This window comes from Streptomyces sp. NPDC000941 (assembly GCF_053599555.1).
In genome coordinates this window covers 1-57,671 of the sequence record NZ_JBSFMM010000020.1, presented here as the reverse complement: position 1 = coordinate 57,671, position 57,671 = coordinate 1, and the positions used below count along the sequence as shown (strand labels likewise).

Below are 57,671 nucleotides of genomic sequence, written 5' to 3'. Positions count from 1 at the left end.
GCCTGCCCGCCGCCTCGCTCAGCCCGACCTGGTCGAGGACCTGCTCGACGCGGCGACGGGGGATGCCGTGGGTGTGTGCGAGGGCCATCAGATGGCCGAGGGCCGACCGCCCCTTGTGGATGGACTTGGCCTCCAGGAGGGCGCCGGCCACGGTGAGCGGGGCGGGGTGCTCCGCGTACGGGCGGCCGGCCACGGTGACCCGGCCGCGGGTGGGGGCGTCCAGGCCGAGGACCATGCGCATGGTCGTGGACTTGCCCGCGCCGTTGGGCCCCAGAAAGCCGGTGACCCTGCCGGTCTTGACCGTAAAGGTCAGGTCCTCGACCGCCGTTCTGGCCCCGTATCGCTTGGTGAGCCCTCGTGCCTCGATCACGCCTGCCGCCTCTCGCCGCCGGGTTTCTCCTACGGCTCTTGAACCTAGGCAGCGAGCTGGGCGGACCCGTCCCCCCGCGGACGGAAGTTCCCGGGCCCCGTACGACCGTGGGGGGACGGCCCCTAAGGGACGGGGTTTTCTAGCGCACCACCAGAAACGCGTCCGCGTCCCGCGGCGGCCGGGCCGAGGGCGGCGCCGCCGCGCGGCCCACCGCGACCGCCCCCATCGGGTCCCACTCCTCGGGCAGCCCCAGCATCTGACGCACCACCGGACGGCAGAACATCGTCGACGACACCCACGCCGACCCCAGACCCTCACCCGCCAGCGCGACCAGCAGGTTCTGCACCCCGGCGCCCGCCGCCACCACGAACATCTCGCGCTCGGCGGTGCTCCGCCGGGCGTCCGGGTAGTCATGGGCGCCGTCCGCGACCAGGCAGGGCACGACCAGATAGGGCGCCTTGCGCAGCACATCCCCGCGCCGCACCCGCTTGGCGATGCTCTCCTCGGAGAAGCCGTCGCCGCGCAGATCCGCGATCCATGCCTCGCGCATCGCGTCGAGCAGCCGCAGCCGCGGCTCCTCCGACTCCAGGAGGACGAACCGCCAGGGCGTGGTGTGGTGCGGGGCCGGGGCCGTGATCGCGGCGGCCACGGCCCGGCGCACCGCGGCGCCGTCCACCGGCTCGTCGGTGAACTCCCGCACCGTACGGCGCAGCGTGACGGCCTCCCGGACGGCCTCGGAGGTCCCGAGCCGGAACATGTCGTCGGCGGCCCCGCGGATCAGGGGCCGGGCACCCAGGTCGGGGTCGGCGGAGTCGGCAGGGTCGGCGGGGTCGGCAGCGGCACTGGGGCTGACGCGGCTTTCCGGGCTGCCGGAGTGGTCCGTACCGTCAGGGCCCGCCGTACGTACGACATGCGGCAAACCCCGCACCACCGCCACCGGCAGCCCGCCCGCCTTCCCCTTGACCAGGTCTCCCGCCGAGGCCAGCTCGTCGGCCGTGGCGACCACGGTGGCGCTCAGCGGGTTGCCATGGGCGTCGGTGCCGCCGCGCAGGTCCTCCAGCACCCGCACCCCGGCCGCGCCGATGGCGACGTCGGTCACTCCGCTGCGCCACGGCCGCCCGAAGGTGTCGGTGACCACCACTCCCACCTCGACCCCGAGCGCGTCCCGCAGCCCGGCCTGGATGCGCCGCGCGGAGGCGTCGGAGTCCTCGGGGAGCAACAGCACGGTCCCGGCAGGGGTGTTGGAGGCGTCGACCCCGGCCGCGGCCATCACCAGGCCGTGCCGGGTCTCCACGATGCGGGTGCGCCCGCGCCGGGCGACGACCCGGACGGCCTCGGCGTCTATGGCGGCCTCGCGGTCCTCGGCCTGGACGACGCGCCCCTCCGCCTTGCTGACGATCTTGGAGGTGACGAGCAGGACATCGCCGTCGGCGAGCCCCGGCAGGCCCTCGGCGGTCGCGGCGTCGGCGATGAGCTTGGCGAGGTCGTCGCCGGGGCGGACCTCGGGGATGCCGGGAAGCGCCCACACGCGGTACGTCGGCGCCTGGGTCATGCCCGGGTACGTCGGGGCCTGCGTCATGCCCGTACCTCCTCGGCCAGCTTCAGGGCCTCCGCGGCCATCCGGGCCGTCGCCTCGATGTCGGTCATCATCAGCGGGACGGCGCGGCAGCGGATCCCGGCCGCCTCCACCTCGTCCACGGTGGCGGCATCCACGGTGTCCACGAGCCAGCCGTCGAGCAGCCCGGAGCCGTAGTGGCGGGCGACGGCCGCGGCGGTGGACTCGACGCCCACGGCGGCCAGCACCTTGTCGGCCATGCCGCGCACGGGCGCGTCGCCGACGATGGGGGACAGGCCCACCACGGGCACCCCGGCGTCGGCGATGGCCTCCCGGACGCCGGGCACGGCCAGGATGGTGCCGACGCTGACGACGGGGTTGGAGGGCGGGAAGACGATGACGTCGGCCCCGGCGATGGCCTCCAGCACCCCGGGCGCGGGCTTGGCCTGCTCGGCGCCGACGGGGATGACCGCGTGGGCGGGCACGGAGGCGCGCAGCCGCACCCAGTACTCCTGGAAGTGCACGGCCTTGCGCACGGGGCGGCCCTCGGCGGCCCCCTCGGCAGTCTGGGCGGCGGGGTCGTCGATCAGGACGTGTGTCTCGATCCGGTCGTCGGTCATCGGCAGCAGCCGTACGCCGGGCTGCCAGCGCGCGCACAGGGCCTCGGTGACGGCGCTCAGCGGATAGCCCGCGCCGATCATCTGCGTCCGGACGATGTGCGTGGCGAAGTCCCGGTCGCCCAGGCCGAACCACTCGGGCCCGACGCCGTACGCCGCCAGCTCATCCTTGACGGCGAAGGTCTCTTCCGCCCGGCCCCAGCCCTGGTCCTCGTGGATGCCGCCGCCGAGGGTGTACATCACCGTGTCGAGGTCGGGGCAGACCTTCAGCCCGAAGAGGTGGATGTCGTCGCCGGTGTTCCCGATGACGGTGATGTCGGCGTCCGGCGCCGCCGACTTCAGACCGCGGAGAAAACGGGCGCCGCCGATGCCGCCTGCCAGAACCACAATGCGCATGCAGACATAGTGTCAGCCGCCTAGGACACCCGATGTGTCCGGGGCGTCCGGAACGCGGCCTTCCGCCAGCTCTCGTACCGCGTCCTGCGACGGGTGCATCGGCATGTCGGTCAACCCGGGGAAGTAGATGTGCAGGCTGACGGCAGGTTCGAGCGCGTCGTTGACGACATCGTGGACATAGCCCGGCGCGAAGACGCGCTGCGCGCCTGCCCGCAAGCTGTGGCGCCCCCCGTGCCTCCCGCCGTGCCCCACCCGCTCGGTCAGCTCGCCTTCGAGGACGGTCAGCACGCCCGAGGACGCGCCGTGGTCATGGGCCCCGCTGCCCTGGCCGGGGACCCAGCTGAGCAGCCACACCTCATAGCCGGGGCCGGTGCGCAGCCGGTGGTACCAGCGGCTGGTGGCGTCGTACTGGACCAGGGGCGCCCAGCCGGCGCGGTCGGCCGCGAGGGAGCGGGCCAGGCCGGCGAAGGCGGCGACGGTGGAGGGGTGCGCGGGTGCGGGCGGCAGCAGATGCGGGATGGCGAGCGGGTCACCGGCGATCTGGATGTCGCTGTTCATAGGGGGTTCCTCGGCGGAAGGTGGCGTGGCGGTCGCGGGGGCGCCGCACGAGGCGGCGCGTAAGACGGCTGCGTCAGGCGGCCACGAGGGGCGGCGGCCGGGAGGGCGGCTGTCGGGATGGCTGGAGCTCAGGGGCTCTCGACAGGCATCAACAACAGCTGGAACAGCGACAGCGAGCCTGCACAGCGCAGCGGAACCCGTGGTCACGGGTCGCCTGGGGCGCGGGGGTCACTGACATGCGGACAAGGAGACCGGGTCGTCGACCCCCGTGTCAACTTGACCGTCCGGATGGTGGGCGACTTTCACCCCATCCGGTTGCCGGAGCCGCAGAAAGGTTTGTGCCGACCGGGAACCGGTCAGGTGGCGCAACACCCGGAATCCCCTGGGGTGCAACGGGATCGGCCGTGTTGGCGTCCTCTTCTGTGAGTAAGAGGAGGGACAAGGGTGACCGCCGGGGAAGGTGTCAGCTTTAGGCCGATTTGAACACTTTCTGCATCGCCTTGGTTCCGCAGAGTGAATAAGGGGCTCAATAGCAGATCTCGGCTTGACTGGCCCGGATCGGCGCACTTGTAATTTCACTCGTGTCGTTTTGCCGAAGGACCGACGGCAGCAGGCACGGGGACGCGATGACAGACGAGGGGCGCACATGACCGAGTTGTTCCAGCAACTGCTGGTCGAAGAGGCGGACGAGGAGCTCGGTTGGCAGGAGCGCGCACTGTGCGCCCAGACCGATCCCGAGTCGTTCTTCCCGGAAAAGGGCGGATCCACCCGTGAGGCGAAGAAGGTCTGCCTCGCCTGTGAGGTCCGTTCCGAATGCCTCGAGTACGCCCTCGCCAACGACGAGCGCTTCGGCATCTGGGGAGGTCTGTCCGAGCGGGAGCGTCGCCGTCTGAAAAAGGCCGCAGTCTGATGGCCACTGCCTGATGGACGGTGTCTGATGGCTGCTGTCCGATGGCCGGTGTCCGATGGCCGGTGTCTGACCCCACGCCATACCAGACCTGGAACCAACGGTCCGCCTCCCGCCCCCTTGGCGCCGGGAGGCGGACCGCTGTGTGCTCAGCCGTTAGTGTGGGGCCCCGTCCGAGACGCGCGGGCGCCGCCAAGGGCGTGCGCGTCCACTGCAGTCCAGCGAACCGGGGCCCGTACCTCGATGTCCGTGCACAGCCACCAGGCGGCCCAATACCCGGCCGCCAACGCCGCGTTTGCGCCCACGCAGCAACAGCAGCAAACACCGGCGTTCCCTCGCCATGTCGTCACCGCCGTGCTCGTCGCCCACGACGGCGCCCGCTGGCTGCCCGAGGCGCTGGCCGGGCTGCTCGGCCAGGAGCGGCCCGTCCAGAGCGCCGTCGCCGCCGACACCGGCAGCGCCGACAACTCCGCGCAGCTGCTGGCCGACGCGCTCGGCCCCGGCCGGGTGCTCCACCTCGCCCGCCGCAGCGGCTTCGGCACCGCCGTGGCCGAGGCGGTGCGCAGCGTCGAGGTGCTGGGCCCCGAGGAGCTGACGTACCTCAAGCGCCCCAGCGGCTGGGACCCCGTCAACCGCACCTGGCGCGACGACGCGTACGACATGCCGGAGCTGCCCCACGGCGAGCCGGTCCAGTGGCTGTGGCTGCTGCACGACGACTGCGCCCCCGCCCCGGACGCCCTCGCCGAGCTGCTGCGGGTCGCCGACGACCACCCGCGCGCCGCGATCGTCGGACCCAAGCTGCGCAGCTGGTACGACAGCAGGCAGCTGCTCGAAATCGGCGTCAGCATCGCCCGCAGCGGCCGCCGCTGGACCGGTCTGGAGCGGCGCGAGCAGGACCAGGGCCAGCACGACCAGGTGCGGCCGGTGCTGTCGGTCTCCAGCGCCGGCATGCTGGTGCGCCGCGACGTATGGGAAGAGCTGGGCGGCTTCGACCCCCGGCTGCCCCTCATGCGCGACGACGTGGACCTGTGCTGGCGCGCCCAGGCCGCCGGCCACCAGGTGCTGGTCGCGCCGGACGCCGCGCTGCGCCACGCCGAGGCCGCCGCCCGCGAGCGGCGCCCCATCGACTGCGTGGGCCGCTCGGTCGCCGGACCGCACCGCGTCGACAAGGCCGGCGCGGCCTACACGCTGCTGGTCAACAGCCGCGGGGCGGTGCTTCCGTACGTCATGCTGCGGCTGGTGCTCGGCACCCTGGTGCGCACCTTCGCGTATCTGGTGGGCAAGGTGCCCGGGCAGGCGCTGGACGAGGTCGCCGGGCTCTTCGGCACGCTGCTGCGCCCCGAGAAGATCCTCGCCGCGCGCAGACGGCGCGGCCGGCCCGTGGCCGAGAAGGACGAGCTGCGGCCGCTGTTCCCGCCGCCCGGTGCCACGGTGCGGGCCACCGCCGAGCAGATCGCGAGCAACTTCGGCGGACGGTCGGAGCCCGAGCTGTCCTCCGGCGGGCGGCACGGGGCCGTGGAGTCCGGGCCCGGCGGCGACGACGCCGACTTCCTGGAAGTCGAGCAGTTCGCCCGGCTGAAGCGGATCGGCCGCAAACCCGGGCCGATGCTCTTCGTCGTCCTGCTGCTCGTCTCGCTCGTCGCCTGCCGCGATCTGCTCGGCGGCGGGTCGCTGACCGGCGGCGCACTGCTGCCCGCGCCCGACGGGGTCTCCGACCTGTGGGCGCGCTACCTGGACGGCTGGCATCCGGTGGGGACCGGCGGGACGCAGAGCGCGCCGCCGTATTTGGCCGTGCTCGCGTCGGTCGCCACCCTCTTCCTGGGCAGCACCGGCTTCACGCTCACGCTGCTGCTGGTCGCTTCGGTGCCGCTGGCCGGCTTCACCGCGTACTTCGCCTCCCGGCCGCTCGTCGAGTCTCGGCTGCTGCGCGCCTGGGGCAGCGTCGCGTACGCCTTCCTGCCGGCCGCGACCGGGGCGCTGGCCAGCGGGCGGCTGGGTACCGCCGTGCTGGCCGTCCTGCTGCCGCTGATGGCCCGCGCCGCGGTCGCGGCGAGCGGGTTCGGGCTCGGCGAGCGGGCGCGCCGCGGCGAGCGGCCCAGCTGGCGCGCCACCTGGGCGTACGCGCTGCTGCTGACCTTCACCATGGCGTTCACGCCGATCGTCTGGCCGATCGCGGTGCTCCTGGGCCTCGGGGTGCTGGCGGTGCGGTTCGCGGAGAGCCGTACCGATCAGCTCGTGGCGTACGGGCTGCGCTTCCTCGCCGTCGTCCTCACCCCGCCGGCCGTGCTCGCGCCCTGGTCGGCCGATCTGCTGACCGACCCGGGCCGGTTCTTCGACGAGGCGGGTCTCGACTACACCACCGGCTCCGCGTCCGCCCTGCACCTGCTCGCGCTGAGCCCCGGCGGCCCCAAGTCCGGCGGAACGCTTCTGCTGCTCGGCTTCGTGCTGGCGGCGCTCGCCGCCCTGATGCGCGCCGAGCGGCAGCTGGCGGTCCGTACGGCATGGGCCGTGGCCCTCACCGGCTTCCTCTTCGCGGCGCTCACGGGCGGCTCCGGCTGGGCCGGGCCCGCGACCCTCGTCTACGGGCTGGCGCTGCTGAGCGCCGGTGTGGTGGGCGCACAAGGCGCACGGGAGCGCGTAGCGGCGCAGAGCTTCGGCTGGCGCCAGCCGCTCGCGCTGCTGATCGCGGCGGCCGCGGCCGCCGCCCCCCTGTGGGCCGCCGCGAGCTGGATGCTGAGCGGCGCGGACGGCCCGGTCGGGCGGCGCGACCCCGACCAGGTCCCGGCCTTCGTCGCGGCCGAGAGCAGCACCCGCGACCAGGCCCGCACCCTCGTCCTCGACGGTGACGCCGCCCGCGCCGACTACGTCCTGGTGCGCGGCTCCGGCGCCCGGCTCGGCGACGCCGAGCTCACCGGCGCGGCCGGCGGCGACAGCCGGCTCGACCGCGTCGTGGCCAACCTGATCGCCGGCTCCGGCGCCAACCAGACCAGCCAGCTCGGCGGCTACGCCATCCGCTACGTCCTGGTGCGCGACAGCGCGCCGCGCCAGATGGGCCGGGTGCTGGACGCCACACCGGGGCTCACCCGGCTCAGCCAGGAGGACGGCAGCGCCCTGTGGCGGGTCGACCAGCGGATCTCGCGGGTCGCCATCGTCCCCGGCGCCCAGGCGGGCGAGACGGCCGAGACGGGGGGTCAGGGCGGCTCGGCGGCCGGGTCCCGGACGGCCCCGGTGAACGTCGCCTCCGGGCCTGTCGAGGCCCACACCACCGTCCCCGCCGGCCCGGCCGGGCGAGTGCTGCGGATCGCCGACAAGGCGACGCCCGGCTGGCAGGCCACGCTCGACGGCAAGCCGCTGAAGGCGACGACCGTGGACGGCTGGGCGCAGGGCTTCGAACTTCCGGCGAACGGCGGACGGCTGGACCTGAGCTACGAAACCCCTGTCACGCACACCGCCTGGGTGTGGGCCCAGGGGCTGCTCGCGCTGGTCCTGGTGGTGCTGGCGCTGCCGGGCCGCCGCCGTACGGTCGACGACGACCTGCCGGAGGCGGAGGCCGCCGCCGCGGCGGTCTCGGCCGAGGACCTGGCGGGCGACGGGCGCCGGGCGCGGCGGCTGCGGGCCGCTGCGGAGGCGGAGGCGCAGGTCGCCCAGCAGGCGGCCGACGAGCAGGGCGGCGGCGCGGAGGAGCGGCCGTACGCGGACCAGGCCGGCCAAGCGGGCCAGGCGGATCGAGCCGACCAGGCTGGGCCCGCGGACCAGGAGCCCGCCGCGGACCCGTACGCGGCGGTGCCGCAGCAGCAGTACGGCGAGTGGGACGCCCAGCCGGACGCCCAGCCGTACGCGGGCGCGGGCTACGGCCAGTACCAGGGCGACCAGTACGCGGGCGACCAGTACGCGGGCGACCAATACCAGGGCGACCAGTACCAGGGCGGTGACTACTCCGGCGCCGGCTATCAGGGCGACCCGTACGGCCAGGGCCAGTACGCGCAGGGGCAGTACGGCCAGGACCCGTACGCACAAGGGCAGTACGCCCAAGGCCAGGCCCAGGGCCAAGGCCAGGACCAGGGCCAGTACCCGGCGGACCCGTACGCGGGCGGCCAGTACGCCGATCCGTACGCCTACGACCAGCAGCAGCCCTACGCCGACGGCGGCACGTACCCCCAGCAGCCGCAGGACGACACGACGTACGGCGGCGCCGACCCCGAGGCCCGCCGCGACGGGAGCGAGCAGCAGCGATGAACCGCACCATCCTGTCCCTGATCGGCGCCGCCACGGCGCTCGCGGCCATCACCGGCGTCGCCTCGCTGACCGCGGGGTCCTCCGACGACACGGCACCGGCGGCCAAGGCGGCCACCAGGCTGCCCGTCGAGCGCTCCACGCTCCTGTGCCCGACGCCCACCTCCTCGGACGTGGGCACCACTACCTACACCGCGTTCACCCCCAAGGGGACGGGCGCGCAGGGCACGAAGAAGGTGACCGCCGGACTGCTGCCCGCCCAGGGCCCGGAAGACGAGCAGCCGGAAGACGAGCAGAAGGACACCCAAAACAAGCAGAAGGACAAGCAAGGCACCCAGAAGGACAAGGCGAACGAGCCCGTCGTACCTCTGAAGGAGCCGGGGAAGCCGGTCACCGCCGAGACCGACCGCTCGGACGCCCCCGCGCTGATCGGCACCGCCGACGGTCTCCTGGCCCCCGGCTGGACCGTGCAGCAGACCACCACCGTGGCCGCGGGCAGCGGGCGCGGTGTGCTGGGCACCACCTGCAGCGCGCCCGACACGGACTTCTGGTTCCCCGGCGCCAGCACCGCCAAGGACCGGCAGGACTATGTGCACCTGACCAACCCGGACGACAGCGCGGCCGAGGTGGACCTCAAGCTCTACGGCGAGAACGGCCGGCTCAAGCCCTCGACCGACGAGGCGATCACGGTCCCGGGCCGGTCCACCGTCCCGGTGCTGCTCTCCACCCTGACGGACGTGGACGCGACCGACGCGACCCTCAGGGTGTCGGCGCGCTCCGGCCGGGTCGGGGCGACCGTACAGGCGGTGGACGAGTCGTTCGGCAGCGACTGGCTCCCGGCCTCGGCCGAGCCGTCGGGCAGCGTGGTGCTGCCCGGCATCCCGGCGGACGCGACCGACGTGCGCCTGGTCGTCTACGCGCCCGGCTCGGACGACGCGGACCTGAAGGTGCGGCTGGCCGGGCGGAGCAGCTCGATCACCCCGGCCGGACATGAGTCGCTGCACGTCAAGAGCGGGATGACGGCATGGGCCGACTTCGGGAACCTCACCGGGGGCGAGCCGGGCTCCCTTGTGCTCACCCCTGAGGGCGGGGCGGGCCGGGCCGCCCCGGTCGTGGCCGCGCTGCGGGTGACCCGCGGCAAGGGGACCAACCAGGAGACGGCCTTCATCCCCGCCACCACGAGCATCGAACGGAACGCCACCGCCGCCGACAACCGCTCCAAGGGCTCGACGCTGTCCCTGGTGGCGCCGAACGCGTCGGCGAAGGTGCGGGTCACCGCGTCGGCCGGGAGCGGCGGCGGCACCCCCGTCAGCAAGACGTACGACGTCAAGGGCGGCACCACGATGGCCGTGGAGCCGCCGCGCCCGGCCTCGGGCAAGGGCGGATACGCAGTGACGGTCGAGCGGGTCTCGGGCGGGCCGGTGTACGCGTCCCGGATGCTGGCGCTGCCCCAGGGCGGCGTTCCGATGTTCACGATCCAGGCGCTGCCCGACGACCGGAGCACGGTCGAGGTCCCGACGGCGCGCCGGGACCTGTCGCTGCTCAACGACGGGAAGCAGTGAATCTCCGGTGAGTTCGGGACAGCCGACACGCCACAGGACGCGGGGGTGCTCGGGCCCAAACACCACAAAAACAGAAGCACCGCCACCCCCCCCGCGGTGGTGCGGGCCCGCGCCCATGAGCCGTACGCTCCGGTGGGCGCCCGGTCAGTGCCCGGTCAGCGCCCGGTCGGCGGCGTCAGCCGGCCAGCGCGGCGCGCGCCAGGCGGGCGGTCTCGGACGGGGTCTTGCCGACCTTCACGCCCGCGGCCTCCAGGGCCTCCTTCTTCGCCTGCGCGGTGCCGGAGGACCCGGACACGATCGCACCGGCGTGGCCCATGGTCTTGCCCTCGGGCGCGGTGAAGCCCGCCACATAGCCGACGACCGGCTTGGTGACATTGGCCTTGATGAAGTCCGCGGCCCGCTCCTCCGCGTCGCCACCGATCTCGCCGATCATCACGATCAGGTCGGTGTCGGGGTCGGCCTCGAAGGCGGCCAGGGCGTCGATGTGGGTGGTGCCGATGATCGGGTCACCGCCGATGCCGACGCAGGACGAGAAGCCGATGTCGCTCAGCTCGTACATCATCTGGTAGGTCAGCGTGCCGGACTTCGACACGAGACCGATCCGGCCCGGCTTGGTGATGTTGGCCGGGATGATGCCCGCGTTCGACTGACCCGGCGTGATCAGACCCGGGCAGTTCGGGCCGATGATGCGGGTCTTGTTGCCCTTCTGGCCGGCGTAGGCCCAGAAGTTGGCGGTGTCGTGGACCGCGATGCCCTCGGTGATCACGACGGCGAGCGGAATCTCGGCGTCGATCGCCTCGATGACCGCGTCCTTGGTGAACTTCTCCGGGACGAAGATGACGGTGACATCGGCGCCGGTGGCCTCGATGGCCTCCTTGACGGTGCCGAAGACCGGTACCTCGGTGCCGTCGAAGTCGACCTTCGTACCGGCCTTGCGCGGGTTCACACCACCGACGATGTTGGTGCCCGAGGCGAGCATCCGACGGGTGTGCTTCTGGCCCTCGGAGCCGGTCATCCCCTGGACGATGACCTTGCTTTCCTTGGTGAGGAAGATAGCCATGGTGTTGGTGACCTGTTCCCTTACTTCGCAGCCGCGAGCTCGGCGGCGCGCTCGGCCGCTCCGTCCATGGTGTCCACCTGCTGCACGAGCGGGTGGTTGGCGTCGGTGAGGATCTTGCGACCCAGCTCCGCGTTGTTGCCGTCGAGGCGCACGACGAGCGGCTTGGTGACCTCTTCGCCCTTGGACTTCAGCAGTTCCAGGGCCTGGACGATGCCGTTGGCCACGGCGTCACAGGCGGTGATGCCGCCGAAGACGTTGACGAAGACGGACTTGACATCCGGGTCGCCGAGGATGATCTCCAGGCCGTTGGCCATCACCTCGGCGGAGGCGCCGCCGCCGATGTCGAGGAAGTTGGCGGGCTTGACGCCACCGTGGTTCTCACCGGCGTACGCGACGACGTCGAGGGTCGACATGACCAGACCCGCGCCGTTGCCGATGATGCCGACTTCGCCCTCGAGCTTGACGTAGTTGAGGCCCTTGGCCTTGGCGGCCGCCTCGAGGGGGTTGGCCGCGGCCTTGTCCTCGAGCGCCTCGTGCTCCGGCTGGCGGAAGGCGGCGTTCTCGTCCAGCGAGACCTTGCCGTCCAGGGCGATGATCTTGCCCTCGCCCGTCTTGACCAGCGGGTTGACCTCGACGAGGAGGGCGTCCTCCGCGATGAAGACCTTCCACAGGGTCTGCAGGACCTCGGCGGTCTGGTCGGCGATGTCGGCCGGGAACTTCGCCGCGGCGACGATCTCGTCGGCCTTCTCCTTGGTCACGCCTTCGATGGCATCGACCGGGATCTTGGCAAGCGCCTCGGGGTTCTGCTCGGCGACCACCTCGATCTCCACGCCGCCCTCGACGGAGGCCATGGCGAGGAAGGTGCGGTTGGTACGGTCCAGCAGGAAGGAGACGTAGTACTCCTCCTTGATGTCCGCGGTCTGGGCCAGCATCACCTTGTGGACCGTGTGGCCCTTGATGTCCATGCCCAGGATCTGGGTGGCCTTGGCGACCGCGTCATCCGCGTCGGAGGCCAGCTTGACGCCACCGGCCTTACCGCGGCCGCCGACCTTGACCTGCGCCTTGACGACCGCGCGGCCGCCCAGTCGCTCGGTCACCTCGCGCGCCGCCTCAGGCGTGTCGATGACTTCACCGGCCAGCACCGGTACACCGTGCTTGGCGAAGAGGTCCCTCGCCTGGTATTCGAACAGGTCCACGCGCGTCCGTCCCTTTTCCTGGAAATCGCGGTTCGTTGTCTGCGCGGGCGTGCCGCGGTGGCAGCGTGAGGACGCGATCTTTGACGAGGCGGCACACGTGCGCCGGGTACGCGGCATGTCCGTCTCGCAGGTTATCCCCGCAGGACCTGCGTCCCTAAATCGCAGATCACACTGGCGCGGTGATTACGGTCACAGATCGCGACCATACCCACCTATCTTTGTACAGCCGTGCTGCTCGGAGGGGGAAATGCCGATCGGGCGGCCCCCTCCCCAACGAGGGCCGCCCGATCGGTCAAGCAGATGCCGTACGGCGTACAGCAGGTGGTGTCATCAGATGTTCAGCCCGCCGAGGCCGTCAACACCATCGATGCCGTCGATGCCGTCGACGGTGGGCAGGTCGGCCGGGACGGTGGGCAGCTCCGCGGGCACGGTCGGCAGGTCCGCGGGCACGGCGGACAGGTCAGCCGGAACCGCCGGAAGGTCCGCCGGAACGGTCGGCAGGTCCGCCGGAACGGTCGGCAGGTCCGCCGGAACCGCCGGAAGGTCCGCGGGGACGCTCGGCAGGTCAGCCGGAACCGTCGGCAGGCCCGTGGCCGGAACCGCCGGGAGGTCCGCCGGGACCGAGGGGACACCCGGCAGGGTCGGCAGGGTCGGCAGAACCGGCAGGCCCGGGATGTTGGCGGCGTCCGTCAGGTCGGTCAGGTCGCCGGGCAGCGACGGGACCAGGGTCCGGGCGCCCGCGACCGTGTTGCCGACGACGATCTGCCCGTCGGCGGTCACGGTCATGGTCAGGCCCTGCACGAGCAGCACACTGTCGCCGGCCACGCCCGTCGCGCCGTCCTGGGCGCCGTTGGCCAGGTTCTGGGCGTACGGGGCGACCTGCAGGTACACATCGTCGGCCAGCATGCCGGCGTCACCGACGGTCTGCTGGGCCACAGGGGTCGCCTTGCCCACGACGTCGTTCCCGGCCGGGGGCAGCTCGCCCGGGGCGATGGAACCGGCGGTCGCCTGGGCGTCGCCCACGGCGCGCTGCGCCTTGCCGGCCAGCTCCTCCGGACGGACACCCGCGCCGGAGAGGGCGGCGAGCAGGTTGTCGGCCGAGCCGGGGGTGGCGGGCAGCTCAGGGGTGGCCGGGACAGTCGGCAGCTCGCCCGGGACGGAGGGGAGGGCAGGCACCGAGGGAGTGGCGGGCACGGACGGCAGCGAGCCGAGGCCGGGGAGCTGCGGGACGACGCCGGGCACCTCGCCGGTGGGCAGGTCGACGCCGCCGGTGACCTTCTTGGCGGCCTTCTGCGCCTTCTTGACGGTCTTCTTGGCCTTCTTGACAGTCTTCGCCGGGTCGACCTTGTCGGTGGCACCGCCCGCGACGCCGTCGGTCAGACCGTCGGTCAGGCCGGTCACATCGCCGACGCCCGGCAGGGCGCCCTTCGCGGCGCCGGTTACCTGCGAGGCCGCGCCGTCCACGGTGGCCTTGGCGCCGTCCACGGCCTTGCCGGCGGCACCGGTGACCTTGGAGGTGTCGGCCACGCCGTTGGTCACGTCCTTGACGCCGTCGGTCGGCAGCGTGTCCCCGGCGGTCTTGGCGGCGCCGCCGACGGTGCTGGTGACGCTGTCGGTGGACGGGACCTCGGGGAGGGTGTCCGCGTTGGCGGCGGCGGTACCGAGGGCCCAGATGCCGGTGGCGGCAGCGGCGACGAGGATGGAACGGCGGATGTTGTTACGCATGAGGGGGAAGTCCTTCGAATTCAGGGGGATGTTCGGACGGGCAGACCTGACCCGCCCCCGCGCGGCAGGTCTCAAGCAGACGGAGTGGAGGTCTGCCCTATCCGGGGAATTCGAGGACTTCGTTGAACCGCTCACGCGTGGGCGCGGAGCTCTCGGCGCGTACGGCGCCGGGGCGCAGCCAGTGGCTCGCCTGACCGCCGGGCACCAGGGCGGCATGGGTGTCCCCGCCACGGGGGGCGCCGCTGTCGCTGGTGCACTGGGCGACGGCCCCCGCCGGAGGACCGGCGGGGAAGGGGAAGGGAAGCGGCGCCGGAACGCCGTCGCCCTGGGCCGGGCCGTGCGCCGCCCGTACGACCGGGGTCCGGTCGTGATCGGCGACGGTGCGCGGCGCGGTCACGGCCGACCGCGGGGCCGTGGGCCCCATACGGGTGGCGGCGCGCGCGGCCTGGTGTCCGGATGCCTTGTCGCCCTTGGCCTGGTGGCCGTCGGACGGCTGCTGAGCAGGCACGGAACCGCTCGGACCGGTGTCGTCGCCCGCCCCGCCGAGCACGTCGGATGGCAGGTGGACGGGCAGAGACGAGCCCGTCTGGTCCAGCAGGTCGGTGACCGGCTCGGTGAGCTCCCGGGTCTGCTCCTCCACCGGCCGTACGGCATCCCGCACGGTGTCGTCGGCGACCTGCGCCGCGTCGTCGGTGGCCTTCGTGGCCTGGGCGGCGTCGTTCGTGTGCCGCTCTACGGCGTCGTCGGCGCTGTCCGTGTCGAGCAGCCCGGAGGTGGCCGACGAATCGACCGCCCCGCCCGTGTCCGTACGGTCCGCGGCGTGCGCGCTGCCCCCGAAGAGGAACGCGAGCGCCAGGAAACCCCCGAGGAACAGCGCCGCCAGCAGCGCCCGCCGCGCGGCCGCGGTGCGCGGCAGGCGCACTGCGACAGGCGTGGCGGACACAGCAGACAAGATCGGAGGCCTTCCCAGACGTACGGGCATACGGGCATACGGAACAGGGCGAAGCAGAGTTGGATCGACCAATCGGAAGGTCAGATTCACTTCCTGGGCGATGGGTTGATCCTTGCACGACGGGCGGGGGGCGGCGCAACCCCCCGGCGACGGTTACAGCTCCTTGTCCGGTATGGGTAGTTGACGCTTTTCGATTGCCGCGGCCATAACGTCCGGGAAGAGATCGGGGGTGCAGGCGAAGGCGGGCGCGCCGAGCGCGGCGAGCGCCGCGGCGTGCTCCCGGTCATAGGCGGGCGCGCCCTCGTCGGACAGCGCGAGCAGCGCGACGAACTGCACACCGGACGCCTTCATCGCCGCGACCCGGCCCAGCATCTCGTCGCGTATGCCGCCCTCGTACAGATCGCTGATCAGCACGACCACGGTGTCGGCGGGGCGGGAGATCTGCGACTGGCAGTACGCGAGCGCCCGGTTGATGTCCGTGCCGCCGCCGAGCTGGGTGCCGAAGAGCACGTCCACCGGGTCGTCCAGCTCCTCCGTCAGATCCACGACGGCGGTGTCGAAGACGACGAGGCGGGTGGCGAGGGAGCGCATCGAGGCGAGTACGGCGCCGAAGACGGAGGCGTAGACGACGGACGCGGCCATCGACCCCGACTGGTCGATGCACAGGATCACGTCCTTCTTCACCCCGCGCGCCGCGCGCCCGTATCCGATCAGCCGTTCGGGGACGACGGTGCGGTGCTCGGGGAGGTAGTTCTTCAGGTTCGCGCGGATGGTGCGGTCCCAGTCGATATCGCGGTGACGTGGGCGGCTGGTCCGGGCGGTGCGGTCGAGGGCGCCGGTGAGGGTGGCGCGGGTGCGGGTGGCCAGCCGCTTCTCCAGGTCCTCCACGACCTTGCGGACGACGGCGCGGGCGGTGGTCTTGGTCGTCTCCGGCATCGCCTTGTTGAGCGAGAGCAGGGTCCCGACGAGGTGGACGTCCGCCTCCACGGCCTCCAGCATCTCGGGCTCAAGCAGCAGGGCGGACAGGCCGAGCCGGTCGATGGCGTCGCGCTGCATGACCTGGACCACGGAGGTGGGGAAGTATCGGCGGATGTCGCCGAGCCAGCGCGCCACTTGGGGCGCGGAGCCGCCGAGCCCGGCCGCGCGCGGACCGCTCCCCGGGGAGCCGCCACGGGCGGTGGCGGCGGCACCGCCGCCGGGGCCCGTCCCGTCGCCCGCGCCGTAGAGCGCTTCGAGCGTGCGGTCCATCGCGGCGTCCTGCCCGCTCAGGGCGCATCCGGTCCCGTCGCCGCCCTGCCCGCCGAGCACCAGCCGCCAGCGGCGCAGCCGCTCGTCCGTGGCTTCCCCGGTCGCCCCGGTCTCCCCGGTCATCCGGCCCCCTCCGACACGTGGTTGTGATGGCTGCTGTGGCTTGGGTGTCCGTCGTCGAGGCCCAGAAGAAGGCGGACCGCTGGCAGGGCGGCCGCCCCCCGCCCCTCGTCCAGAGCGGGCCCGAACCCGGGCGCGGGCGGGCCCCCGACCGGCCGCGGTCCGTCACCCGCCGCCGGTCCACGGCGGACCAACTCGCCGAGCGTGCGGCGCACCCCCGCGTCGTACGCCGCGAACGTGCGCCGCAGCAGCGGCAGTACGTCCGTGAACGCCTCCGCCGGAACACCCGTGAGCCAGCCGTCGAGCAGGCCCAGCAGCCGTTCGTCATGGACCAGCAGCATCCCGCCACCCGCACCACCGCCCACGAACCCCTCGATCCAGGCCGCCGCTTCGACGGGCGCGGTCCCGGGCGAAAGCACCAGTCCCATCAGCCGGGCCGCCTCTCCCTCGGCCAGCCGGCCGTCGTCCAGGAGCAGCCGCGCGGCCCGCCCACGGATCAGCCCGGAGACCCCGTCACGTCCGGCAAGCGCGCGCAACACGCCGAGCCAGCGAACCCGCAGCCCAACGCCGCTGCTCGGGCTGCTCGGGCTGCTCGGCCCCCCGGGGCCGCTAGGGTCGGCCGGGCCGCCCAAGCCGCCCCCGCCGCTCGGGGCGGTCGAGTCCGCATGGCCGCGGTCCCCGCCGCCCGGGTCGGCCGGGCCGCCCACGTCGCCCCCGCCACCCGCGCCCTCCGGGCGGCCCTCACCGCCCGCGCCGACCAGACCACCCCCGCCGCCCAGACCGCCCGGACCGGCCGAGCCCACTTCGGCGCGCTCCGTGCCGCCCGCACCGATCTCCGCCAGCAGGCCGACCGCCTGGTGCACGGCCTCCATGTGGCCGCGCATTTCCGTGGCCCCGTCCGTGTCGAGGCCGAAGCAGGCGGGCGGCAGGCCGACCAGGGCGCGTTCGGCCAGGCCCACGGCGACCTCGGCCAGGGCGGCGGTGTCCGTGCCGCGTACGTCGCCGTAGCGCACCGAGCGGACGAGCGCGGGCAGGGCCTGGGCGAGATGGCCGACGTCCGCGTCGAGGGCGGCGCGGTCGGCGAGCGCGCGCATCACGACCGGGAGCGCGTCGGGGAGCCCGGCGAGCAGACAGCGCTCGGCCAGGTCAGTGACCTCGCCGAGGCCCGTGGCGTCCACCGCCTTGGCCTCCGCCCTCGTCGTGGCGGCCGACAGCACGGTGGTGCCCCACACCCCCGCCTCGGCGACCCGCACCGACAGCTCCGGCTCCCAGCACAGCCGCCATGTCTCCCGGAACGTGCCGGTGCTGGCGCGCGAGGCGGCCGGGGTCCCCCAGTCGACGCCGAGCAGCCGCAGCCGGTGCAGCATGCGGCTGCGCGCGGCGTCGGTCTCCTTGCGCAGGTCCAGCTCCAGCTCGCGGTCAAGGGCCTCCGGTTTGAGCCGCAACGAACGCTGGGTGCGCGTCAGATCCCGCTGGAGCGGAGTGGCGGGCGCCGACTCGGGCACCTCGCCAAGGACGTCCCCGACGACCAGCCGGTCATGGACGAGCGCGAGCGGCACATCGGAGCCCTCGCACATCACCGCCCGCACCGCGTCCATGGTCTCGGCGAGCCCGGCCAGCGGCCGGCCGCGCATGGCGGCCAGGGTCTCGGCGAGCCGTACGGCCTCGATGACATGGGCGGACGAGACGGCGAAGTCCTCGGCGCGCAGCAGCCCGGCGACCTTGGTCAGCCAGCGCTCCAGCGGGCGGTCCGCGGCGTGAAAGAGATGGCTGTACCAGCCGGGGGAAGCGATCCCCGCGCCGTAGCCGCTGTGCCGGGCCAGCCGACGATGTGTCCACGGCACCCAGCTGAGCTCGACCTTGACCTTCGGCAGCCCCTTGAGGAGGCCGCGATCGGCCGTTGCGGTCGTCCGCTCCGCCAGCGCCGGAACGTGCCAGGCCCCGCACACGACGGCGACCCGGTCCCCGAACTCCCGCCGCGCCTCGCGCAGCCGCAGCCGCATCTGGGCCTCGCGCGCGGCGTCGTGCTCATGTCCGCCGTGGCCGTACTCGGCGCGGAGCGCGGCCATGGCTTCGCCGAGCGCGGCGAACGAAGCGACGGCCCCGGTCCCGGTCCCAGCTCCCGTCCCACCTACGCCGTCTACCCCGTCCGCCGGCCCCGCGCCGCCCGTCGTATCCGCGCCCGGGCCCAGGCCACGGTGCTCGACGACGTCCTCCCACCACCGCTCCGGCTCCTCGTATCCCGCGGCCTCCGCGAGCACCGCGAGCGGATCCACCCGCAGCCGCCCGGCCGGACCCTCGTCCGATGCCTCGGCCTCCCCATCCGCGCCCGTACGGGACGCCATGGCCAGGGAGTTCGTCGCCGGGAGGTCGATGAACCGTACGGGGACGCCGCGGGACAGGGCCCACTGGATGGCCACCCACTCCGGCGAGAACTCGGCCAGCGGCCAGAACGCGGCCTGCCCCGGCTCGCCCACCGCATGGGCGAGCAGGGCCACGGGGGGCCGCATGCCCTCCTCCGCGGCGAAGTCGACGAGCGCGTCCGCCTCCGGTGGCCCCTCGATGAGCACGGCGCCGGGCTCGCATGCGTCGAGCGCCGCCCGTACCGCCCGCGCGGAGCCCGGGCCGTGGTGCCGTACACCCAGGAGCAGCGGCCACGGCGGCTCGGCCGGCACCGCCCGAGGGGCGGGCGGGGGCGCCGCGCGGTCCTGGGTGGCGGCGGCACTCACGCGCTCACCTCGCGGCACGCGCGGTAGAAGTCCTTCCAGCCGTCGCGCTCGCGGACCACCGTCTCCAGGTACTCCTGCCAGATGACGCGGTCCGCCGCCGGGTCGCGGACCACCGCGCCCAGGATGCCCGCGGCCACGTCGCCCGCCCGCAGGACGCCGTCACCGAAGTGGGCGGCGAGTGCGAGTCCGCCGGTGACCACGGAGATCGCCTCGGCCGTCGACAGCGTGCCCGACGGCGACTTGAGCTTCGTGCGCCCGTCCTCCGTCGTCCCTCCCCGCAGCTCGCGGAAGACCGTGACCACCCGGCGGATCTCGGCCACGCCCTCGGGAGCCGGCGGCAGGTCCAGCGAGCGGCCGAGCTGGGCCACCCGGCGGGCCACGATGTCGACCTCCTCCTCCGCGGTCGCGGGCAGCGGCAGCACGACCGTGTTGAACCGGCGGCGCAGGGCGCTGGACAGTTCGTTGACCCCCCGGTCGCGGTCGTTGGCCGTGGCGATCAGGTTGAAGCCGCGGACCGCCTGGACCTCCTCCCCCAGCTCCGGGATCGGCAGGGTCTTCTCCGAGAGGACGGTGATCAGCGTGTCCTGGACGTCGGCCGGGATACGGGTCAGCTCCTCCACGCGCGCGGTCATGCCCTCGGCCATCGCCCGCATCACCGGGCTCGGCACCAGCGCCTTGCGGCTGGGGCCGTGGGCGAGCAGCTGGGCGTAGTTCCAGCCGTAGCGGATGGCTTCCTCGGGCGTGCCCGCGGTGCCCTGGACCAGCAACGTCGAATCGCCGCTGACCGCCGCCGCCAGATGCTCGGAGACCCACGTCTTGGCCGTGCCGGGCACCCCCAGCAGGAGCAGCGCGCGGTCGGTGGCGAGGGTCGTGACGGCGACCTCGATGATGCGGCGGGGCCCCACGTACTTGGGCGTGATCACGGTGCCGTCCGGCAACGTGCCGCCGAGCAGGTACGTCGCGACCGCCCACGGCGACAGGCGCCAGCGGGCGGGCCGCGGGCGGTCGTCGGCCGCGGCGAGCGCCTTGAGCTCGTCCGCGAAGGCGTCCTCGGCGTGCGGGCGCAGGGCCTCGCCCCCGGCGGCCCCCGGCGTGCCGTCGTCGGCGGCTTGGGCGGCTTGGGCTGCCTGGGCTGCCTGGGCTGCCTGGGTGGCAGCGTCGGCATTGGCAGCGTCGGCGGCGTCGGTGCCGCCGCGGATCTGGGCGGTCTCAGCGGTCTCGTCTCCGCTGGGCACAGGCACGGTCACAGCTCCCCCACGACTCGTCTCTCCGTCCGTTTCCGGACCCATCCACCACCCTGCACCACACCACTGACAACCAGCCCGCCCGCCAACGAACTCGCAGGTCAAGGCGGTTGTCAGTGGGTGCCCGTACCGTCGAGGACATGAATGCGCAGGGGGAACGCTGGACGGCGGAGCAGGTGCTGGCCCTGGCTCCTGACGCCGCTTCACGCAAGGCGGGCGGCAAGCTCGCCGCGCCCGGCCCGTGGTCGGGCGCGGGGGCGCACGGCCGGGGTGTGTGGGGGCTGTGCGCGGGCAGCGGCAGCAAGCCGTATCAGACGGTCGTCGACCTGGACGGACCGGGCTATCGCTGCAGCTGCCCGAGCCGGAAGTTCCCGTGCAAGCACGCGCTCGGGCTGCTGCTCCTGTGGGCGGGCGGCGGGGGTGTTCCGGAGGTCGAGGGGCCGCCCGAGTGGGCCGGGCAGTGGCTCGGCGAGCGTCGGGAGCGCGCCGAGCGCGCGGCGTCCGCGGCCGTCGCCGGGGCCACGGACGGAGCCGCCGGAGCCGACGGAGCCGCTGGGGGGCGGAAGGAGCCGGGCAGCGTCGCCGATCCGGAGGCGGCCCGGCGGCGGGCCGAGCGGCGCACCCAGCGCATCGCCGCGGGCGCCATCGAACTGGAGCAGCGCCTGGCGGATCTGCTCCGCGAGGGCCTGGCCGGCGCCGACCACGCCGGTTACGCGACATGGGACGAGACGGCCGCGCGCATGGTGGACGCGCAGGCGCCCGGTCTGGAGGCGCGGGTGCGGGAGCTGGGCGCCATCCCGTCCTCGGGGCCGGGCTGGCCCGCGCGCCTGCTGGAGGAGTGCGCCCTGCTCCACCTGCTGAACCAGGGCTTCTTGCGGCTGGACCGGCTCCCGGAGGCGCTGGCCACCACGACCCGCTCGCGCGTCGGCCTCACCACGACCACGGCCGAGCTGCTGGCCTCCGACACCGCCGTCCGGGACCGCTGGCTCGTCCTCGGCCAGCAGGACAGCGCCGACGGCAAGCTGACGACGCGCCGGATCTGGCTGCGCGGCCAGGACACGGGCCGCACGGCCCTGCTGCTCTCCTTCGGCGCGGCCGGGCACTCCCCCGAGCTGGCCCTGCCGGTCGGCATCGTGCTGGACGCCGACCTCACGTACTACCCGGCCGGGCGGCCGCTGCGCGCCGCGCTCGGCACCCGCCGCCCGGACCCGCCGTCCCCCGTACCGTCGCCTGCGGCGCCGCCCTCGCCCGCGGCGCCGCCGGTGCCTCCGGGGAGTGACATCGACTCGGCCCTGGCCGCGTACGGGGACGCGCTGCGCGAGGACCCCTGGCTGGACGCCTGGCCGGTCGTCCTCGCGGGGGTGACCCCGATCCCGGGCGGCGAGGAAGGCTGGCAGCTGGCGGACGCCCGGACCGGCTCCGCCCTGCCGATCGACCCCCGGTGCTTGGGGCGTACGGACCTGTGGCAGCTGACCGCGATCTCGGGCGGCCGTCCCGTCACGGTCTTCGGCGAATGCGGCCACCGCGGGTTCGCGCCGATCACCACCTGGGATCCGGCCCCCGTCCCGCTCCAGAGCCCGTCCGGCACCGGATCGACACCGTATGGAGGCAGGCCGTGAGCACCACCGCACCCTGGGACGACCTGGTCGCCGCCGCCCTGCTCGGCACCGAGCGCCGCACCCCGCCCATCACCCCGCGCCCCGGCCAGGACGCGCCTGCCGCCCTGCTGGACGCCGCCGCGCTCAGCACCGTACGGCGGCGGGCCGGGTTGCGCCCCGCCGCCTCCCGGCAGGCTCCCGCCCCCGCGCCCGAGGACCCGCGCCCGCCGCTTCCGCCGGCCGCCCGCAGCCGGCTGGCCATGCTGCTGGCCGGCCGCTCGGCCCCCGGCAGCGGCCGGCGCTCCGCGCCCGACCTCGCCGAACTGCTCCCGCAGTGGCTCGCCATGGCCAACCAGTACGGCTACCGCGCGCCTGACGCCCTCCTCCCGGCCCTGTTGGACGCGGCCCGCGCGCGCACCGATCTGCGCCCGGAGGCGCTGACGCTCGGCGGGGCGCGAGTCCTGTGGCTGGCCCGGCTGAACCCGGAATGGAGGTTCGCGCTCCGCGGCGGCGGTGCCGGGCGGGCGGCGGAAGCATTGGCGGCGGTGCACGCGGCTGCGGCTGCTGATGCGTCAGCAGCGCCGGGCTCCCGCGATGCTGCCGCGGGCGCGGCCCCCGTGACGCCGGGCCCCGCGGCGACGGGTCCCGCGGGCACGGCCCGGGGGGCGCCGGGCGCCTCGACTGCGCCCGGCCCCAAGCCCGCCGTCCCCGCCGGTACCATCGCCGAACCGGTTGCCGAAGAAGCTGCCGTGCCCCGGCCCAGCAGCCCGGCCACACCAGGCGACGCCACCACACCCGACCCGGCCGGTCCCGATGGTCCCGCCACGCCCGCGCCCCCGTCCGCCCCCGGCGACACGTTCGCTGTCCCGGCCGATACCGCCGACACCACCCCGGCCGGTCCCGCCGCCGAAGGGGTTACCGAAGTAGCTGCCGTGCCCCGGCCCGGCGACACGGGCACGCCAGGCGAGACCACCACGTCCGACCCGGCCGGTCCCGGTGGTCCCGCGCCCGGCGATACGTTCGCTGTCCCGCCCGATACCACCGCCGAACCGGTTGCCGAAGTAGCTGCCGTGCCCCAGCCCGGCAGCCCGGCCACACCAGGCGACGCCACCACACCCAACCCGGCCGGTCCCGATGGTCCCGCCACGCCCGCGCCCCCGTCCGCCCCCGGCGACACGTCCACACCCGAGTCAGGCGACGCCACCACGCCTGGCGCCGCGGCGGCCCGCGATACCCCGGCGGGCGTGCCCGTCGACATACAGCGCCAGTGGGAGGAGGGCCTGTTCGCCGAGCGGGTCTCGCTGCTGGCGGTGGTGCGCCACCGCGACCCGGAGCTCGGCCTCGCGCTGCTCGGCGGCTCCTGGTCCATGGAGCGCGCCGAGGACCGGCTGATGTTCCTGGACTCGCTCCGCGACGATCTCTCGCCGTCCGACGAGCCGTTCCTGGAACAGGCCCTGACCGACCGCAGCCGGAACGTCCGGGCCACGGCCGCCGAGTTGCTGTCCGCCCTCCCCGGCTCGGCGCTGGCCTCGCGGATGGCCGAGCGGTCCAGGGCCTGTGTCTCCCTCACCGCCGGGGTCATCGCCATCGAGGCGCCGGCCGAATGCGACGGCGGCATGCAGCGCGACGGCGTCGTGGCCAAGCCCCCTTCGGGGCGCGGCGAGCGCGCATGGTGGTTCGGTCAGTTGGTGGAGGCGACCCCGCTGGAGCGCTGGAGCGACTGGTTCGGCGGGCGTGGCGCGGCCGAGATCGTGACGCTGCCGGTCGCCGACGGCTGGCAGGCGGACCTTCAGGCGGCGTGGTGCCGGGCGGCCGTCCGCCAGCGGAATGTGGAGTGGTCCCGCGCCCTGCTCGGCGTGCCGTCCGCACCGCCCGCCGCCACGCCCACCACCCCGACCGCCCCGGGCTCGCCGGGCGGGGCCGCCCCGCCCACCGCCGCGTCCTGGCGCGACCCGGCGAAGCTGCTGTCCGCCCTGCCGGCAGCCGAACGGGCCGAGTGGGTCGCGGACTTCATCGCGGCCCATGGGCTGTCCGACGCCTTCCGGCTGCTGGGCGTGTGCGCGGTGCCATGGGCCGAGCCGCTGGGCCGGGCGGTCGTGGACGCGCTCGACATCGCCCGTGACGCGGGCAGCTACCCATGGAGCTTCAGCGGCGTGATGGGGCTGGCCGAGCGCTGTCTGGACCCGGACCAGGCCGACCGGTTGGAAGTCCTCACCGCGATATCGGACGAGCCTGCGGACGGCTCGCCCGGCGCCGGGGGCTACTGGTCGGAGGCGTTCCAGCGCCTGGTGGGCACGCTCCGGCTGCGCGCCGCGATGCGCCACGAGCTCGAACCACCACCTGGCGCAGCGCCAACCGGCACAGCGCCGACTCACCCGGCGGCGACTGGCCCGACGGCGAACCACCCGGCGGCGCCAGGCCCGACGGCGAACCACCCGGCGGAGACCGGCCCAGCACCCACCGGCCCAGCACCCACCGGTCCGGCGCCAACCAGCCCGGCGCCGACGCACGGGGCGTCAATCGGCCCGGCGGCGACCCACCCGGCCCCGGCCCATCCGGCGGCGCCAGGCCCGGCACCGACCGGTCCGGCACCGGCCCCCTAGCGCCGCGTCAGCCGGCCCATCCGGCGCCTTGCGCGCTGACCACACCAGGGCGCCGGCTTCGCCATCGGGGCGCCCTTGGGCCGCTGCGACCGGCCCGCTGGCTGCTGGGCGAACCTCGGCCGACGCGGCATCAGTCGGTCGGTCGTGCTGACCGCGCAAGGCGCCGGATGGGCCGGCTGACGCGGGCGCGGCGCCGTAGCGCGGGCGCGGCGCCGTAGCGGTCGGCCGGGCGGCACGGGATCCGTTTCGGCGGCGCCGTGCCGGGCGCGAGGTGCGGCCACACGCGCGGCCCGCGCGGCCCGCGCGCACCGCGGGGTTACGCGGCCACCGGCCGTACGTTCGCTCTGACCCACTCCACGATCGAGGTGGTCGTGGCCCCCGGGGTGAAGATCTCGGCCACCCCCTGCTCCTTCAGCAGCGGGATGTCCGCCTCGGGGATGATGCCGCCGCCGAACACCTTGATGTCCTCCGCGTCGCGCTCCCGCAGCAGCTCAAGCACCTTCGCGAAGAGCGTCATATGGGCGCCGGAGAGGATGGACAGCCCGATCGCGTCGGCGTCCTCCTGGATCGCGGTGTCGACGATCTGCTCGGGCGTCTGGTGGAGGCCGGTGTAGATGACCTCCATGCCCGCGTCCCGCAGCGCCCGCGCGATGACCTTCGCCCCGCGGTCGTGACCGTCGAGCCCAGGCTTGGCCACCACCACACGGATCGGACCGGTCACACCCATCGCAGCCTCCATGTCGTCATCCCTCGCGGTGCGTCGCGCGCGGATCTCGCGGACCGCCGTCGCGGGACGCGAACGTGAACGAACGTTATCTACAGCATCCCGCACGCAGCAGTTTCACGGCGCGCGGCAAGGGGGAAATCACACATGGGACACATTCACCTCGGCCGCACCCACCTCCGCCTCGACCACCGCGAGGCGGTTCCACGCATCGGGCCGGCCACCAGGGGAGCCGCAGCGGGGACCGTCGCACCGCGCAGCGCCATCAGCACGAGCCGCCTGGCGCCGCGGTGCGACGGCGCGGTCGTACCGCCACGACCACGACGTCCACCACCACCGTCCACCCACCGCAGGCTTCCCGCGAGGGCTCACGGGGGCAGTGCCGCCTCCCGTGCGCCGTTGAGGAGGTCGGCCGCCATGGGCCTCACCCGGATTCGCGCTACCGTCCTCGACCTGGCGATCCTCGCCGGGCATGTTCTCCTCTATCCGACCGGCCTGCTCCAAGAGCGCCCACCTGCCGCACCGCCGCCTGCCGCACCACCATCGCCCGGCACCCCGACCCGGCTGCCCACCGACAACCAGGCCCACCGCCCGGTCCTCCTGCTGCACGGCTTCATCGACAACCGCTCCGTCTTCGTCCTGCTGCGCCGCTCCCTGCGCCGGGACGGCCGACAGCACGTGACGGCACTCAACTACTCCCCGCTCACCTGCGATATCCGCACCGCCGCCGCGCTGCTCGACCGCCATGTGCGGGAGATCCGCGCGCGCACCGGCCATAGCCGGGTGGATATCGTGGGGCACAGCCTGGGCGGTCTGATCGCCCGTTACTACGTGCAGCGGCTGGGCGGGGACGCCTTTGTGCATACGCTGGTCACCCTCGGCACCCCACACTCCGGCACCCGCACCGCGCCCCTGCTGTCCGCGCATCCGCTGGTGCGCCAGATGTGCCCGGATTCCGATGTGATCGAGGAATTGCGGCTCCCCGCGCCCGATTGCCGTACTCGGTTCATCGGCTTCTGGAGCGATGTGGATCAGCTGATGATCCCCGCGGAGACGGCCCGTATCGACCATCCGGATCTACGGGCGCGCAACATCCGCGTCAGCGGAATCGGGCATCTCACCCTCCCGGTGCACCATGCGATCGCCGGGGAAGTCCGCGAGGCGCTGGATGCCGCCGAAAGGGCGCCGACAGACGCTTCCGGTGCCGCTTCGGTTGCGTGAAGGGGCAGGAAGTTGCCGAACAGTAATCGAACACCCGGCCAAATTACGGCAGCCAGTCAGCCGAAAGACGGCCAAATGACCGTTCCGGCGTTACTCAAAACCTGATGAAGATTGTCGCCGTCCCGAACCGGCGGGTACAGTCGCCGCTAATTCTCCTGCTGCCGAGGCGAAAGAGAAGTTGGTGGTGAACGACCGTCACCCGTCGGGGATCACAACCTCGACCGTCCCCGCTCCTGACGCCTCATATCCGTATTACGAGGCATACGACCAGCAGGGCACAGCGCACGGCTACGCCGGGTACGACGGCTACTCCACCGGCAGCTTCGACAACCTCACCGCCGCATACGGCGATGGCGACCCCCTCTTCGGCTCCCTCCCCGGCGACCACGGCGGCGGCTATGGGACCGGGCACGACGGAACCGGCAGCGGGCAGTACGACGCCACGCAGTGGGGCGCCGCGGCCGGCGCCTACGACTCCGGCGTCTATGACTCCGGTACCTCCGGAACCTATGACACCACCGCGATGTGGGCCGGCTCCGGCGTTCCGCTGGCCGGCACCATCCCGGCCCAACAGGACTCGGACACCGGCGGCCACTGGGACGCCTCCGCCTGGGACACCACCGGCCACCACGATCTGACGGCCGGCGCCGATCTGACGGCCGGCGCCCAGTGGGACGGCACCGGGCAGTACGACACGTCGGGGGTCGACACCGGCCAGACCCAGTTCTGGGACATGAGCGCCTATGCGACCGTCGACGAGTCGCGCTACGACCAGGGCGAATACGACCAGGGCGAATACGGCCAAGGCGAATACGGCCAAGGCGAATACGGCCAAGGCGAATACGACCAGGGCGAATACGGCCAAGGCGAATACAGCCACGGCGAGTATGACCAGCGCGGATACGACCAGAACGGCCACGGCCAGAGCGAGTACCACGAGGGCGGGTACGAGCACGGCGGATATCAGCAGTCCGCCGAGCAGCCGTACGCCGCCCCCGAGGCGGAGCCGGAACCCGGGGCGGGGCCCGTGCACGAGGCCGAGACCCAGACCGCCCTGATGGCCCTGGACCTCGATCTCGACTCACCCGAGGCCGACGCGGCCCACAGGGCCGACGCCGCCGACCCCACCGACCCCGCCGCCCACAACGAAGGCGGCACGGCCGCCGACTTCGAGGACGTCGCGCCCGAGGTGGCGTCGGTTCCCTCGCCCCGCCGGGACGGCGGCCGCAGCAGCCGCCGCCGCGCCCCCTCGGCCCGCCCCAAACGCTCGGCGCTCCTCACCGTCGCCGTCCCGTCCGTCTGCGCGCTGGGCGTCACCGCCGTGGCCGCCGCCTCCGTCGCCAACATCGGCGACGACAAGAAGGACGCCAAGACCACCCAGGCCGCCTCCGACACCCCGCCGGTCAAGGCCTCGGTCGCCAACAGCAAGCTGGACACCCAGCTCGCCGCGGGCCTCGAGGACGCCGATGACTTCCGGGACCGCGCCAGCCGCACCCAGGAGCGGATCGATCTGAAGGCGCGCCAGGCCGCCGAGCGGCAGCGCAAGATCCAGGAGGCCGCCCGCAAGGAGGCGCTGCGGCCGAAGTTCGCGCTGCCCGTCTCGCAGCACGGGCTGAGCGCCAGCTTCGGCCAGGCGGGCATCAACTGGATGTCCGTGCACACCGGCATCGACTTCCCGGTCAGCTATGGCACGCCGGTCATGGCCGCGACCGACGGCACCGTACGCACCCAGTGGAACAACGCCTACGGCAACATGGTCATATTGACCAGCCCGGACGGCACCGAGACCTGGTACTGCCATCTGAGCAGCGCCAAGATCCGGGCCGGTTCGGTCAAGGCCGGGGACGTCATCGCGTACTCCGGGAACTCCGGCAACTCCACCGGGCCACACCTTCACTTCGAGGTGCACCCCGGCGGCGGCTCGGCCATAGACCCGCTGCCGTGGCTGCGCTCCCACGGGCTCGACCCGACATAGCCCCAGGCCCGCCCCGACCCAGGGCCCCCACCAGTAGCCCCAGGCCCCACACCAGTAGGCGCAGGTGCCGGGGCCGCCAGGCGCCCCCCTACAGCTTCTCCACCGGCGCGTACCGCAGCAGCAGCCGCTTGGGCTTCTCGTCGCCGAAGTCGATCGTCGCCTCCGCGTTGTCCCCGCTGCCCTTCACCGCGACCACGGTGCCCAGCCCGAACGCGTCATGAGTGACCCGGTCGCCGATGGCCAGCGCGACCACCGGCCGCTCTGTGGCCCGCCGCGTGGCGAAGCCACCGGCCCCGGACCCCGCCCTCGAACGCGACGAGGACAGCGAGGACGCGACCCCGGCGGTGGCCCCGACCGCGCCCATCGACGCCGACGGGGTGGAGGGCCCGGTCCGCTGCCAGCGCATGTACTGGTCCGGGATCTCCTCCAGGAAGCGGGACGGCGGGTTGTACGCGGGCTGGCCCCAGGCGCTGCGCATCGTCGACCGAGTCAGATACAGCCGCTCGCGCGCCCGCGTGATGCCGACGTACGCCAGCCGCCGCTCCTCCTCCAGCTCCTTCGTCTGGCCGAGCGCGCGCATATGCGGGAAGACCCCGTCCTCCATACCGCTGAGGAAGACCACCGGGAACTCGAGGCCCTTGGCGGTGTGCAGCGTCATCAGCGTGATGACCCCGGCGCCTTCGGTGTCGTCGTCGGGGATCTGGTCGGAGTCGGCGACGAGCGCGACCTGCTCCAGGAACTCCGCGAGCGTGCCCGGGTTCTCCTCGCCGCGCTCCTGCTCGTACTCCAGGGCGACGGCCGCCAGCTCCTGGAGGTTTTCGATACGGGTCTCGTCCTGCGGGTCCGTGGACGCCTGGAGCTCCGCCAGATAGCCCGTGCGCTCCAGCACCGCCTCCAGTACGGTGGCCGGCCCGGCGCCCGACTCGGTGATCGTGCGCAACTCCTCCATCAGCACGTTGAACCGCTTGACCGCGTTGGCCGAGCGGGCCGCCATACCGTATGCCTCGTCGACGCGGCGCAGCGCCTGCGGGAAGGTGATCTTCTCGCGCAGCGACAGCGCGTCGATCATCGCCTCGGCGCGCTCGCCGATGCCGCGCTTGGGCACGTTCAGAATCCGGCGCAGCGGGACGGTGTCCTCCGGGTTGGCCAGCACCCGCAGATACGCGAGGACGTCGCGGACCTCCTTGCGCTCGTAGAAGCGCACACCGCCGACGACCTTGTACGGCAGCCCGACCCGGATGAAGATCTCTTCGAAGACACGGGACTGCGCGTTGGTCCGGTAGAAGACCGCCACGTCTCCGGACCTGGCGTCGCCCGCGTCGGTCAGCCGGTCGATCTCGTCGGCGACGAACTGGGCCTCGTCGTGCTCGGTGTCGGCCACATAGCCGGTGATGGTCGCCCCGGCGCCGGCGTCGGTCCACAGGTTCTTCGGGCGCCGGTTCTCATTGCGCTCGATAACGGCGTTGGCCGCGCTGAGGATCGTCTGGGTGGAGCGGTAGTTCTGCTCCAGGAGGATGGTCGTGGCGTCCGGATAGTCCTCCTCGAACTGGAGGATGTTACGGATCGTGGCGCCCCGGAAGGCGTAGATCGACTGGTCGGCGTCGCCCACCACGCACAGCTCGGCGGCCCCGAGCACCTCGCCCTCGTCCGCGCCGCCGCCCGCGGCGGCCGCCGAGCCCGGGCCCACCAGCTCGCGCACCAGCGTGTACTGCGCGTGGTTGGTGTCCTGGTACTCGTCGACCAGGACATGGCGGAAGCGGCGGCGGTAGTGCTCGGCGACGTCGGGGAATGCCTGGAGCAGATTGACCGTCGTCATGATGATGTCGTCGAAGTCGAGGGCATTGGCCTCGCGCAGCCGCGACTGGTACATCACATACGCCTCGGCGAGCGTCTTCTCGAAGCCGTCCGAGGCCTGTCCGGCGAAGGTCTCCTCGTCGATGAGCTCGTTCTTCAGGTTGGAGACCTTGGCGCTGAAGGACTTGGGCGGATACCGCTTCGGGTCGAGGTCCAGATCCCGGCAGACCAGCGCCATCAGCCGCTTGGAGTCGGCCGCGTCGTAGATCGAGAAGGAGGAGGTGAAGCCGAGCTTCTTGGACTCCCGGCGCAGGATGCGCACGCAGGCACTGTGGAACGTCGACACCCACATGGCGTTCGCACGCGGGCCGACCAGCTCCTCGACCCGCTCCTTCATCTCGCCCGCGGCCTTGTTGGTGAAGGTGATGGCGAGGATCTGGCCGGGGTGCACGCCGCGCGCGCCGAGCAGATACGCGATGCGGTGGGTGAGCACCCGGGTCTTGCCGGACCCGGCGCCCGCGACGATCAGCAGCGGCGAGCCGGTGTGCACCACGGCGGCCCTCTGCTGCTCGTTCATCCCCTCCAGGAGCGCGACCGGATCGACCGCGGGGCGCGCCGCGCCGTCGCGGTAGTACGTCTCCCTGGGGGCGGGCGCGTCGAACTTCCCGCCGAAGAGGTCGTGCGGGACGTCCTCAGCGGCGGGCCCGCCGTCGTCCTCGGGCGGCGGGGGCTCCTCGTCCGAGGGCCCGAGGTCCGCCAGGAAGCTGTCATCAAAGAGGCTGCTCATCGCTCACCGAGTCTAGGGCGCCGCACTGACAGCGTATGCGCGGAAGTCACGAAACGGTTTCGGGACAATTCGAACACCAGCCTTCACATGAGCCCCACAAGACCACTACGGTCCTTCATCAGACGGTCCGGAACCCGTCGGCGACCACGTCGGCACGGGCTGTTTCCGCCGAGTCCGGCCTCGCCGCGAGGCAGCCGGAGCCGGGGACCCAGAGGTACCACTGGGGTGAATCGGCCCACGTGGCGACAGTAGCCGTCCGCCGCACGGACCGTAGGGCAGCCTTCCGTACGCCCGAACCCGACAGCTAACCCGGTAGGCGGTCCACGGAAGGAGTCGCCTCCCTTGGCGTCGCACCGCAAGCCGCGGACCCGAATACTGGACTCGGCCACCGGCCGCCGCACCGCCGTCGGGGTCACGACGGCCGCCCTCGCCTCCGTCACCCTCCTCTCCCAGACGGCGAGCGCCGAGCCCGGTAAGCCCAAGCCAACGGTCGAAGAGGTCAAGAAGAAGGTCGACACGCTCTACCACCAGGCCGAATCCGCGACCCAGGCGTACAACGCCGCCAAGGAGCGCACGGGCGAGCAGCGCGCCAAGGTCGACCGGCTGCTGGACAGCGTCGCCAAGCGCACCGAGAAGCTGAACGAGGCACGGCGCAAGCTGGGCAGCTATGCGGCGGCGCAGTACCGCAGCGGCGGCATGGCCAACAGCACGGCGACCCTGCTGTTCGCCAAGGACCCGCGGGACATCTTCGACCAGTCCCATCTGATGGACCGGCTGTCCGGCGAGCAGAAGCAGGCCGTCGACGACTTCCTGTCGCAGCAGGCCAAGGCCGCCAAGGAGCGTACGAAGGCCGGCAAGAGCCTTGCGTCGCTGACCCGGTCGCAGCAGCAGCTGAAGACCAAGAAGAAGACCGTCCAGGGCAAGCTCACCCAGGCCCGTGAGCTGCTGTCGAAGCTGACCGCCGAGGAGAAGGCGCGGCTGGCGGTGATCGAGAAGAAGAAGGAAGAGGAGGCCCGGCGCAAGGCGGCGGCGCTGGCCCAGCAGCAGCGGGAGGCGGCGGCCAAGCGGGCGCAGGAGGAGGCGGCGAAGCGGCGGCAGGAGCAGGCGAACTCCTCCGACTCGTCGAGCTCCTCCGGTTCCTCGGGGTCTTCCGGTTCCTCGGGATCGTCCGGCACCTCGGGATCTTCGGGGTCCAGCTCCTCGGGGTCCTCCAGCTCGACCTCCACCAAGGCCGACAAGGCCATCGCCTTCGCGCAGGCGCAGATCGGCAAGCCGTACGTCTGGGGCGCGACCGGCCCCAACTCCTACGACTGCTCGGGGCTCACCCAGGCCGCCTGGAAGGCCGCCGGGGTCTCACTGCCGCGCACCACCTGGGACCAGGTGAAGGTCGGCACGCGCGTGTCGACCGCCGACCTCCAGCCGGGCGATCTCGTCTTCTTCTATGACGACATCAGCCATGTCGGCATCTATATAGGCGACGGAATGATGATCCACGCCCCGAAGCCGGGCGATGTGGTCAAGAAGGCGCCGATCACCGAGATGCCGATCTACGGCAGCGTCCGCCCGGCCGCCTAGCGGCTTTCCTGCCTTTCCTGCCTCCCCGGGCCCCATAAGGGCCTCCCCGGGTCCCGAAGGGGCGCTCCGGGGCCCGGGAGGCGGCTGCGCGGCTCAGGTGCCGGGCGGCGCGGCTCAGGTGCCGGGCTTGCGGCCGTAGACGTATACGTCGTCGCCGTTGCGCAGCAGGCTCCAGTACTTCTTGGCGTCGCCCTTGCGCATGTTGACGCAGCCGTGGGAGCCCGGCGGCGACCACACGCTGCCCGCGATGGAGTGGAAGGCCTGGCCGCCGTCGAAGAACTGGCTGTACGGCATCGCGACGTCGTAGAGCGTCGACCAGTGGTCGATGTCCCGCCAGTAGACCTTCTTCAGGCCGCCCCGGGTCTCATACCGGTCGCGCCCGGTGCGCACCGGCACCGGGCCGAACTTCAGCCGCGAGCCGTCCTGGATCCAGCTCAGCTGGCGGGTGAGGTCCACACAGGCGATACGGCCCTTGTTGGTGGGGCACTTTCTCGCCTTGTTCGGGTTGTGCCCGGCCGCCTTCTGCGAGTTGATCAGCTTCATCACGCCCCAGGTGACCGGCCCCGCATAGCCGATCGTGGGGCTGATCCCGTGGTTGATCTGGAACTTCTGGATCGCCAGACAGTCCGTACGCGACTGCCGCCCGTCCACCGGGCGGCCCAGGAACTTCTCCACCTGCTTCTGGTACGGCCCGACGCTCGTCGTGCACGACGAGGCGGCCTGCGCCGGGGTGCCGAGCGCGACCGCCAGCGGCACCACCATCCCCGCCACCCCCAGGGCCACGCCCGTCCGGCGGCCCCAACCCCCAAGTACCCCCACTGCCCGCTCCCTTCGGCTGCCTTGCCAGGTAAGACAGCTGCTCTGCCCGGTTGGACAGCCGACGGGGCCGGGGGGTTGTACGGAAAATTACGCCCAGAGGACGAAAATGAGGACGGAAATTATGTCCACAGGAATTACGTCCACAGGACGGCGATGAAGATGTTGGCCGTGGTGAGCAGCCCGACCGCGCCGAGGGCCGACGATTCGACCTTTTCATCGTCGCGCTTCACATAAACCAGCCCCAGCACCACGATCAGCAGCGCCAGCTTCACACCGATCTTGATGTTGTTGACGGTGTTGTCGTCGGCCTGGTTGAGCCCCACCAGCGCGGCACCGGTCACCAGCATGGTCAGCGCGCCGTGCAGCATCCCCGGGGTCATCCGCCCCTCGCCTGCGCGCATCGGCTTCAGCTGCGCCAGGAAGCCGCCGAGCAGCGCCGCGATGCCGACGATGTGCAGCCCGACGAAAACATTGATGAGGACGTCCATGGTTGGCGAGCGTAGCCCTGCCCATAGCAGCCCCCGGCAACCGGGTGGGTCACGATCGCCGCTTCGGTCACGGCCGCCCCGCGAGTCATCCGCGGCCGGGCGCCGGGCGGTCGGATACGGGCATCAGGGCGCCGAATCCGTCCACTCCCGTTCATCGCACCGCCCGTACGCGCCCGCCCGCCTAGCTTCCTCCCCCAGGTGGCAGTCCGCTTCCCGTCAGCCGAGGGTCCCCGCCTCATGGGCGGGCTGCCACCTGCCCGATCGATAGGACCGCGAAGAAAAGGGAAGGTGACCCGCCGCCGTGGCGTCGCACAGGAAGCCCAAGCAGCGCTCGCTCACGGGCGGGACCGCCTGGACCGCCGCCGTCGCCCTCGCGGGCGCCGCCGTCACCGCCATCAGCGGCACCGGCCACGCCGAGACCCGCCCCACCCCCGCCCAGGTGCGGGCGAAGGTGGACCAGTACCAGCGGGAGGCCGAGGAGGCCAACGAGAAGTACAACGGCGCGAAGGCGAAGGCGGACCAGGCCCGCCAGGCGCTCGACCGGCTGCGCGACCAGGCGGCCCGCGGTACGGCGCGGCTGAACGCCTCGCGCAACGCGCTGGGCGCCATCGCCACCGCCCAGTACCGCTCCGGCACCGTCGCGCCCACCCTCCAGCTCGCGCTGGCCTCCTCCCCCGAACAGTTTCTGCGGCGGGCCTCCCTCGCCGACCGCGCGAGCAGCCGCCAGGCCGCCACCGTCGCGGGCCTCTCCCGCCAGACCCGGAAGTTACGCCAGCTGCGCGGTGAGGCGCAGGACAAGCTCGACCAGCTGCACGGCGCTCAGGCGGCGCTCGCGCGCCACAAGGGCGTCGCCCGCAAGAAGCTCGCCGCCGCCAAGGCCCTCCTCGACCGGCTGACCAGCGAACAGCGCCGCCGCTACGAGGCCCAGGAAGCCCGGGAGGCCCGGGAGGCCCGGGAGGCCCGCGAGGCCCGCGAGGCCCGCGAGGCCAGGGATGTTGAAGGCGCCGCGCCGTACGCCACGTCGGGCCGTGCGGCCCGCGCCGTCTCCTACGCGTACGGGGCGCTCGGCAAGCCGTACGTCTGGGGCGCGACCGGCCCGCAGGGCTACGACTGCTCGGGGCTGACCCAGGCCGCCTGGCGGGCCGCCGGGGTGGCGCTGCCGCGCACCACCTACACCCAGATCAATACGGGCCGACGGGTCTCGCGTACCGAGCTCGCCCCCGGTGACCTGGTCTTCTTCTACTCCGGCGTCAGCCATGTCGGCCTCTACGTCGGCGGCGGCCGCATGATCCACGCCCCGCGCCCCGGCGCGCCCGTCCGCGTGGCGCCGATCGACCAGATGCCGTTCGCGGGCGCGACCCGCCCCGCGTAGGGGCTCGCCCCGGGTAGGGGCCGCCGGCCTCACCGACCGGCCCCGCCCGTGTGTCACGGAACCGTCCGCTCCGTCACCGCCGGGTGGGGTTTGTCCGCATCACGTCGAAGGCCTGTACCCGATACGTCATCGGCTGGGCCGGTCCGGCCACCCGCTACGTGCTGAGGAGTGATCGCACCCGGGTGGTTCGGGAGCGAATGACCTACAGGAGAAGATCCTCATGCTCGGTAAGCGTTCCGCCGCATTCGCCGCCCTCGCCACGACCGGTGTGCTGCTGCTGACGGCCTGCGGGGGCGGCGACGACTCGGCGCAGAACTCCAAGGCGTCCCAGGCGTCCCAGACCTCGAAGGCGCCCCAGTCGTCGCAGAAGACGTCGGAGTCGGAGCGGTCCTCGGCGGCCTCGGGCGCCATGGACCTCTCGTTCCGCAGCGGCACCGCCAAGCAGGGCGGCGCGGCCCCGAAGACCGGCGACTGGGCGGGCTCGGGCACCCCCAAGGCCCGTAAGTGGGTCCAGCTCTCCGCGGGCCGGGCCGGGGCGCTGAACCCGGTCGTGGTCAACGGCGCCGGCTTCACCCTCTACCGCTTCGACAAGGACACCGCCATGCCGTCCAAGTCCAACTGTGAGGGTGCCTGCGCCACCACCTGGCCGCCGGTCCTCATCGCCCCCGGCGGCAAGATCTTCGTGGACGGGGTCAAGCCGTCCGCGATCGGTGTGATCAAGCGCGCCGACGGCACCCGCCAGGTCACCATCAACGGCTGGCCGGTCTACCGCTTCAGCAAGGACGCCAAGCCCGGGGACACCAACGGCCAGGGCGTCGGCGGCACCTGGTTCGGCGTGACGCCCGACGGCCAGAAGGCCGGTCGACCCGAAAACAACCCCGCGGGCTCTGCCCCGAGCGGCGGGACCGCCAAGGCCACCAGCGTCATCCTGTTCGACGACGCCGGATTCGCCGACAACGGGGCGCAGGGCCTGGCCGGTCCGGGCTGCCAGAACGTGGCGCGCGACGACGTCGCCTCCTCCCTGTCGGCCGACGGCTCGCTGAAGATCTGGTCCGGGCCCGACTGCACCGGCAGGTCCAAGGTCGTGACCGGCGATGTCGCCGACCTGGCGGCCATCGGCTTCGACAACGACGTCTCGTCCGTCCGCTTCGGCTGACCGACGGGCCCGACCGACGGACCGGTGGACGGGCGGGCGTACCGTGCGGGAGGCCCGCCCAACCCCAACGGCCGTATCCAGCCAGGTGAGAAAGAGAGCTGAATCCGTGTCGGAGCACAGCGCCGCCCCGGTCTCCGTCGTGCTGTCGGGCTACGGCCCGGTCGGCCGGGCCTACGTCGACCACCTCGCCGCACACGGCGACGCCCTCGCGGACCGCCACGGAGCGCGGCTGCGCCTCGCGGCCGTACGGACCAGCTCGGCCGAGTACCTGCCGCCGCCGACCGAAGGCGCTGGCACCGGGGGCACCGGGGACGGCGAGGACGCAGGGGGCACCGGGGACGCCGGGGACGCCAGGGCCACCTGGGCGCCCCCGCCGCCCCGGGCCCCGCTCGGACCGTGGCGCCCGCTGCCGTCACTGGCCGAGACGCTGGACCGTACGGGGGCCGGGGTGCTGGTCCAGTGCCTGCCCTCGTCCCCCGAGGTGCGCGACCAGGCGGCCGCCGAGGCGCTGCTGGCCCTGCGCCGCGGCGTCCACGTGGTCACCGCCACCAAGAGCCATCTGCTCAGCCACTGGCGGGAGCTGGACCGGGCCGCGGCGGAGGGCGGCAGCCTGATCAGGATCTCGGGCGCCACCGGCGCCGCCCTGCCCGCGGGCGACCTGGCCAGGGCCGGTGTACGCGGCCTCGGCTGTCGTACGATCCGCGCCTGCCCGAACGGCACCGCCACCTTCGTGCTCGACCGCCTCGCGGCCGGCGACTCCCTGGCCGACGCGGTCGCCGAGGCGCGGCGGCGCGGGATCGCCGAGGCCGACCCCAGCGCCGATCTGTCCGGCTCCGACGCCGCCACGAAGGCGCGGCTGCTGGCGGCCCTGCTGTGGGGCTGGGACGCCTCGGCGGTCCGTACCGAGACCGAGCCGGTGGACGACGGCACGGCGCGGGCCGCGCGGGAGGCCGCCGCCTCGGGCCACCGGCTGCGCGCGGTCGCGAGCGCGAGCGCCGACGAGCCGCTGCTGGTTCGGGTCCGCCTGGAGCGGACCGCGCCCGGCGACCCGCTGCACGCGCTCACCGGGCCGGAGAAGGCCGTGGTCTACGGCTGTCCGGACGCGGGCGACATCACCGTGAGCGGCGGCCGCTCCAGCCCGCTCGGCGCGGCGCTCGCCATGGTCAAGGACACGCTGGACGTGGCGGTGCCGCGGCGCCTCGGCTTCGGCTGAAACGGGCGGGCCGGGCGAGCCGGGCAGGCGAGCGAGCCGAGCTCAGGCGACGAGGTCCGGGGTGAGCGCGGCGGGGGTCTCGACGCCCAGCAGGGTCATGGTGTGGGCGAGTTCGGCGGTGAGCCGGTCCACGGCCTCCTGCACCCCCGCGGCCCCCTCCGTCGCCAGCCCCCACAGCGCCGGGCGGCCGACGAACACCGCGCGGGCGCCCAGCGCGAGGGCCGCCGCTATGTGCTCGCCGCGGCGCACCCCGCTGTCGGCGTAGACCTCGACGCCGGTGCCCGCCAGCGCCTCGACCACGCGGGGCAGCGCGGACGCCGAGGTCACACTGCGGTCGAGCTGGCGGCCGCCGTGGGTGGAGACCACCACGCCCGCGCCGCCGTGGTCCACGACGACCTTGGCGTCGTCCGCCCGCAGCACGCCCTTGACCAGGACCGGGAGCCCGCTGATCTCATGCAGCCAGCCGATCAGGTCCGGCGTCAGATCCGGCTCCATCTGGGCCGCTTCGCGCGGAAACTCCTGACGGCCATCCAGGTTGACCAGGCGCACGAGCGGATCGAGGTCGGCGGCCCGGTGATTGTCCCCGCGGCGGCCGAGCACCGGTACGTCGACGGTGAACAGCAGGGCGCGGGCGCCGTGATCGACGGCGCGCCGGACGAGTTCGGCGGTCAGGCCACGGTCGCGCATGACGTACACCTGGTACCACCAGGGCGCACCCGAGGCGGCGATGTTCTCGAAGCGGCTGGCGGTCCAGGTCGTCACGCCCAGCAGGGACCCGGCCCCGGCCGCGCCCTTGGCCATCTCCTGCTCACCGTCCGGGTGGGCGTACTCCTGGCCCGCCATGGGGGCGACGAGCACCGGGGTGGCGACCTCGGTGCCCAGCACGGTCGTACGGGTGGCGACCCCGGATACGCGGCGCAGCATATGCGGCAGCAACCGCAGCGCGTCCCAGTCGCGCAGCCCCTCGTCCCGGGTGACGTCACGCCCGGCGCCGGAGGCGTAGTACGCGTATGCGTGCGGCGGCAGCCGCCGCTCCGCTTCGGCCTCCCAGGTCTCCCACCACTCGGGTTCCGCTTCCAACCCCGCTACTGGTCCGGCAGTACCCATAGCGTGCGTCTCCCTCCCTGCCCGCGATCACAAGTCGCGGGCGGCCCAAGCACGTTATGCACAGGAGTACGGGGACCGGAAACGTTTCATCCCGTCGCGTCCCCGCGGTGGTAGTAGTCGACCGCGACGGTGACGGTGTAGTCGCCGGAGTCGGTGTCCAGGACCTGGACGACGGCGACATCGCCCGAGATGCGGTCGCGCATGCAGAACCACCGCCCGGCGGGCGCCTGGGCGAAGCGCACCTTCTCGCGCAGCGGCCGGCGGGCGACCAACTCCGCACAGCGCTCGGGAGTGACCGGCCGCTCCCCCGCGATCTGGGCCTCGGTGGCGTCCTGGAGCTCGAAGGCGCCGTGGCCGTCGCCGCCGCTGTTGGTGCTCAGCATCCAGCGGCCGTCGCCCTTGACGACCTTGCCGGTGGGCAGGTCGATGTAGTGGTCGTAGTCCGGGAGCGTCAGGGTCCGCCCCTTGTACCCGGCCGTGTACCAGGCGCCGCCGCCATCCTTGCCGCTGTCCTTGCCGCCGCCGTCCTCGTCGCCGCCCGTGGTCAGGACGACGGCGATGACGACCGCGACGGCCGCAACGCCGAGGAGGGCCCCGGCCATGGCGCCGCGCCGGGACCGCCATGCGCCGCGACCTCCGGCGGTACGGCCTTCAACGACAGGTCTCCCGGAGCCACTGCCCCCGGAGTCACTGGAATCCCCTCTCAAGGCGCGTTCCAGAGCGGCGTGAGCGCGGGCGATACGGGGCCCGAGGCGGGCGTCCGGCCAGCCCGGCGGCTGCCCTTCGCGGGTGGCGCAGGCGTCGATGACCTGGTCCACGGTCGGACGGTCCGCGGGCCACTTGCGCAGACAGCGGCCGATCAGCACGCTCAGCTCCGGATCGCCGCAGTCCAGGTAGCCCGGGTCCGGCTCGGCGTTGATGACGCGGTACAGCACCTCGCTCGGCGGCCCGTCGCCGAACGGCGGCCGGCCGGTGACCGCGTACGCGAGCACGCAGCCCAGGGCGAAGATGTCGGAGGCGGGGGTGACCGGGCGCCCGTCGGCCTGTTCGGGCGACATGAACCCGAGTGTGCCGAGCCGGACGCCGGTGCTGGTCAGCCGGGTGGCGTCGGCCGCGGCCGCGATCCCGAAGTCGATGACCTTCGGCCCGTCGGCGTCCAGCAGCACATTGCTCGGCTTGAGGTCGCGGTGCACCACCCCGGCCGCGTGGATGGCGCCCAGCGCCTCGGCGACGCCGGCGCCGAGCCGCAGCGCCATGGGCGGCGCCAGCGGGCCGCCGTCCTCGACGGTCTCGCCCAGCGAGGGCCCGGCGATGTACGAGGTGGCCAGCCAGGGCAGTTCGGCGTCCGGGTCGGCGGCCACGACGGCCGGGGTGTACGGGCCCTGGACCCGGCGGGCGGCGGCGACTTCCGCGGCGAAGCGGCGGCGGAAGGCGGGCTCCTCGGCCAGATCGGCGCGTACGACCTTCACGGCGGTCGGCCGCCCGGCCCGCGACACCCCCAGATACACCCGCCCCATGCCCCCGGCGCCGAGCCGCCCGACCAGCTGGAACGAGCCGATATGCGCCGGGTCCCCGGCCGCCGGCGGGGCGACTCCGTCCGGTGCGCGGGCCGGGCCCGGTAACGGCCCCTCAGCCAACGGACCGTCCGGCACCGGCTTCTCCGATCCGCTCATGATCCCCACAGCCTCTCGTCGCCGTCGCCGCAGTTCGTCGGTGGCACATCGCCCCCAGTCAACCGGGATCCGTTCCGGATATGCTGCGGCGAATTTTCGATTTTTCTGTGGAGAAGGCGGGGAACAGCGCAATGCGCATACCTGGTCGGGCAGCCGTGGGCGCCGCTGTGGCAATCGGCGTGATCGGCATGTTCGGGGCACTGACGGGCTGCTCCTCGGACTCCGGCGACGACACCAAGGGCGGCAGGGGCAGCAAGGGGGAGAAGAGCGGCAAGGGCAGCGTCAAGGTGGCGGCGGCGAGCGGCGAACTCGGCGGCCGGGACACGGCGTGTGCGCTGCCGGTGCGGTTCAGCCTCGCCAAGTCGTGGAACCCGGAGGCGGTGAAGGAGCTGGAGGGGGCCGACCCCGAGCTGGGCTCCACCCTCCTCTCACAAGGCCCGGTGACCCTCGTCTGCGAGATCGACGCGAAGCCCGCCGGGCACATCGGCTTTCTGCGCGTATGGACCGGCGACAAGGGCAAGGCCGCGGCCGGCACCGAGCCCCGGCAGCTGCTGAAGGCGTTCATGGCCGAGGAGAAGGGCGTACGCGACGCCCAGTACAGCGATGTGAAGGCCGGCGATCTGCCCGCCGCGGAGATCAGCTACATCCTCGACAACCCCGATCTGGACGAGTCCAAGCGGGAGCGGGCGTTCGCGGTGGTGACCCCGAAGGGCGGCGTCGTACTGCACCTCGGCGGGCTCGACAGCGGTGAGCACGACGCCATGCTGCCCGCGTACGAGCTGGCCAAGCAGACCATGGCAGGCGCCGGCAGCTGACCGCGCCGCTAGGCCCTGCGGCGCCAAAGGGCAGCTCCCAGCGGTAGCTGGGGGCACGTGCGATCGCAAGGCGGAGGGCCGCGTGATGCGTCGGACCGCATTCCTGGGGCTCACCGGGGCGGCACAACGGGAGCACAGGGCCGATCTTGTTCGCGGCGTGCCGGATGTACCCGGCGATGGTGGCCCACTCCTCCTCGGTCCGCTGAATGGCGTTGCCCTCCGTGGCCCACTTACGGAAGTCGTCTCAATGATCGTCCATTTGCGCGCTCCCTAGTGATCTCAGTGTGTTACGACCGCATATCTCGGGCAGCGGGGATTCCGTCACGTTGCCGATGCGAGTAGAGGGAAGGGAGCGGCTGGCCCGGTGTCGAGATTGCTCGGCCCGGTGTTGAGCTTACGACTGGCTCCGCCGCAGCTGCTGCCGCGCGACGGCCGGGCAAGGGGACCAGCGGTGCGCTCGGCCGGGGTGCGGGAGCGCGACGAACGGGCCGGCGATCGCTGGACGGCATGGTCCGGACGCCGCGTGCGGGCATCGTCTCGCGCCTTCGGCGCACAGCGGCCAGCAGCGGGAACGGGGAGGGGCGCCGGGGGCATCGTCGCCGTCTTGCCCAAGGGGGCGTCACCGGCTCGCGGGCGGGGGACGGCGGATGGTCGCCCGAAGCGGTGGACGCCGGTCCGGTTCGGGCCCTCCGCCCACCCCCTCTCAAAAAAGTACTTGCTCTACATCAAGTACTGCATCAAACGCTTTTCTTAGAGCAGGTGGAGGGAGAGCCGACCCCGTCCCCCGGTGCCCGCCCATCCGTCGCGCTCCCGCGCCCCGGTCCAGCGCACCGCCGGGCTTACAGGTCGGCCACCGCGCGGCAGCAGCTGCGGCGGAGCGCGGCGGAGCCTCTTTGAGCTCAGCCAGTCGCACACCACGGGCGCCCGGATGGGCGAGGAGCACGCTTTGGTGGCTGGTTGGTGGCTGTGGGTGTCAGGTGGCGGGGAACTCCCCGCCCTTGACGGCGGCGACGAACGACGACCAGGCGCGCGACTCGAAGGTGAGCGCCGGGCCGTGCGGGTCCTTGCTGTCGCGGACGGGGACCTCGCCGCGCGAGGCGGCGAGGTTGGCGGCGACCTCTATGCACTGGCCGCCGTTGCCGCTGTATGAGGACTTGTACCAACGGGGGGATTCGGTCGTCACGGGTTGCCCTTTCGTAACTGCTCGATCATGGCCACGGATGCCGCTTGAGAGAGGGCTTCGGCCTGTAGCTGATGGTAGGCCGCCAGTATGGGCAGCGCGACGTTGCTTTCTCGCTCCAGGTGCCCCCGGTGGGCAGACTCGGCGTATGACATGAGCGAGCGATCCGGCATCGTCAGCACCGTAATGGGCAGGCTGAACGGCCGACGTGCCCCCATTCGGAACGGGGCGATCTGGAGCACGGTATTCGGACGCTCGGCGAACTCCAGCAGCCGGGCGAACTGAGCGTCCATGATCGCGCGATCACCCATCGGCCGGAGGACGCACCCCTCATCAAGCACCGCGAGGATCAAGGGTGCTGGGGTACGGGCAAGTGCCGCTTGCCGCTGCGTTACCAACGCGACGCGCTCACTGGCTTGTTCGGGGGTGATCGCTTCCCGACGTACGGCGTCCGCCTCCAGCGCCGCCGCATACTCCGGTGTCTGGAGCAGGCCAGGAATGACTCCGACCTCATAGAGCCTGATCTCTGCCGCGCGTGCCTCATGCGTCACGTACTCCGGGAACCCTTCCAGCAGCGCCGTATGCCGAAGGGCACGGCTCTGCCGTTGGAGCCTGTCTCCGGTGCCGAGCGCCCTGTCAGCACTCGCCGCGAAACGGACAGTTGGAGGTCGGCGACCAGTTTCAACAGCAGAGATATGCGTCGCGGAGCACCCCGTGCGCTCCGCCAGCTCGTCCTGAGTCCAGCCGCGCTCATCCCGCAAGGTACGCAGAAAGTGCCCAAACGCCGCGTTTCGTGACTCTTCAGGGTTCAGCTCTTTCCGGTTCACCAGCCACCGCCCAACTATCCGTGCAAATAGCGCAAGTTGATGCCATTCCAACTGTAGGTCACGCTGAATCCGCTTGGTAGTGGAATCGCTACGGAGAGGAGTTGTTGTGGCCTACGAGCAACGGCGCGAGAACCGACCGCGGGTGGAGTTGTCGGTGTGTGCGCCGCACGGGATGGTGATGCTCTGGTGACCGCCGACGACCGGAGCATGCCCGTCCCGTCCCCCGGGTGTGCTCTGTGCGCCACCCCCGGCGACTTCGGACCTCACAACCCCACCGAGCCGCATTCGGGCCTGTGCCCCGCGTGCGTCGCGGCCGGAAAGCCCACCCGCGACGGCCTTGAGCAGGCCGTCGTCATCGTGGCAGGGCAAAGCCTTGCCGCCGCCGAGGCGCTGAGCCTGGCCGACGCCGCGCCGGACGAACTGGCCTACCACCTCGGCGCGGTGAAGCGGAGCCTGCGCAGCCTGCTCCAGCTCCTCGCGCCGGTCAACGGCGGGGGAGGCCGATGATGGCCGACAGTCGGCCGGGGCGGCCGGAGCCGGAGCCGGAGCCGGAGCCGGAGCCGGAGCCGGACAAGCGGCCGAAGATGACGATGCGCGTCTACACCATGGCACGCGACGGGGTCGTCACCACCCGCCACGCGATCGTGGCCGTCCTTGCCGGGGAGAAGAGCGACGCCTATTCATTGGGGCAGGCATGGCCGCCGTGCCAGTGCCCCCGCCACCGCGACCACAACAACCCCGACCGCTTCAAGCGGTCCTGAAGACCGTCGCCCGCCCCCTGCCCCCACTCTCGTGGGCGGTTACGACCATGATGAGGAGCAAGCCGTACTGCCCGTGACCGTCCACCACCGCGACGGCCGCAGGGAATCCACCCGCCTCGTCATGAAGCCCGGGCAGGTCGAGCTGTACATGAACTGGCTGGACGAGAAGTCGATCACGCTCGTCGGCCTTCGCCAGGAGGACCTCGATCTCTGGCTGACCACCCACCCCACCCGGCATCGCGGACTCGCAGCCTTCATCCATTGGGCCGTCGCCCGGCACCTGACCGGCAAGGGCCCGCCCAAGCTCGCAGTCCTCATCGAGCAGCGGATCGCCAGCCCCAGCTGCCGCACGTCAGTGCTCCAACAGCCGCATGACGGCGAATCGGGCTTCCTCTTTCCCGGGCGCCCGCCGAACCGTCCGCGGAGTGCCGAGGCGGTCCACCACGCATTGAGGCAACACGGTCTGCCCGGCATCAGCGCCCGCAACACGGCGATGATCGAAGCAATCACCGACCTTCCGTCCATCGTGGTCAGCGACCTCTTCGGCATCCATCCCAGCACCACCTACGCCTGGTCCCAGTTCGCCCAGAACAGCTGGACGGACTACCTCGCAGCCGTCCAGGCCACCGAATAGCGCAGGGTTGGAGCCGGATGCCTGCGCCGGGACCGGTGCCGGACAACCGCCGGTAGCCTTCCGTCGCACGGGGCGCGCTCGGTTCCCGTTTCTGCCCGTCCCAAAGGAGGAATGGGGCGGGCAGGTGAAGCACAGTGCGGCAGGAGTGGTGGGAGATGGACACTGTCGACGCCGAAGCCGACTACGGCCGCTTCGCCGCCCTGGGCCGCGCCGCGCTGGCCGCAGGTCGGTTCGAGGAGGCCGGGCGGCTGTTGGGAGAAGCCGTGGTGCTGCGGCCGGACCGGTCGGCCGCCCACGTCGAGCTCGCCGACGCGTTCCGCGGCCTCGGCCGTACCGAGATGGCGCGTCGCGCCTACGCCCAGGCCCTGTCCATCGACCCGTCCTGTTCGGCCGCCGAGGCCGGTCTGCGGAGCATGCGGCCCGAGCAGCAGGGGCGGGAGAACTTTCAGGTCGGCCAGCACCTGGCCAGCCACCGGCACATCGGCCACTGGACTGTGCTGGACGTGCGGCGTGGCGGATTCGGCGTCGTGTACGTGGTCCGTGCCAGCGACACCGGCAAGCGCAAGGTGCTCAAGACCTACGACACCCGGCTGCTGTGGAGCGACGCGGACCGGGCACGGTTCGAGCGTGAGGCGCTGACCTGGGTACGGCTGCGCCCGCACCGGCACGTCGCCCCCGCCCACCACGTGGAGTGGATCGAGGGGCTGCCCTGTGTGGTCACCGAATACGCCGAGGGTGGCGACCTGGCCGGCGTGATGACGGACGGCGCGCTGCCGCCCGCGGAGGCGTTGCGGTTCGCGCGGCATCTGTGTGACGGGCTGCGCCACGCCAACAAGCAGCTGGGCCTGGTGCACCGGGACGTGAAGCCGGCGAACTGCCTGCTGACCGAGGATCGGACACTGCGGGTGACCGACTTCGGGCTGGCCCGTGCCTTCGACTCCGGCGACACCGATCTTCCCGGCCTGGGTGAGCTGCGGGCCGATGCACAGGCGTTGTACACGACGGTGGCCGGGACGCCGCGCTACATGGCACCCGAGCAGTTCGTCCCCGGAGCCGTGCTGGACACCCGCGCCGATGTGTACGCGTTCGGCGTGGTGCTCTTCCAGATGGTCACCGGCGTACTGCCGCCCGCCAACGGGCGGGCCAAGGCGTACATCGACCGCACCGTCGAGCGGCGTGTCCGCCGTACCCGGCTCTACCAACTGATCCGCGAGTGCACCGAGCCGGACCGGGAGGACCGGCCGTCGGACTTCGCGGCGGTGCGCGAGCTGCTGGACGGGGTGTATCGCGAGGTGCTGGAGCGCCCGGCACCGGCGCCCCCGAAGCCGCCGCGCCTGACTGCCGAGGACTGGGTGTCCAGGGCGCTGGGGCTGTACCACCTGCACCGCTACGACGAGGCGTTGGATGCGGTGGAACACGGCTTGGAGACGGCCGAGCAGGACGGCGACAGCGACGTCACCCGCAGCAAGCTGTGGCAGGTGCGCGGCATGGCCCTGAGCGGTTGGGACAGGCATGAAGAAGCGCTGGCAGCCCATGATCGCGCGGTCGAGCTGAACCCGGACGAGCCGAGCGCGTGGTTGGTCCGGGGAAACGTCCTCAACCACTTCTTGGAGCGGCGGGAGGAAGCTCTGGAGTGCTACGAGCGCGCTCTGACGCTCCGTTCCGACATCGCTCTCGTGTGGGGGCAGAAGGCCATCGCCCTGCGCGAGTTGGGGCGTCTCGGGGAAGCGGAGGACCCGATCGCCCGAGCCCTGGAGCTGGACCCGCGCAACCCGGTCCTCCTGCTGACCCGGGCCCTGCTGCGACGCCTGCAGAACCGCCATGCCGATGCGTTGGTGGACATCGACCGGGCCTTGACCGTCGCACCCCGCGGATTCTCAGGGCTCCTCCACAAAGGAGTCACGCTGCTGGACCTGTCTCGTCCGGCCGAAGCCCTCGACGTCCTGCGACGGGCGGCTGAGATCAAGCCGGAGGACAAGAACGTCTGGTGGAACATGATGCGCGCCGCCTACCGGCTCGAGCGGTACGAGCAGGCCCTGGAGTACTGGGAGAAGCAGCAGCGGATGGCCGGGGACACGGCCGGCCTGCTGGTGTTCAGGGGGTTGATCCACCGCAGCATGCACGGGTCCGACGGGGAGGAGCTGGCCTGCTACGAACGAGCGATCGGACTCGATCCGGAGAAGGCCTGGGCCTGGTTCAAGAAAGCCGAGACACTGCACGTACTGGACCGCTCGCAGGAGGCCCTGCCCTGCTACGACCGCGCCGTGGAACTCGTTCCCGGCTACGCCGTCGCCTGGACCGGGAAGTCCTGCGTACTGCGAGAGCTGGGCCGTCACGAGGAGGCACTCGCCTGGATCGACCAGGCCGTGGAAGCGGTGCCGGACGACCCCACACTGTGGGGGCAGAGGGGCGAAATCCTGGACAAGCTCGGTCGCACGGAGGAGTCCCTGCCCTGCTTCGAGCGATGGCGGGAGCTCGATCCCACGAACGTCGACGCGTGGGTGAGCACCGGCTGGGTCCTGGGCGAGCTGGGCCGCTCTGACGAGCAACTCACCTGTTACACCGAGGGGTTGGCGATCTGGCCGGACGACGGAAAGCTGTGGAACGGCAAGGCGGTGTCGCTGCGGGATCTGGACCGTCTCGAGGAGGCGGAGCAGGCGTACGCCCGCACTCTGGAGCTGCGGCCGGATGCCGAGAACTGCCTCTTCGGCCGGGCCCTGCTGCGGCGGCGGCAGAACCGGCAGGCCGAAGCGCTGGCGGACCTGGACCGAGCCCTCTCCGTCGAGCCCCGTTACGTCCCGGCCCTTCTGGAGAAGGGACGCGTGCTGCTGTGGCTGTGGCGTCCGGCAGAGGCCATGAAGGTACTGGAACGGGCGGCCGAGATCGACCCCGACGAACGGGACGTGTGCTGGAACATCCTGCGGGCCGCCGTCGAGCTCGGGCAGTACGAGCGGGCCATGGAGTGCTGCGAGGAGCTTCAGCGCACCGGTGAGGACTGGGCCGACCTGCTGGCCTTCAAGGGCTTGATCCACGGCAGGCTGCACGGGCACGACGAGGAGGAACTGGCCTGCTACGAGCGCGCCATCGAACTGGACCCGCAGGCGCCACTGCCCTGGGATAACAAGGGCGACGCTCTGCGTGAGTCCGGCCGTCCGGACGAGGCTCTGCCCTGCTACGAGCATGCCATCGCACTCGACCCCGAGGTGCCGTGGACCTGGACCAAGAAGTCCCTCGCGCTGAGCGCGCTGGACCGGCACGAGGACGCGCTCACCTGCGCCGAACGCGCCCTCGCCACGGAGCCCGATGGCGTCTGGGCAGGCTGGGCCTGGGGCCAGAAGGGGACTGCTCTGAAGGCACTCGGACGGCTGGAGGAGGCGTTGGCCTGCTACGACCAGAGCCTGAAGTTCCTGCCGGACACTTCCTGGCTGCTGAACGGCAGACGAGCTGTGCTCGAACGCCTCAGCCGGACCGACTAGGCGGCCGCGCGATGCAGCGCGGCCGCCGTCACCGATGAGAGAAACCCGGTCAGGAAGCCGAGGGTGTCCAGTCCCCCAGCCAGTCCGCAACCTCCTGGTTCGCGGTCTGGGCAGCCTGTCGCTCAGCAGGCCGCAGGCAGATGCTCGGCAGAGGTGGCGGATGCCGGAACGTCCTCCCTGTGCCTGCAGTCGCGGCAGCGGGTGGGCTCCGCCGCGCGGAGGGGGCGTTCGCAGCCGTCGCAGGTCTGCCAGGGCAGGGGTACGGCCGGGGGTGGTGTGCGGGGCGTGGGCGCGGCGGAGTCGGGGGCGGGGAGGGGTGGTTCGCTGAGGCGGAAGGCCAGGATGCGGGCCGGGCGGGCGAGTAAGCGGTCCGGGAGGCGGGCGGTGAGCGCGCTGGTGATCTGCCTGGGCCCCACGCCTGCCGCGAGCCACTGCGTGACGGCGGGGGCGAGTTGGGCCACTTCGCGTCGGGACAGGATCAGCCGTGGGTCGGCGATGCGCAGTGAGGCGAGGAGGGCGACAGCCTGTTCATCGGCCTCGGCGAGGGTGGGTTGCGGCGTCGGCGTCGCTGCCAGTGGGCGTACGGGAGTTGGTGTGGGCACGGTGTCGGCCGTGGGCTGCGGTCTGGCCTTTCGGGGGCGCGGTGGCAGGGTGGGCAGGTCCCGTTGCGGTACGTCGCGGAAGTACGTGCGCGTACGGATCAGGCCGCCGGGGCCGCGCTCGCGGCGCCGTTCCAGATAACCGGCTGCTTCCAGTTCCCTGAGTGCTCGCGAAATCAGGATCTCGCCCTCGGTGAAGTGCTCGCACAGTGCGGCGATGCTCACGGGCGCTCCGTCGGGCAGCGAGAGGATGTAGGCCGCCACGCCGATCGTGACCGCGCTTCCGCGCCGCTGTGCAAGGGCGTTGGCGATCACGGTGAAGTCGCGAGTGAGACGGGTACGGACGTGGATCACGCCGGAGGTCGATGCTCCGGCGTCGGGGCGCGCATGCGCGTTAGACTGCGGCTCAGCCATCGGGAAGGGTCGATCTTCCTGTGTGGTCAGGCCCTCGTTCGGGATTGCCGTCCCTGCGGGGGCCGTCGTCTGTCTGGGGTTGTTGCGGCGAACGTAACCGCCTGCATCCCACACCCGCAAGCCGGTCACTCGTACGGGTGACGTGGAGGAAGGGTGGGTGGGTGGGGAGTTCTTTACCCACGTTCTTTAGGGGAGTTCGTGGCTCGCCGGACCCCCGCGCACGAGGACCCGGCGGGACTTTGACGACAGGGCCTACGCGGGCAGGCCAAGACCGCGGATCAGCTGGGCCAGCTCCGCGCGGTAGATCTTGTCGGGGCGCGGGGTCTGGACCCGCATATGGCCGTAGATCTCCAGTGAGACCAGGCCGTGCAGATGGCCCCAGATGCGCAGCGCGATGGCCACGGCGGCGGGCGGCAGACCGGGGAACTCCTCGCGCACCTCGGCCGCGAGCTTGGGGTCGAAGTCCGACCACTCGAACTCGGCTTCCGGGTAGAGCTCCTTGGCATGCGGCCAGGCCCCCGCGGCCAGGCCGGTGAGCCCGGCGCAGACGCGGTGTTCGGCCTCGGGCGCGGCGCTGGTCTCGGGCGCCTGGTAGCCGGGTACGGGGTCGCCGTAGATCAGCCGGAAGCCCTCGGAGTTGGTGAGCGCCCAGTCGCGGAAGGCGTTCGCCCAGGCCGCGATGCGGCCGGCCGGGTCGTCGGCGGGGCAGGCGTCCCGGGCGGCGTCCACGGCGTCGGCGAGCGAGCTGTACACATCGCTGATCAGCGTGGTGACCAGGTCGTCCCGGGTGGCGAAGTAGCCGTAGATGGCGTTGGCCGTCATGCCCATCTCGCGGGCGATGGCGCGCAGGGTGATCGCGTCCGGCCCGCCCGAGGACATCAGCCCGAGCGCGACCTTCTTGATCTCGGCCGTCGTCTCGGCCCGCAGCCTCTCCCGGCGTCCCGTCGTCGTGCCCACGGGAGCACTCTACAGCGTCACAGTCCTTGGTTGCCGTATTAAAACTTCACGCCGTATAGTCACCGCACGCCGTACAGGCACGTCGTATAGGCACGCCGTACAGGCTCACCTTCCGCCATTGGAGATCTGCTTTCATGCGCATAGGAATCATTGGCGCCACCGGCAACATCGGACAGCGCGTCGTCACCGAAGCCCTCGGCCGGGGCCATGACGTCATCGCGTTCACCCGCGACGCCTCCCGTATCGAGGAGGACCGCGAAAACGTGGTGTGGAAGAGCGTCGACGTCCTCGACCCCGACGGCGTGGCGGCCGTCCTGCCCGGCCTCGACGTCCTGATCAGCGGCTTCCAGCCGGGCAACGCCGCCCAGGACATGGCGGACACCGTGCGGCGCTCGATCGCCGATCCGACCGTCTACGCCACGGCCGCCAAGGTGCTGCTGAAGGCCCTGGAGAGCCACCCCAGGACCCGGCTGATCGTGATCGGCGGCGCGGGAAGCCTGGAGATCAGGCCGGGGGTCACGCGCGCCGACTCCGACGACGAGCTGTACGCGGCGCTGGACTCGCTCGGCCTGCCGAGGGAGTACGCCGCCGCGGTCCGCGGCCACCGGGACGCGCTGAACGTGCTGCGCACCTCGAACCGGCTGTGGACCTACTTCAGCCCGGCCGAGGACATCGCCCCCGGCGAGCGCACCGGCCGCTTCCGGCTCGGCGGCGACCAGCCGGTCCTGGACGCCGAGGGGCGCAGCCGTATCTCCATCGAGGACGCCGCCGTCGCGCTGGTCGACGAGGCCGAGCTGCCCCGGTTCGTCCAGCGGCGGTTCACCATCGGCTACTGACCGCAGGTCAGCCAGGAGCAGGCCAGAGGGTCACACCAGGCGGCGGGCCGTCGCCCAGCGGGTCAGCTCGTGGCGGTTGGAGAGCTGGAGCTTGCGCAGCACCGCCGAGACATGGCTCTCCACCGTCTTCACCGAGATGAACAGCTGCTTGGCGATCTCCTTGTACGCGTACCCGCGGGCGATCAGCCGCAGCACCTCGCGTTCGCGCTGGGTGAGGCGGTCGAGGTCCTCGTCCACCGGCGGGGCGTCCGTGGAGGCGAACGCGTCGAGGACGAAACCGGCGAGGCGGGGCGAGAAGACGGCGTCGCCCTCGGAGACCCGGAAGATCGCGTCGACCAGGTCGGTGCCGGTGATGGTCTTGGTGACATAGCCGCGGGCGCCGCCGCGGATCACCCCGATGACGTCCTCGGCGGCGTCCGAGACCGACAGCGCCAGGAAGCGCACCGGCCGGTCGGCGGCGGCCATCAGGGCCGCGCTGCGGCGCAGCACCTCGACGCCTCCGCCGCCCGGGAGGTGGACGTCGAGGAGGACCACCTCCGGCCGGGTGGCGCCGATCACCGTGACGGCCTGGTCGACGTCCGCCGCCTCCCCGACCACCTCGACACCCGTACGGGCCGTCTCCCCGATCTCGGCCTGGACGCCGGTCCGGAACATCCGGTGGTCGTCGACGAGGACGACCCGGACCCGGCGCTGTGCCGACTCCTCCGCCGCCCCGCTCGCCGCCTGCCTCGTCCCGTCCGCCGGCCGGCCGGCCCCGCTCGCGTCGGTCATGTCGTCGTCGCCGCCCTCTCCATCTCCAGCTCCACTACCGTGCCTCCGTCCGGCGCGGACCTCAGCCGCGCCGTGCCGCCGTTGCGCCGCATTCTGCCGATGATGGACTCGCGTACGCCCATCCGGTCCTCCGGCACCGCGTCCAGGTCGAAGCCCGGCCCCCGGTCCCGTACGGAGATGAACACCGTGGCCCCCTCGACCTCGGCGAAGACCTGGACGGCCCCGCCGTCGCCACCGTACTTGGCGGCGTTGACCATCGCCTCGCGCGCGGCCTGCAGCTGCGCGGCCAGCTGCTCGTCCAGCGGGCAGTCGCCGACGACGACCACCTCGATCGGCACGCCGTGGTGGTCCTCGACCTCCGCGGCGGCCGCCTTGACCGCCTCCGCCAGCGTGTCCGGCTCCTCGGCCTCGTCCTTGCCCCTGCCCTCCGGCCGGTACAGCCAGGCGCGCAGCTCGCGCTCCTGGGCCCGGGCCAGCCGGGCGACCTCCCGGGGGTCCTCCGCGTTCCGCTGGATCAGGGTCAGGGTGTGCAGCACGGAGTCATGGACATGGGCGGCGACCTCGGCCCGCTCCTGGGCGCGGATGCGCATCAGGCGCTCCTCGGAGAGGTCCTGGGCCATCCGCACCAGGTAAGGCCCTGCCAGCAGCGCTATGCCCACCAGCACCGCGAGCGCGGCCTGCAGCACCGCGCCCAGATGCTTGGCCGAGCCCTGGAGTACGACGATGCCGGTGACCCCGGCGCCGACCAGCACCACCCCGGCGGCGCCCCGCGCGATCGGCAGCACCTGCTTGCGGCGGCTGAGCTCGACCCACTGGGCGCGCCGGGAGTTGTCGGCCTGGCGCCAGACCAGGGCCACGCCCGCGCCGATGAGCAGCAGCGGCCAGATGTAGGTGTTGGCTCGGCCGAGCTGGAAGTTCTCGACGAACACGCCCAGGCCGACCAGCAGCGCGAGCAGCGCGAAGACCTGCCCCTTGTCCGGTTTACGGGACAGGATGCGGCGCCCGCCCTCGGCGCCCCGGTCGGCCGCCGGACGGGGGGTCTCGACGCCGCCGAAGCCCAGCGGCACCACGAACCAGAACAGCGCGTACACCAGCGCGCCGAAGCCCTCGGCCATCAGCAGCGCGATGAACACGAACCGCACCCAGGACACCGGCAGCCCCAGATGCCCGGCCAGCCCGCGCGCCACGCCGCCGACCATCCGCCCCTCGGCGCTGCGGTACAGCTTGCGCGGGGGCGGCTCGGCGGCGGGGGGCGCGGCGGTCATGCACCGATCGTCACACGAACGGCTCCGCCCGGGTATCAGGGTCGCCCCTGATCGTTCCCCGACTGATCGTTTCGCGACCCAGGACTCGGTCTGGGACTCGACCTGGGACTCGACCTACGAGGAACCGTTCTCGAACTTGAAGCCGTCCCGGACGTTCCGGAAGACCGGCAGATAGTCGTCCCACTCGTCCGCGGGTGCGCTCAGGTAGAGCGCGTACGCCTTGTCGCCCTCCTTGCCGAAGCCGAGGTCGATGGCGCGGTACATGCGCTCCCGCCCCTGGAACTTGAACTCCCAGATCGCCCCGGGCAGGCCTCGGTACGTCGTCTTGTCCAAGCGCATCCGCTGGTAGACCGAATACTGCTGCTGGATCGAGGGCTCAAGCCCCTCGAAGTGCTTCACAGGGTCGGGGCCCGCCGAGTCGATGACGTTGACCATCAGCCTGGCCTTCTGGCTGGGGTCCAGGAACCTGACCTCCTGGGTGTTGTCCACCGTGCCCTGCGAGCTGGAGTCGGGCTGGCGTTTCCAGTCGTCCGGTACGGGGAGGGAGACGCCGAAGTCCGCCAGCTCCTCCCGGTGGTAGCCGTCGGGCAGCTCCGGGATCTTGTACGTCGCCGATGCCGAGGCCGTGGGCGAGGAAGTCCCGGAACCCGCCCCGTCGTCCTTGCCCCCGCCGAATTCGACGCCCGACAGATACAGCCCGGCCGCGACCCCGGCCACGGCCACCGCGGCCGCCGACGCGGTCCACAGCGCCGTACGCCCGCGGCGCCGGCCACCGCCCGGGGCGGGGGGCACCGGTGGCACGGGGGCGGGCGGGAAGCCGGCCCCGTGGACGTGCGCGGGCGGCGGTGTGGGCATCTGCGTGGACGGCGGTGTGGGGTGCAGCGTAGGCGGCGGTGTGGGGTGCTGCGTGGACGGCGGCGTGGGGGCGTGCGTGGCGGGGTGCCCGTACACGGGCGTGGACGGGTTCGCCGGGTGCCCGTACACCGGCGTGGACATCTCCGCCGGGTACCCGTACCCGGGCGTGGACGTCTCCGCGGGACCGAAGCCGACCGTGGGCATCATGGTGGTGGCCGCCGGGTCGGGCCTTGGCATCGATGTCGTCTCGGGCAGCCCGGCCGGGCCGCGCAGCGCGCGCTCGGTCTGCTCCGCCGACGGCCGGTCCTCGGGCTCCTTGGCCAGCAGCCCCTCGATCAGCCCGGTCAGCGGCCCCGACCGCACCGGCGGTTCGAGCGGGTCGACGGCGATCGCGTACCCGGTCTCGATCGGCGTGGCCTTGCGGAACGGCGGCCGTCCCTCGATGGCCTGATAGAGCGTCGCGCCCAGCGCCCACAGGTCCGAGGAGGGCCCCGGGGTCTTGCCCCTGATCCGCTCGGGCGCGATGTAGTCGATGGAGCCGACGACTTCGCCGGTCTTGGTGAGCGTGGAGGTGCCGGTGGCCATGGCGATGCCGAAGTCGGTGAGCACGACCCGGCCGTCGTCGCCGAGGAGGACGTTGCCGGGCTTGACGTCACGGTGCAGCACCCCGGCCGCGTGCGCGGCCCGCAGCGCGGCGACCATGCCGCGGCCGATCCTGGCCGCCTCGTCGGGGGCGATGGTCCGGCCGGACTTGAGCAGATCGCCCAGCGTGGTCGAGGGCACGTACTCCATGACGATGCACGGCATCCCCGAGTCCTCCACCACGTCATGGACGACCACGACATTGGGGTGCGCGATACGGGCGGCGCTGCGCGCCTCGCGGCGGGTGCGCTCGAAGAGGGTGGCGACCTCCTCCTCGGCGAGGTGCGGCGACATGTGCAGTTGCTTCAGCGCGACCTGGCGGTCCAGCAGTTCGTCCTGGGCACGCCAAACTGTGCCCATGCCTCCGCGGCCGATCTGCTCGACCAGCCGATACCTCCCCGCGATCAGCCGCCCTTCTTCTGACACTGTGTGCCCCTCCCGCTCCCCCTGCTGGCCATGTCCCCCCGCATATGTTCGATGCGGCAGCCACGATAGCCGCCGCGGCCTCGACGGAAGATCTCAGGGAAGGCCCAGGGTTGTCACGGATACAGCCGCGCCCGGCGGCTTGCCACCATGGTGAGCATGACCAACGCACCCACCGACGCCGGTCCGGAGCCCGGTCCGGCCTCCGGCCCCGGCCCCGGTCCCGGTCCGGCCGCCTCCGGCGATCCGCGGCCGCCGACGAGGGCGCCGCTGCGCCGCAGCCGCGATCAGAAGATGATCTCGGGCGTATGCGGGGGGCTCGGCCGGTTCTGCGATGTGGACCCGGTCATCTTCCGGGTGGTGCTGTCGGTGCTCGCCGTCACGGGCGGCCTCGGCCTGATCGTGTACGGCTTCTGCTGGCTGCTGGTCCCGCTCCAGGGCGAGGAGGAGAACGAGGGCCGCAAGCTGCTCTCGGGCCGGGTGGAGGGCCCGGCGCTGACCGCGGTGCTGTGCGCGCTGGTGGGCTGCGGTCTGTTCCTGTCCATGCTCAACAACGGCAGCGTGATCTTCTTCTCCATCATGCTGACCATCGCCGCGGCGGGCGCCGGCACCTGGTCCCGCCACCGCCACCAGGCGGAGAGCGGGGGCGTGGTGGACCCGGCGACGGCCCAGGCGGTGGCCGACGCGCCGCCCGAGACCAAGGCCCCGCCGCCGGCCTGGGGCAACCCGTCCTGGTGGCGGGACCCGATCGTCAAGGACGGTACGACGGGCCCGGTCGGCGCGGACACGGGCTATCTGTGGGGCCCCGACGACGGCTCGGACGGCGCCTCGTACGCCACCGGGGCCCCCTGGCGGGGGGCGGCGTTCCGCAGGCCCCGCAGGGCGCCCGGAGCGCCCGGAGCGCCCGGAGCGCCCGAGAGGACGTCGATCGGCGGCTGGACGTTTCTGCTCGCCCTGGCGGCGGCCGTGGCGGGCGCGAGCGCGACGTGGGGCTCCCGGCCGCTCGGCACCAGCCTGGAGATCGGGTTCGCGTGCGCGCTGGGCGTCTTCGGGCTCGGCATCGCGGTCAGCTCCCGGTACGGCCGCACCGGCGCGGGCACCATCGTGCTGGCGGTGGTGACCACCGCACTGCTGGCGGCCGCCGCCTGGCTCCCCAAGTCCGTCACCACCGACTGGTCGCGCCGCACCTGGGCGCCCACCTCCACGGCCGCCGTACACGGCTCGTACGCGCTGGGCGGGGGCGTCGGCGAACTCAAACTGGACCGCATGTCCCTGAAGAAGGGCCAGACCGTCACCACGCACGCCGAGGTCGGCGCCGGGAAGCTGGCCGTCACCGTGCCCAAGGACACGCGGCTCGAGCTGACCATCCATGTGGGGTTCGGCGACATCCGGCTGCCGGGCGAGAGGGGCGACGACATCGACATCAAGCCGGGCAGGGACCGGACCGTGACCGTGCCGCCTGCCGATGGGCGCGCCGCGAAGGGCACGCTGCGGCTGGACCTGGAGATCGGCCTGGGCAATGTGGAGGTGAGCTGGTCATGAAGCGCCACCGCTTCCAGCCCGGCAGGCTGACCGCCGGACTCGTCGTCCTCGGGACGGCCCTCGCGTACGGCCTGGACGCCGCCGGGGAGTGGGATCTGCCGCCCTTCGCGCCCCTGCCCGTCCTCCTGGGCGGGCTGTGCCTGGCGGGGCTCGTCTCGGCGCTCGCCTTCGGCGCCCGGCGCCGCCGCACCCGCCTCTCCGAGCACACCGCACCGCCGCTGCGCGATCTGCCCATGGACGAGCTGCGGCGCCGCTACGAGGCGCCGCCCGCGGGCCGCGGCAGCGGCGACGACCACAAGGACGTACAGGAGGACCGGGAGGGGGCTAGCTGAACAGCTGCGCGCCCTGGCGCCTGCGCCGCTTGGAGATGACCACGTCCAGCGACAGATACGGGGTGCCCGCCAGGACCAGCGGCAGCCACGCCATCAGATACGCCAAATCGTTTCCGTAGTAGTACGGGTCCGACTGCCAGCTGACCGTCAGCCACAGGCTCAGCGAGATCAGCGCGCCGCCGAACGCCGCCAGCCGCCCCAGCAGCCCCACGATGGTGCCGAGCCCGACCGCCAGTTCCCCGAAGGCCATGGCGTATCCGAAGCTGGTGGGGTCCTTGAGCGCCAGGTCGATCAGCCACGGCACCGCGGAGCTGTCGCGCACGTCCCGCATCAGCTGGCCCATCGAGCCGACGCCGCTGTCGGCCAGGAAGGCCGAGTCCGTCAGCTTGTCGATCCCCGCGTAGATGAACGTCACCCCGAGGAAGATCCGCAGCGGCAGCAGGGCGTACCGCGCGGCGGTGTCCCGCCAGCCGCCGGTGCCGCCGCTGCCGCCTATCCCGCTCACGCCGCCCATGCCGCCCACACTGCCCGAGCCGGCTCCGACCGTTCTGTCAGCATGCCTCATGACGCCCGCCTCTCCCGTTGCCTCGTCAACAAAACCTTACGGAGGAAACGGGGAGGCGACTCAGTCCAGAACGTCGATCGGATAGCGATTTGTCTCCGCCCCCGCCGCGGTGACGACCTGCACCTCCACCCGCCCCGGCTCCACATCCACCGGCACCGGCACGGTCAGCACGGTGTCGGTCGGGTTGCTGAAGCCCCCGG

The 57,671-nt window shown here is 72.6% G+C and carries 42 protein-coding genes, 2 pseudogenes and 1 riboswitch (1 of these 45 running past the window's edge); of the genes and pseudogenes, 19 read left to right on the top strand and 25 right to left on the bottom strand.

What is annotated here, in order from left to right; all coding sequences use genetic code 11:
- From ACWDSL_RS09780 to ACWDSL_RS09765, 4 genes and pseudogenes are all read right to left on the bottom strand, one after another.
- A pseudogene (locus ACWDSL_RS09780) lies at positions 1–370 on the bottom strand (ATP-binding cassette domain-containing protein); it reaches 568 nt to the left of the window's first position.
- A gap of 139 nt (positions 371–509) precedes the next feature.
- The gene (locus ACWDSL_RS09775) at positions 510–1,949 is read right to left on the bottom strand and encodes a coenzyme F420-0:L-glutamate ligase (protein WP_450483461.1); all 1,440 of its coding nucleotides are present in this window, start codon (positions 1,947–1,949) and stop codon (positions 510–512) included.
- Positions 1,946–2,938, bottom strand: a complete 993-nt coding sequence (cofD, locus tag ACWDSL_RS09770; protein ID WP_450483459.1) for a 2-phospho-L-lactate transferase — start codon at positions 2,936–2,938, stop codon at positions 1,946–1,948. Before cofD ends, ACWDSL_RS09775 begins: the two co-directional genes overlap by 4 nt.
- 12 nt (positions 2,939–2,950) lie before the next feature.
- A complete protein-coding gene (locus ACWDSL_RS09765) occupies positions 2,951–3,496 on the bottom strand; it encodes a cysteine dioxygenase (protein WP_450483457.1) in 546 nt (181 codons plus the stop codon).
- A gap of 646 nt (positions 3,497–4,142) precedes the next feature.
- Here ACWDSL_RS09765 and ACWDSL_RS09760 point away from each other — a divergent pair.
- The 3 genes from ACWDSL_RS09760 (at position 4,143) to ACWDSL_RS09750 (ending at position 10,198) form a co-directional block, all read left to right on the top strand.
- Positions 4,143–4,406 carry a WhiB family transcriptional regulator gene (locus tag ACWDSL_RS09760; protein WP_004952403.1) on the top strand — a complete coding sequence of 88 codons (264 nt, stop codon included), beginning with the start codon at positions 4,143–4,145 and terminating at the stop codon, positions 4,404–4,406.
- 240 nt (positions 4,407–4,646) lie between these two features.
- Entirely contained in the window at positions 4,647–8,639 is a 3,993-nt protein-coding gene (locus tag ACWDSL_RS09755) for a glycosyltransferase (protein WP_450483455.1), read from the top strand.
- Positions 8,636–10,198: a DUF5719 family protein gene (locus ACWDSL_RS09750; protein ID WP_450483453.1), complete on the top strand. Its 1,563-nt coding sequence runs from the start codon at positions 8,636–8,638 to the stop codon at positions 10,196–10,198. Before ACWDSL_RS09755 ends, ACWDSL_RS09750 begins: the two co-directional genes overlap by 4 nt.
- Positions 10,199–10,373: 175 nt before the next feature.
- On the opposite strand, the gene sucD is transcribed toward ACWDSL_RS09750, so the two are convergent.
- The 7 genes from sucD to ACWDSL_RS09715 form a co-directional block, all read right to left on the bottom strand.
- A complete protein-coding gene (gene sucD / locus ACWDSL_RS09745; RefSeq protein ID WP_014177349.1) occupies positions 10,374–11,258 on the bottom strand; it encodes a succinate--CoA ligase subunit alpha in 885 nt (294 codons plus the stop codon).
- Positions 11,259–11,278: 20 nt separating this feature from the next.
- Positions 11,279–12,454, bottom strand: a complete 1,176-nt coding sequence (gene sucC, locus ACWDSL_RS09740; RefSeq protein WP_450483451.1) for an ADP-forming succinate--CoA ligase subunit beta — start codon at positions 12,452–12,454, stop codon at positions 11,279–11,281.
- Between the two features lie 330 nt (positions 12,455–12,784).
- Complete coding sequence (locus ACWDSL_RS09735) at positions 12,785–14,179, bottom strand: hypothetical protein (RefSeq protein WP_450483449.1); 1,395 nt, start codon at positions 14,177–14,179, stop codon at positions 12,785–12,787.
- A gap of 97 nt (positions 14,180–14,276) precedes the next feature.
- On the bottom strand, positions 14,277–15,122 hold the full coding sequence (locus tag ACWDSL_RS09730) for a hypothetical protein (protein WP_450483447.1): 846 nt from the start codon (positions 15,120–15,122) through the stop codon (positions 14,277–14,279).
- 162 nt (positions 15,123–15,284) lie between these two features.
- On the bottom strand, positions 15,285–16,502 hold the full coding sequence (locus ACWDSL_RS09725; protein ID WP_450483445.1) for a VWA domain-containing protein: 1,218 nt from the start codon (positions 16,500–16,502) through the stop codon (positions 15,285–15,287).
- Positions 16,499–19,228 carry a DUF5682 family protein gene (locus ACWDSL_RS09720; RefSeq protein ID WP_450483443.1) on the bottom strand — a complete coding sequence of 910 codons (2,730 nt, stop codon included), beginning with the start codon at positions 19,226–19,228 and terminating at the stop codon, positions 16,499–16,501. Before ACWDSL_RS09720 ends, ACWDSL_RS09725 begins: the two co-directional genes overlap by 4 nt.
- Positions 19,225–20,475, bottom strand: coding sequence for an ATP-binding protein (locus tag ACWDSL_RS09715; protein ID WP_450483441.1), 1,251 nt, complete (start codon positions 20,473–20,475; stop codon positions 19,225–19,227). Before ACWDSL_RS09715 ends, ACWDSL_RS09720 begins: the two co-directional genes overlap by 4 nt.
- Before the next feature lie 137 nt (positions 20,476–20,612).
- On the opposite strand from ACWDSL_RS09715, the gene ACWDSL_RS09710 reads away from it, so the two are divergent.
- Together ACWDSL_RS09710 and ACWDSL_RS09705 are read left to right on the top strand one after the other, a co-directional pair.
- Positions 20,613–22,091 (top strand): SWIM zinc finger family protein, encoded by a 1,479-nt coding sequence (locus ACWDSL_RS09710; RefSeq protein ID WP_450483439.1) that lies wholly within the window; start codon positions 20,613–20,615, stop codon positions 22,089–22,091.
- Positions 22,088–24,412: pseudogene (locus tag ACWDSL_RS09705) on the top strand (DUF5691 domain-containing protein); the annotation flags it as partial. The gene ACWDSL_RS09710 and the pseudogene ACWDSL_RS09705, both read left to right, overlap by 4 nt.
- A gap of 577 nt (positions 24,413–24,989) precedes the next feature.
- Here the strand turns inward: ACWDSL_RS09705 and ACWDSL_RS09700 are convergent.
- Positions 24,990–25,400, bottom strand: a complete 411-nt coding sequence (locus tag ACWDSL_RS09700; RefSeq protein ID WP_450483437.1) for a cobalamin B12-binding domain-containing protein — start codon at positions 25,398–25,400, stop codon at positions 24,990–24,992.
- Positions 25,401–25,814: 414 nt separating this feature from the next.
- Here ACWDSL_RS09700 and ACWDSL_RS09695 point away from each other — a divergent pair, with 414 nt between their 5' ends.
- A complete protein-coding gene (locus ACWDSL_RS09695; protein ID WP_450483435.1) occupies positions 25,815–26,618 on the top strand; it encodes an alpha/beta fold hydrolase in 804 nt (267 codons plus the stop codon).
- A gap of 184 nt (positions 26,619–26,802) precedes the next feature.
- On the top strand, positions 26,803–28,593 hold the full coding sequence (locus ACWDSL_RS09690; protein ID WP_450483433.1) for a peptidoglycan DD-metalloendopeptidase family protein: 1,791 nt from the start codon (positions 26,803–26,805) through the stop codon (positions 28,591–28,593).
- An 88-nt stretch (positions 28,594–28,681) separates the two neighbouring features.
- Here the strand turns inward: ACWDSL_RS09690 and pcrA are convergent, their stop codons facing one another.
- Entirely contained in the window at positions 28,682–31,174 is a 2,493-nt protein-coding gene (pcrA, locus tag ACWDSL_RS09685; protein WP_450483431.1) for a DNA helicase PcrA, read from the bottom strand.
- A gap of 156 nt (positions 31,175–31,330) precedes the next feature.
- A riboswitch (cyclic di-AMP (ydaO/yuaA leader) is annotated at positions 31,331–31,508 on the top strand.
- A gap of 8 nt (positions 31,509–31,516) precedes the next feature.
- Here pcrA and ACWDSL_RS09680 point away from each other — a divergent pair.
- The gene (locus ACWDSL_RS09680; protein ID WP_450483429.1) at positions 31,517–32,749 is read left to right on the top strand and encodes an NlpC/P60 family protein; all 1,233 of its coding nucleotides are present in this window, start codon (positions 31,517–31,519) and stop codon (positions 32,747–32,749) included.
- Between the two features lie 114 nt (positions 32,750–32,863).
- Here ACWDSL_RS09680 and ACWDSL_RS09675 read toward each other — a convergent pair whose 3' ends face one another.
- Together ACWDSL_RS09675 and ACWDSL_RS09670 are read right to left on the bottom strand one after the other, a co-directional pair.
- Entirely contained in the window at positions 32,864–33,511 is a 648-nt protein-coding gene (locus tag ACWDSL_RS09675; RefSeq protein ID WP_089512581.1) for a L,D-transpeptidase, read from the bottom strand.
- 191 nt (positions 33,512–33,702) lie between these two features.
- Positions 33,703–34,056: a hypothetical protein gene (locus ACWDSL_RS09670; protein ID WP_450483427.1), complete on the bottom strand. Its 354-nt coding sequence runs from the start codon at positions 34,054–34,056 to the stop codon at positions 33,703–33,705.
- Between the two features lie 301 nt (positions 34,057–34,357).
- Here ACWDSL_RS09670 and ACWDSL_RS09665 point away from each other — a divergent pair, with 301 nt between their 5' ends.
- The 3 genes from ACWDSL_RS09665 (at position 34,358) to ACWDSL_RS09655 (ending at position 37,797) form a co-directional block, all read left to right on the top strand.
- Positions 34,358–35,428 carry an NlpC/P60 family protein gene (locus ACWDSL_RS09665; RefSeq protein WP_450483425.1) on the top strand — a complete coding sequence of 357 codons (1,071 nt, stop codon included), beginning with the start codon at positions 34,358–34,360 and terminating at the stop codon, positions 35,426–35,428.
- Between the two features lie 220 nt (positions 35,429–35,648).
- Positions 35,649–36,584, top strand: a complete 936-nt coding sequence (locus tag ACWDSL_RS09660) for a hypothetical protein (RefSeq protein WP_450483423.1) — start codon at positions 35,649–35,651, stop codon at positions 36,582–36,584.
- 106 nt (positions 36,585–36,690) lie between these two features.
- Positions 36,691–37,797: a homoserine dehydrogenase gene (locus ACWDSL_RS09655; protein ID WP_450483421.1), complete on the top strand. Its 1,107-nt coding sequence runs from the start codon at positions 36,691–36,693 to the stop codon at positions 37,795–37,797.
- A 42-nt stretch (positions 37,798–37,839) separates the two neighbouring features.
- Here ACWDSL_RS09655 and ACWDSL_RS09650 read toward each other — a convergent pair whose 3' ends face one another.
- Positions 37,840–38,904 carry an alpha-hydroxy acid oxidase gene (locus ACWDSL_RS09650; RefSeq protein WP_450483419.1) on the bottom strand — a complete coding sequence of 355 codons (1,065 nt, stop codon included), beginning with the start codon at positions 38,902–38,904 and terminating at the stop codon, positions 37,840–37,842.
- Between the two features lie 86 nt (positions 38,905–38,990).
- Positions 38,991–40,577 (bottom strand): serine/threonine-protein kinase, encoded by a 1,587-nt coding sequence (locus tag ACWDSL_RS09645; RefSeq protein WP_450483416.1) that lies wholly within the window; start codon positions 40,575–40,577, stop codon positions 38,991–38,993.
- 131 nt (positions 40,578–40,708) lie between these two features.
- Here ACWDSL_RS09645 and ACWDSL_RS09640 point away from each other — a divergent pair, with 131 nt between their 5' ends.
- On the top strand, positions 40,709–41,392 hold the full coding sequence (locus ACWDSL_RS09640) for a lipoprotein (RefSeq protein ID WP_450483414.1): 684 nt from the start codon (positions 40,709–40,711) through the stop codon (positions 41,390–41,392).
- Positions 41,393–42,365: 973 nt separating this feature from the next.
- Here the strand turns inward: ACWDSL_RS09640 and ACWDSL_RS09635 are convergent.
- A complete protein-coding gene (locus tag ACWDSL_RS09635; RefSeq protein ID WP_450483412.1) occupies positions 42,366–42,575 on the bottom strand; it encodes a DUF397 domain-containing protein in 210 nt (69 codons plus the stop codon).
- Positions 42,572–43,402: a helix-turn-helix domain-containing protein gene (locus tag ACWDSL_RS09630; protein ID WP_450483496.1), complete on the bottom strand. Its 831-nt coding sequence runs from the start codon at positions 43,400–43,402 to the stop codon at positions 42,572–42,574. The genes ACWDSL_RS09635 and ACWDSL_RS09630 overlap by 4 nt, the downstream gene beginning before the upstream one ends.
- Positions 43,403–43,585: 183 nt before the next feature.
- Between ACWDSL_RS09630 and ACWDSL_RS09625 the strand changes: the two genes are divergently transcribed.
- The 4 genes from ACWDSL_RS09625 (at position 43,586) to ACWDSL_RS09610 (ending at position 48,270) form a co-directional block, all read left to right on the top strand.
- On the top strand, positions 43,586–43,906 hold the full coding sequence (locus ACWDSL_RS09625) for a hypothetical protein (protein ID WP_450483410.1): 321 nt from the start codon (positions 43,586–43,588) through the stop codon (positions 43,904–43,906).
- Complete coding sequence (locus ACWDSL_RS09620) at positions 43,903–44,160, top strand: hypothetical protein (RefSeq protein WP_450483408.1); 258 nt, start codon at positions 43,903–43,905, stop codon at positions 44,158–44,160. The genes ACWDSL_RS09625 and ACWDSL_RS09620 overlap by 4 nt, the downstream gene beginning before the upstream one ends.
- 31 nt (positions 44,161–44,191) lie before the next feature.
- Entirely contained in the window at positions 44,192–44,794 is a 603-nt protein-coding gene (locus tag ACWDSL_RS09615) for a hypothetical protein (RefSeq protein ID WP_450483406.1), read from the top strand.
- Positions 44,795–44,949: 155 nt separating this feature from the next.
- Positions 44,950–48,270, top strand: a complete 3,321-nt coding sequence (locus ACWDSL_RS09610; protein ID WP_450483404.1) for a tetratricopeptide repeat protein — start codon at positions 44,950–44,952, stop codon at positions 48,268–48,270.
- Between the two features lie 122 nt (positions 48,271–48,392).
- Here ACWDSL_RS09610 and ACWDSL_RS09605 read toward each other — a convergent pair whose 3' ends face one another.
- On the bottom strand, positions 48,393–49,283 hold the full coding sequence (locus ACWDSL_RS09605) for a hypothetical protein (RefSeq protein WP_450483402.1): 891 nt from the start codon (positions 49,281–49,283) through the stop codon (positions 48,393–48,395).
- A 252-nt stretch (positions 49,284–49,535) separates the two neighbouring features.
- Positions 49,536–50,240, bottom strand: coding sequence for a TetR/AcrR family transcriptional regulator (locus ACWDSL_RS09600; protein ID WP_450483400.1), 705 nt, complete (start codon positions 50,238–50,240; stop codon positions 49,536–49,538).
- Between the two features lie 134 nt (positions 50,241–50,374).
- Between ACWDSL_RS09600 and ACWDSL_RS09595 the strand changes: the two genes are divergently transcribed.
- A complete protein-coding gene (locus ACWDSL_RS09595) occupies positions 50,375–51,076 on the top strand; it encodes an NAD(P)-dependent oxidoreductase (RefSeq protein WP_450483398.1) in 702 nt (233 codons plus the stop codon).
- 30 nt (positions 51,077–51,106) lie between these two features.
- On the opposite strand, the gene ACWDSL_RS09590 is transcribed toward ACWDSL_RS09595, so the two are convergent.
- From ACWDSL_RS09590 to ACWDSL_RS09580, 3 genes are all read right to left on the bottom strand, one after another.
- Positions 51,107–51,847 carry a LuxR C-terminal-related transcriptional regulator gene (locus ACWDSL_RS09590; RefSeq protein ID WP_450483396.1) on the bottom strand — a complete coding sequence of 247 codons (741 nt, stop codon included), beginning with the start codon at positions 51,845–51,847 and terminating at the stop codon, positions 51,107–51,109.
- Positions 51,844–53,112, bottom strand: a complete 1,269-nt coding sequence (locus ACWDSL_RS09585; protein WP_450483394.1) for a PspC domain-containing protein — start codon at positions 53,110–53,112, stop codon at positions 51,844–51,846. The genes ACWDSL_RS09590 and ACWDSL_RS09585 overlap by 4 nt, the downstream gene beginning before the upstream one ends.
- A 114-nt stretch (positions 53,113–53,226) precedes the next feature.
- Positions 53,227–55,035 (bottom strand): protein kinase domain-containing protein, encoded by a 1,809-nt coding sequence (locus tag ACWDSL_RS09580; protein WP_450483392.1) that lies wholly within the window; start codon positions 55,033–55,035, stop codon positions 53,227–53,229.
- Positions 55,036–55,191: 156 nt separating this feature from the next.
- Here ACWDSL_RS09580 and ACWDSL_RS09575 point away from each other — a divergent pair, with 156 nt between their 5' ends.
- Together ACWDSL_RS09575 and ACWDSL_RS09570 are read left to right on the top strand one after the other, a co-directional pair.
- Entirely contained in the window at positions 55,192–56,574 is a 1,383-nt protein-coding gene (locus ACWDSL_RS09575) for a PspC domain-containing protein (RefSeq protein ID WP_450483390.1), read from the top strand.
- Positions 56,571–56,906 (top strand): hypothetical protein, encoded by a 336-nt coding sequence (locus ACWDSL_RS09570; protein ID WP_450483388.1) that lies wholly within the window; start codon positions 56,571–56,573, stop codon positions 56,904–56,906. The genes ACWDSL_RS09575 and ACWDSL_RS09570 overlap by 4 nt, the downstream gene beginning before the upstream one ends.
- Here the strand turns inward: ACWDSL_RS09570 and ACWDSL_RS09565 are convergent.
- A complete protein-coding gene (locus ACWDSL_RS09565; RefSeq protein WP_450483494.1) occupies positions 56,899–57,420 on the bottom strand; it encodes a DoxX family protein in 522 nt (173 codons plus the stop codon). The two genes, ACWDSL_RS09570 and ACWDSL_RS09565, sit on opposite strands and share 8 nt — an antisense overlap.
- Between the last annotated feature and the right edge of the window lie 251 nt (positions 57,421–57,671).

What these genes read in the sequence shown, in the direction of transcription:
- ACWDSL_RS09775 (WP_450483461.1), bottom strand. Translation starts at nt 1,949, where the DNA reads ATGACGCAGGCCCCGACGTACCCGGGCATGACCCAGGCGCCGACGTAC.
- cofD (WP_450483459.1), bottom strand. Translation starts at nt 2,938, where the DNA reads ATGCGCATTGTGGTTCTGGCAGGCGGCATCGGCGGCGCCCGTTTTCTC.
- ACWDSL_RS09765 (WP_450483457.1), bottom strand. Translation starts at nt 3,496, where the DNA reads ATGAACAGCGACATCCAGATCGCCGGTGACCCGCTCGCCATCCCGCAT.
- ACWDSL_RS09760 (WP_004952403.1), top strand. Translation starts at nt 4,143, where the DNA reads ATGACCGAGTTGTTCCAGCAACTGCTGGTCGAAGAGGCGGACGAGGAG.
- ACWDSL_RS09755 (WP_450483455.1), top strand. Translation starts at nt 4,647, where the DNA reads ATGTCCGTGCACAGCCACCAGGCGGCCCAATACCCGGCCGCCAACGCC.
- ACWDSL_RS09750 (WP_450483453.1), top strand. Translation starts at nt 8,636, where the DNA reads ATGAACCGCACCATCCTGTCCCTGATCGGCGCCGCCACGGCGCTCGCG.
- sucD (WP_014177349.1), bottom strand. Translation starts at nt 11,258, where the DNA reads ATGGCTATCTTCCTCACCAAGGAAAGCAAGGTCATCGTCCAGGGGATG.
- ACWDSL_RS09735 (WP_450483449.1), bottom strand. Translation starts at nt 14,179, where the DNA reads ATGCGTAACAACATCCGCCGTTCCATCCTCGTCGCCGCTGCCGCCACC.
- ACWDSL_RS09725 (WP_450483445.1), bottom strand. Translation starts at nt 16,502, where the DNA reads ATGACCGGGGAGACCGGGGCGACCGGGGAAGCCACGGACGAGCGGCTG.
- ACWDSL_RS09710 (WP_450483439.1), top strand. Translation starts at nt 20,613, where the DNA reads ATGAATGCGCAGGGGGAACGCTGGACGGCGGAGCAGGTGCTGGCCCTG.
- ACWDSL_RS09700 (WP_450483437.1), bottom strand. Translation starts at nt 25,400, where the DNA reads ATGGGTGTGACCGGTCCGATCCGTGTGGTGGTGGCCAAGCCTGGGCTC.
- ACWDSL_RS09695 (WP_450483435.1), top strand. Translation starts at nt 25,815, where the DNA reads ATGGGCCTCACCCGGATTCGCGCTACCGTCCTCGACCTGGCGATCCTC.
- pcrA (WP_450483431.1), bottom strand. Translation starts at nt 31,174, where the DNA reads ATGAGCAGCCTCTTTGATGACAGCTTCCTGGCGGACCTCGGGCCCTCG.
- ACWDSL_RS09675 (WP_089512581.1), bottom strand. Translation starts at nt 33,511, where the DNA reads ATGGTGGTGCCGCTGGCGGTCGCGCTCGGCACCCCGGCGCAGGCCGCC.
- ACWDSL_RS09670 (WP_450483427.1), bottom strand. Translation starts at nt 34,056, where the DNA reads ATGGACGTCCTCATCAATGTTTTCGTCGGGCTGCACATCGTCGGCATC.
- ACWDSL_RS09660 (WP_450483423.1), top strand. Translation starts at nt 35,649, where the DNA reads ATGCTCGGTAAGCGTTCCGCCGCATTCGCCGCCCTCGCCACGACCGGT.
- ACWDSL_RS09650 (WP_450483419.1), bottom strand. Translation starts at nt 38,904, where the DNA reads ATGGGTACTGCCGGACCAGTAGCGGGGTTGGAAGCGGAACCCGAGTGG.
- ACWDSL_RS09645 (WP_450483416.1), bottom strand. Translation starts at nt 40,577, where the DNA reads ATGAGCGGATCGGAGAAGCCGGTGCCGGACGGTCCGTTGGCTGAGGGG.
- ACWDSL_RS09640 (WP_450483414.1), top strand. Translation starts at nt 40,709, where the DNA reads ATGCGCATACCTGGTCGGGCAGCCGTGGGCGCCGCTGTGGCAATCGGC.
- ACWDSL_RS09620 (WP_450483408.1), top strand. Translation starts at nt 43,903, where the DNA reads ATGATGGCCGACAGTCGGCCGGGGCGGCCGGAGCCGGAGCCGGAGCCG.
- ACWDSL_RS09610 (WP_450483404.1), top strand. Translation starts at nt 44,950, where the DNA reads ATGGACACTGTCGACGCCGAAGCCGACTACGGCCGCTTCGCCGCCCTG.
- ACWDSL_RS09605 (WP_450483402.1), bottom strand. Translation starts at nt 49,283, where the DNA reads ATGGCTGAGCCGCAGTCTAACGCGCATGCGCGCCCCGACGCCGGAGCA.
- ACWDSL_RS09595 (WP_450483398.1), top strand. Translation starts at nt 50,375, where the DNA reads ATGCGCATAGGAATCATTGGCGCCACCGGCAACATCGGACAGCGCGTC.
- ACWDSL_RS09590 (WP_450483396.1), bottom strand. Translation starts at nt 51,847, where the DNA reads ATGACCGACGCGAGCGGGGCCGGCCGGCCGGCGGACGGGACGAGGCAG.
- ACWDSL_RS09585 (WP_450483394.1), bottom strand. Translation starts at nt 53,112, where the DNA reads ATGACCGCCGCGCCCCCCGCCGCCGAGCCGCCCCCGCGCAAGCTGTAC.
- ACWDSL_RS09575 (WP_450483390.1), top strand. Translation starts at nt 55,192, where the DNA reads ATGACCAACGCACCCACCGACGCCGGTCCGGAGCCCGGTCCGGCCTCC.
- ACWDSL_RS09570 (WP_450483388.1), top strand. Translation starts at nt 56,571, where the DNA reads ATGAAGCGCCACCGCTTCCAGCCCGGCAGGCTGACCGCCGGACTCGTC.
- ACWDSL_RS09565 (WP_450483494.1), bottom strand. Translation starts at nt 57,420, where the DNA reads ATGGGCGGCGTGAGCGGGATAGGCGGCAGCGGCGGCACCGGCGGCTGG.